The following is a 55,164-nucleotide window of genomic DNA, read 5'->3' on the forward strand; positions in this document are numbered from 1 at the left end:
AGCAGTCGAGTCGTCGCGGGATGCCGGGCGGCCAATCCTCCTCAGCCACGAAAGCGGCACTCGCATGAAAGCCATACCCGGCATCCCTGGGTGTCCCGATCTTACGAATGACCGCGATCAACCCACGAAGAAAGGTATGGAGAGCATGACCTCGTACGAACTCAGAGAGCACAAGGTCAAGCACATCTCGACGGTTCCTGCGACGGAAGGCGACGTGCTGGAGCTGCCCGTCCGGGAGTACGACGGCACCCCCGGCAACGGCGACGCGCAGGACCGCGAGCCGGTGCTGATGCTGCACGGCAGGAGCGTGCCGGTGCTGCCGGGCTCCGACCTCGCACCCGTACCCGGGGGCGACCCCAACCGGTACAGCTGGGCACAGGAACTGGCGGCGGCCGGTTACGACGTCTTCCTGCTGGACCTCCAGGGCTCCGGCCGGTCGCCCCGTCCGGGGCAGATGGACAATCCGTACAACGCCAACCCGGCGCAACAGCAAGCGGTCCTCGTCGACCACACCATCCCGGCGCCCGGCCAGCCCACGTACCGGTCGGAGCTGGGCAGTTCGGAGAGTGACGAGGCGGAGTTGGCGACGGTGGTGAAGTTCATCAAGTCCCAGGTCGGCGCGGACAAGCGCATCCGCTTCGTCGGCTGGTCCGCGGCCGCGTTCGTCATGGGCCCCTACACCCTCAAGCATCCCGAGGAGGTCGAGAGCCTGTTCCTGCTCGCTCCGATGTTCCCGCCGCGAGGGCGATGGTCCGGCAACCCCGACGACCCCTTCGGACGCCCTCAGGAAGCCGCGACACTGCCCGTCGGCAAGCCGCCCCACCTGCTCGGATTCCCGATGCACGTGGCCAGCAAGAGGGGTTTCACGCAGTCGCTGAACAGTACCCCCACGTTGTGGGAGGAGGGGATCGCCGAGCGCGTGTGGGCCGCCTGCATGGAGGACGACCCCCTCGGAAGCAAGTGGGGCCCCACGGTGAACGGCGAACCCGAGGGCGTCCTGCGGTACCGGAACACCTACTGGTGGGGCTGGAACAACCAGACCGCGCCGTACAAGAAGGGTGGCGAGTACGTGCTCGGCGGCAGAGTCCCCGTGCTCATCCTCTACGGGGAACTGGACAGGACAGCCGTCACGCAGACGCCGATGCCCGACGTCCTGCACTTCTCCGTTCCGGACCTCTACACGGCCGTCAAGGGCCCTCGGAAGCTCATGTTCTGCTTCGAGGGCTCCGGCCACTCCCTGGTGTGGGAGACCGTCGCCAAGGACATCCACCGCTTCTCGAAGCAGTGGTTCAAGAACGGCAAGGTGGAGGGCCGCAGCAGCGGCAGCTACTTCAGGGAGTTCGACGGCAATCTGATCCACTTGCCGTAGAGGTCAGGTGAGGAAGTCCCGGCCGATCCGCTCGGCCACCCGCTCCAGGATCGGCCCCGGGTCGGCGAGGCAGCGTGCCACGTCCGGTTCGACGTCCGTCAGGGGGTACGCCCGACGGATGCCGGCCCGGCCCAGGGCCTTGGGCGGCAGGGCCAGACGGCCGCAGACGGCCACGACCTCCTTGCCGGCCGCGCGGGCGGCCGCGGCGACCCCGGCCGGGGCCTTGCCGTGCAGGGTCTGCTCGTCGAGGGAGCCCTCGCCGGTGATCACCAGCGTGGCCTTCTCCAGCGCCGGCGCGAAGCCCAGGACGTCGAGCATGACCTCGATACCGGGGCGGAAGCGGGCGCCGAGGATCAGGGCGCCGTAGCCGATGCCGCCGGCGGCGCCCGCGCCCGGGGCGAGGGCGTGCCCGGCGGCCCGCGGTCCGACCGTCTTCTCCAGGACGGCCGCGAAGTGCGTCAGGGCCGCGTCCAGCGTCGCCACGTCCTCGGGGCTCGCGCCCTTCTGCGGGCCGTACACGGCCGGAGCGCCCTTCGGACCCGTCAGCGGGTTGTCGACGTCGCTCGCCAGCACGAGGTCGACCGCCGTGAGCCTCTCGTCGAGGCCCGACAGGTCAGCCGTCACCAGGTCGCGCAGGCCTCCGCCGCCGGGACCGACGGGCTCCCCCGCCGCGTCCAGGAAGCGTGCGCCGAGCGCGGCGAGCATGCCCGCGCCGCCGTCCGTCGTGGCGCTGCCGCCGACGCCGAACACGATCGTGCGGGCGCCCGCGTCGAGCGCGGCGCGCAGCAGTTCGCCGGAGCCGTACGTGGAGGCCGTGAGCGGTGCGAAGACCCCGGCGGGCAGTCGCTGCAACCCGCTCGCCTCGGCCATCTCCACGACGGCCGTGTCACCGCGCAGCGCGTAGGCGGCGGTGACGGGCTCGCCGAGCGGGCCGGCGACCCGTACCTCGCGCCGTTCGAAACCGGCCGCGACCGCCGCGGCCACCGTGCCGTCGCCGCCGTCGGCGACCGGCAGCGCCTCGACCTCCAGATCGGGCAGGACCCGGCGCAGGCCCGCCGTGACCCGCTCGGCGACCTGGACGGCCGTCAGCGTGCCCTTGAACTTGTCCGCGGCGATCAGCACCCGCGGGCCGGTCGCTTCCGTGTCGCCGGACGTCTGCGTGTCGCCGGACGTGTTCGTGTCCCCGGGCATGTCGATCCCGTCCACCGCGGCGTTCGCCACCTAGCGTTCCCCTCGCTCATCGGGCCTTGCGCACGTCAAGGCAGTCGCGCCGCTGCGACCCTAACCGGCCCGGCCCCGGTACGTCATGCCCCGTCCCGCACAGCGAACACCGCCCCGAGCGGGTTCCGCCGGGCCCCGCCGGGCGGCCGTGCGCGAAATCGGGCGGAATCGGGTAGACCTTCGGACATGACGCCCACGACCACGACCCCCCTCGCGCCCCCGGTCGGCGCCGAGCTCGCCGACCGTGTGCTCGGGGGCTGGCTGGGCCGGATCGCGGGGAACATGCTCGGGAAGCCCGTGGAGCAGGGGGAGGTGTGGACGCGGGAGCGGATCGACGGCTATCTGCGGCGGGCCGGGGCCCTGCCGCTCACCGACTACTTCCCGGAACCGCCCACCGAGAGCGACGGGCTCGCGCTGCGGCCGGAGTGGCGCGACTGCGTACGCGGCCGGATCCACGGCAGCTGCCGCGACGACGACGTGGACTACTCGATCCTCGGGCTGCACCTGCTGGAGACGCACGGCTTCACGTTCAGCACCGAGCAGGTCGGTGACCTGTGGCTGCTGCGGCTGCCGTACCTCCAGACGTTCACGGCGGAGCGGGCGGCGTACCGCAACCTCGCGAGCGGGCTGAAACCGCCGCTGACGGCCACCTACGACAACCCGTACCAGGAGTGGATCGGCGCCCTCATCCGTGCCGACGTCTTCGGCTGGACCTCCCCGGGCCTGCCCCGGCGCGCGGCCTCGCTGGCCCGGCGCGACGCGGTGCTGTCGCACACCGGCAACGGGGTGTACGGGGCGATGTGGGCGGCGGCCCTGATCGCGGCGGCGTTCACGGCGCCGGGGGCGCGGGCGGCCCTGGAGGAGGCGCTGGCGGTGGTCCCGGCGAGCAGTCGTCTGGCCCGGACCGTGCGGCGGGTCGTGTCGCTGTACGAGGCCGGACTCGCCTGGGAGGAGACGCTCACGACCGTGGGCGAGGAGACCGCCGGGCTCGGCTGGATCCACGTCGTGCCGAACGTCGCCGTGCTCACGGCCGGGCTGCTGTACGGCGACGGCGACTTCACCCGCACCCTCGCGCTGACCGTCCGCGGCGGCCTGGACACCGACTCGAACGGGGCCACCGCCGGTTCCGTGGCGGGGGTGCTGTGCGGGGCGGAGGCGATCCCGGACCGGTGGAAGGACCCGTTGGAGGACACCGTGCGTAGCGCCGTGTTCGGCTTCGACGGGGTGCGCGTCAGTGAACTCGCGGAGCGCACGGTGCGGTTGGCGGAGTCCTTCGCCTCCTGAGCGCCGGCCCTTCCGCTCCTCGAGCGCCGATTTCCCGCCTTCGGGGGCCGTCTACGCTGCGAGGGTGACCACTTCGGACTTCGCCGCGTACATCGCGAGCCTGCCCCGTGTCCTCGCCGGTGCCGCCGCGCTCTTCCGGGACGCCGAGGGCCGCGTGCTCCTCGTCGAGCCCAACTACCGTGAGGGATGGGCGCTTCCGGGCGGGACGATCGAGTCGGACGACGGCGAGACTCCTAGGCAGGGGGCGCGGCGCGAGACCCTGGAGGAGATCGGGCTGGACATCGAGCCGGGACGGCTGCTCGCCGTGGACTGGGTGCCCGGGGTGGGGCGGCCGCCGCTGGTGGCGTACGTGTACGACGGCGGGGTGCTCGACGAGGAGGCTCTGAAGCGGATCCGCTTGCAGGAGGAGGAGTTGCTGTCGTGGCGGCTCGTCCCGCGCGCCGAACTCCCCGCACATCTCCTGGGACAGCTCGGCCGCCGGGTGCTCGCCGCCCTCGACGCGCTGGCGGAGGGCACGGGACCGGTCGAGCTGGAGAACGGGGAGCGGGTGGCCTGAGCCGTCGAAGATCGGCCACCGCGGTGCCGTTCGGTTGCCGTCCGCCGTTGACAGGAGTCAGCTGACGTCGCGTCAACTCCCCCTGTACGGAACGTGAAGTGCGTGAACCCTCCACTTAATGGAAGTTTAAAGCGCTGGCTGAAAACGCTGCCCGTTCGTCACTCCAGCATCTAGGCTGACGCCAACCCCGTCCGAGCGATCGCGCCTCGTTGCCTCGCTCGACAACCGGGGCAGCACTCGGGACACCCGTGACCGGCGGCCCGGGAGCGGGCCGTGGCGCCGGGAGATCCGGAGCCCCTGGGGGAACGGTCACCGGGAGCCGCCCGGAGCAGTCGGTCTCCCCCCCACCTGCGGGCCGTTTCGCCCGTCATCACCGAACAGGCAGCAGAGGTCATGGAACCACTGGGCTCGGACGATCCCGAGGAGCTAGGTCCCTACCGTCTCGTGGCACGGCTCGGCGCAGGAGGGATGGGACGGGTCTATCTGGCGCGCTCCCCGCAGGGGCGGACCGTCGCGGTCAAGGCCATCCGTCCCGAGCTGATGGGGGACAAGAACTTCCGTATCCGCTTCCGCCGCGAGGTGGAGGCCGCCGGGGCGGTCGGCGGCAGATACACGGCGCCCGTGGTCGACGCCGACCCCGAGGCGCCCATCCCCTGGCTGGCCACCGACTACATCGCCGGCCCCACCCTGGCCGAGGCGGTGGCCGCGCACGGCCCGCTGCCGGTGGAGTCGGTGCTCGTGCTGGGCGCCGGCATCGCCGAGGCGCTGATCTCGGTACAGGCGGCCGGGCTGGTGCACCGCGACCTGAAGCCCTCCAACGTGCTGCTCGCCGCCGACGGCCCGCGCGTCATCGACTTCGGCATCGTCCGGGCGAGCGACGGCTACGACCTCACCCGCTCCGGCGCGCTCTTCGGCTCCTTCGAGTACATGTGTCCCGAGCAGGCCACGGGCGAGCCGCTGGGCCCCGAGGGGGACGTCTTCTCGCTGGGCTCGGTGCTCACGTTCGCCGCGTCCGGGCACGCTCCGTTCAGCGGCAGCGCGGCGGCCACGCTCCTGTACCAGGTGGTGCACAGCGCACCCGATCTGACGGGTGTGCCCGAGCCTCTCGACAAGATCATCAGCCTCTGTCTCACCAAGGACCCCCGGCTGCGGATCACCCCGGACAAGCTGGCCGCCGCCTGCGCGCCCGGCGGGGTGGAGCAGCTTGCGGCCGACGGCTGGCTGCCTCCGTCGGTGACCTCCTCGGTCGCCCTGCGCGCGGCGGCCGTACAGACCCTCGACAACGGACCTGACGGTCCGGTCGTCCTCCGCTCCACCGAGTCCGACCGCGAGCGGGACGCGTACGGCTTCCAGCAGGAACGTCTCACCTACACGCCCCGGCCGGACCGGGCCACGTACGGCGCGCGGCGGGGGCGCGCCGCGTACGGCTTCGAGCAGGAGGGGGCGCCCCTCGGCACGGACGGCCCGTCGACTCTCGGCATCGCCCCGTCGACCCCTGACTCCGGTGGCCCGTACGACGGCTCCGGCTACCCGGGCCGGGGAGCCGAGGTGCCGCCGGCCGACAGCAGCGGGGGCGGCGGGTACGGCGGGGGCGACGGCGCGGACCGGACCGGCGTCGAGTCGCCGTCCACAGCCGTGCCCCCCGCAGGCGCGGAGCCCTATTCCGCCCCCGAGGAGCCGGAGCCGTACCGCACCTCCGGGCACCGTCGTGCCGTGCCGCGGCCCGGTCCGTCGCGGCGCACGGTCCTGACCGTGTCGGCGGGTTCCGCCGCGGCCGCGGTCGGCGCCGGTCTGGTGCTCAGCCGCCGGAAGGAGCCGACCGCGCGGTCCACGGAGCCCGCGGGCCCGGCCCCCAAGCCGCTGTGGACCTACCGCGGCGGCCCGCTGCTCCAAGCGCCCGCAGTCTTCAAGGACGGCGCGGCCCTGGTGAAGACCCGCCCGGGTGACCTGGTCTGTCTCGACCTCAAGGACGGCACCCGGCCCAGGTGGGTCTACGAGGGCATCAGCCAGTCGCCCACCCCGGCCGTGCTGGCCTTCGACGCGGTGATCGCGCTCGGCGAGGGGTCGACGGTGATCGGGGTCGACCCGGTCGACGGAACGGAACGTTTCACCGTCGACTTCGGGCCGGACTTCCGCTTCACCACCCTGCTCGGCGCCGTCGACGACCGGGCCGTCTCCGTCATCGGCGTCCGGCTGCGGCGCGAGTCCGACGAGCAGGGCGTCGCGACGTCCACGGACACCGTCTTCGGCGTCGACCTCGCGGCCCGCCGCGCCGAGGTGATCCCCATCAGCCCGGAGGACGTCGGCGTCAAGCTGGCGCCGGTCATCCTGCCCGGCTATTTCGTCTACGCGGACGGACTGCGCAACGTCACGGTCCGGGACACCGACAGCTCCGGCGTCCTGTGGCGCCACCCGGTCGGCTACGACCTGCGGCCGGGGCTCGCCGTCATCAACCGCACGGTGTTCGCCATCGGCCGGGAGCTGAAGGCCCTGGACCTCGCCACCGGCGGACTCCGCTGGCGGGTGAGGCCCGAGCGCGGCATGTTCGCGTCCCTCGGCGGCTACGGCAACACCGTCTACGTCACCGGCACGGACCCCGCCGGTGTGTACGCGTTCAACGCCGGTACCGGGGCCCGCCGCTGGTTCTGCCCCACCCCGCGCCTCAACATCGACCAGCCGGTCACGGCGGGCCCCGACGCGGTCTACGTCCCCGCCTACAAGAACAAGAACGGCTTCTACGCGATCGGGGCCGCCAAGGGCCGGCTCCTGTGGAACTTCACCGACGGCCTGGAGACCGGCGTCAACGACTGGCAGCTCGCCTGTGACCACAGCGGCGTCCTGGTCGCCCAGCACTACGACCGCACGTACGGCCTGCCCGCGCCCTGAGCCCGCCACGCCGATATCCGCTCGCCCCGGCGGGACGGCCGACCTACCCTCGCCCCATGAACAAGCCCCTCGTCGCCCTGCTCAGTGGCGCAGGCATCTCCACCGACTCCGGCATCCCCGACTACCGAGGCCCGAACGGGCTGTGGCGGCGGGATCCGGAGGCCGAGAAGCTGGTGACGTACGAGTACTACATGGGTGATCCGGAGATCCGCCGGCGCGCGTGGCAGATGCGGCGGCAGAACCGGACGCTGCGGGCCGAGCCGAACGTGGCGCACCGGGCGGTGGCCGAGCTGGAGCGGTCCGGGGTGCCGGTGCGGGTGATCACGCAGAACGTGGACGGGCTGCACCAGCTGGCCGGGATGCCGGCCCGCAAGGTTCTCGAACTGCACGGGTCCGCGCGGTCCGTGGTGTGCGTCGGGTGCCACGCTCGGACGCCGATGGAGGACGCGCTCGCCCGGGTCGAGGCCGGTGAGGAGGACCCGCCGTGCCTGGAGTGCGGGGGCGTGCTGAAGTCCGCCACCGTGATGTTCGGCGAGCGCCTCGACCCGGTGGTCCTCGGTGAGGCCGTCGCGATCACCAAGGCCTGCCAGATCTTCATCGCCGTCGGGAGCAGCCTCCAGGTGCAGCCCGCCGCCGGGCTCGCCGGCGTCGCCGCCGATCACGGGGCCCGCCTGATCATCGTCAACGCCGAGCCGACCCCGTACGACGAGCGGGCGGACGAGGTCGTACGGGAGCCGATCGGGACGGCGCTGCCGGAGGTGCTGCGGGGGATCCGCGAGGCGAGCGTCTGACGGGCCGGTGTCGCGGAACCCCTCGGAAGACCCGTGGGCCGGGTGTTGGTCAGAACAGTGCCGTGCCCCGTTCGAAGTCCAGCAGGCGCTGTTTGCGTGCCGTGCCGCCGCCGTATCCGGTGAGGCTGCCGTCGGAGCCGACGACGCGGTGGCAGGGGACGATGATGCCGACAGGGTTCCTGCCGTTGGCCAGACCGACCGCGCGGGACGCCTTGGGGTTGCCCAGGGCGCCCGCGAGTTCGCCGTACGAGCGGGTCTCGCCGTAGGGGATCCGGACGAGCTGTTCCCAGACCTGCCGTTGGAACGGGGTCCCCGCCAGCCGGAGTTCGAGGGTGAACACCTTCAACTCGCCCGCGAAGTAGGCCTCCAGCTGTTCCCGGGGCCCGGCGAAGGCCGAGTCGTCACGTGCGCCGAAGGTCTCCTGCGGCGGGCGGTGGCGCTGCTCGGTCATGTAGAGGCCGCACAGCACACCGTCGTCGGCGACGAGGGTGAGGGGGCCGTAGGGGCTGTCGACGACGGTGTGCCGCTTCTGCTGCTTCTGCTGCTTCATGGGTGGTCCTCGGAAGGTCATACGGGAAGGAAGTTGATGGGGTGGCTGTCGGTCGCCCAGAGGTACTGGACCGCGTACGCCCGCCAGGGCCGCCAGGCCTCGGCCCGCGCCGCGAGGGCCGCCGGGGTGGAGGGCAGGCCCAACTCCCGTGCCGCGCGCCGGATTCCGAGGTCACCGGCGAGGAAGGCGTCCGGGTCGCCGAGGGCACGCATGGCGATGACGTCGACGGTCCAGGGGCCGAACCCGGGCAGGGCGAGCAGCCGGCCCCGGGTTTCGGCCCAGTCGCTGTCGACGCCCAGGTGCAGTGTTCCGTCGGCGAGTTGCCGTACCAGGGTGGTGAAGGTGGTCCGGCGGGTGCGGGGCATCGCGAGGGTCTCGGGATCGACGGCCGCCAGTTGCTCGGGGGACGGGAAGAGATGGGTGAGGCCCCCTTCCGGATCGTCGACCGGTTCGCCGTGCGCGACGACCAGCCGGGCCGCGTGGGTCCGGGCGGCGGCCGTGGAGACCTGCTGGCCGAGGACCGCGCGTACGGCGAACTCGGCCTCGTCGACGGTCCGCGGCACCCGGCGTCCGGGCGCCTTGTCGACCAGGGGCGCGAGCAGGGGGTCGGTGCGCAGCTGCTCGTCGACGGCGACCGGATCCGCGTCCAGGTCGAGCATGCGGCGGCAGCGGCTGATGGCGACGGGCAGGTCGCGCAGATCGCCGAGGGTGAGCCGGCAGGCGATGTGGTCGGGCTCCGGTGCGAGGGCGACGATGCCGTGGCCGTACGGCAGCCGGAGGGTGCGCCGGTACGCGCCGTCGCGCCACTCCTCCACGCCGGGTACGGCGGTCGCGGCGAGGTGGCCGAAGAGGTTGTCGGGGTTGAGCGGGGCCCGGAACGGCAGCCGGAGGCTCAACGCCCCGGAGGTGCCGGGCGAGTCGGAGCGCTGCCGGGCCGACCGTGCGGCCCGCTCGCGCAGTTCGCTGGGCGACAGCGCGAAGACCTCCCGCACGGTGTCGTTGAACGTCCGGATCGACCCGAACCCGGCGGCGAACGCGATCTCGGCCATCGGCAGCGCGGTCGTCTCGATCAGCAGCCGCGCCGTCTGCGCCCGCTGGGCCCGGGCGAGCGCCAACGGGCCCGCGCCCAACTCGGCCAGCAGCTGCCGCTCGACCTGCCGGGCGCTGTAGCCGAGCCGCCGTGCCAGTCCCGGCACGCCCTCCCGGTCCACGACCCCGTCCCCCACGAGCCGCATCGCCCGCGCCACGAGGTCCGCCCGCTGGTCCCACTCCGGTGATCCCGGGCTCGTGTCCGGGCGGCACCGCTTGCAGGCCCGGAAACCGGCCTGCTGGCACGCCGCCGCGCTCGGGTAGAACGTCATGTTCTCCGCCTTGGGCGGCACCACCGGGCAGCTGGGCCGGCAGTAGATCCGTGTGGTCACCACGGCCGTGAAGAACCAGCCGTCGAACCGCGCGTCCTTCGACCGCACGGCCCGCACACACCGTTCCGTGTCCGCGTACATCCCGTTCCGCATGCCTCAAGCATCGGGGAGCGGCGAACGGAGGGCTGGCGGAAATCCGACATCAGCGTGGGTTGACCTGCGACCACCGGAAGCCCACCGCCGCCCTGAAGGGGCGCGGGGAACTGCGCGACCAGCCCCCACGGACCAGCAGCCGCCAGTCCACGGACAGCCCCTCCCCCTCAGGCGCCCTCAACCCCGCGCAGCGCGCCCCCACGCCCCCTCCCGCAGCAACCGCAGCCCGTTCAGACCCACCAGCACGGTCGACCCCTCGTGCCCGGCCACCCCGAGGGGCAGTGGCAGATGCCCCACCAGGTCCCACACCACCAGCACGGCGATGCACACCCCGGCGATCACCAGGTTCTGCACCACCAGCCGCCGGGCCGCCCGCGACAACCGCACCACCGCCGGGATCGCACGCAGCTCGTCGCGCACCACGACCGCGTCCGCGGTCTCCAACGCGAGATCGGAGCCCGCCCGGCCCATGGCCACCCCGGCGTGCGCGGCGGCGAGCGCGGGCGCGTCGTTGACCCCGTCCCCGACGAACAGGACCTTCGCGCCCCCGTTCTGCAGCTCCCGTACGGCCTCCACCTTGGCGTCCGGCAACAGCTCGGCCCGCACGTCGTCGATCCCGGTGTCCGCCGCCACGCGGGCGGCGGCCCGCGCGTTGTCCCCGGTCAGCAGGACCGGCGACGCACCGGTCACGGCGGTGAGGGCGGCCACCGCGGCGGGCGCGTCATGACGCAGCCGGTCGGCCAGGGTGAGCGTCCCGACGGCGACGCCGTCCCGCTCGACGAGCACGGTCGTCCCTTCGGCGACCGGCCTGTCGACGGCGGCCCCGTCGACGGGAGCCCTGTCACCGACGTCGCTGTGCTCCCCCGCCCGCCCCACGGTCACCACGTGCCCCTCGACCGTCGCCCGCACGCCTCGGCCCGGCGTGGCCACGAAGTCCTCGGCGGCGGCCATCCGCAACCCCCGCGCCCCGGCGGCGGCCACCACCGCGCGGGCCAGCGGATGTTCGCTCGGGTACTCGGCGGCCGCGGCCAGCGCCAGCAGCCCGTCCTCGTCGAGCCCGGCGCCCGGCAGCGGTCGTACGGCGACGACCTCGGGCGTGCCCTCCGTGAGCGTGCCGGTCTTGTCGAGCGCGGCGGCGTCGATCTCGCCCAGCCGTTCCATCGCGACGGCGGACTTCACGAGGACGCCGTGGCGGCCGGCGTTGGCGATGGCGGAGAGCAGCGGCGGCATGGTGGCGAGGACCACCGCGCAGGGCGAGGCGACGATCATGAACGTCATGGCGCGGAGCAGCGCGGCCGTGAGGTCCTCGCCGAAGGCCAGAGGGATGCCGAAGACCGCGAGGGTGGCGACGACGACCCCGACGGCGTACCGCTGTTCGATCTTCTCGATGAAGAGCTGGGTCGGCGCCTTGGTGCGCGAGGCCTCCTCGACGAGGCTCACGATGCGGGCGATCACGGAGTCGGCAGGGTCCCGTGCGACGCGGACGCGCAGCGCTCCCGTGCCGTTGAGGGTGCCCGCGAAGACCTCGTCGCCGGGTGCCTTGGGGACGGGCAGCGGTTCGCCGGTGATGGTGGCCTGGTCGGCCTCGCTCTCGCCCTCCAGGACCCGCCCGTCGGCGCCGATGCGCTCGCCGGGGCGGACCAGCACCACGTCACCGACGGCGAGTCGGTCCGTCGGCACGGTCTCCTCCGCCGTGCCGTCCGGCGACAGGCGGGTGGCGGTGGTGGGCGCGAGGTCGAGCAGACCCCGTACGGAGTCCGCGGTGCGGGCGGTGGCCAGGGCCTCCAGGGCGCCGGAGGTGGCGAAGATGACGATCAGCAGGGCGCCGTCGAGGACCTGGCCGATCGCGGCCGCGCCCAGCGCCGCGACGATCATCAGCAGGTCGACGTCGAGGCTCTTCTCGCGCAGTGCCCGCAGCCCTTCGAGGGCGGGCTCCCAGCCGCCGGCCGCGTAGGCGACCACGTACAGCGGGCCGCACAGCCAGGCGGAGGCCCCGGCCAGGTCCAGGGGGAACGCGAGCAGGAAGGCGAGGGTCGACGTGAGCGCCCAGCGGGCCTCGGGGAGCGCGAGGACGCGGGTGCGGCGGCGGGGGGCCGTCGCGGCGGACGGTGGGCGGACCGGGGTGGGGGTGAGGGTGGCAGACACGCGGCACACCATACAGGAACACATGAAGACTCATTCATGCCTTCATGTGCGATGAGTAAGATATCCGCCATGGGTCATGGAGCCGTCACCTCAGCGCAGGACGCCGCCCCTCGTGTGCGTCTGGACGCGGCCAATGTCGCCAAGGTGGCCACCACCCTCCAGGCCCTCTCCACTCCGTCCCGGCTGCTGATCCTGGCCCGGCTGCGCGAAGGGCCGCTCCCGGCGACCGAGTTGGCCGCCGAGGTCGGGATGGAACAGTCCGCCTGCTCCCACCAGCTGCGCCTGCTGCGCAACCTCGGCCTGGTCGTGGGCGAGCGCCAGGGCCGTTCGGTGGTGTACGCGCTGCACGACCACCATGTCGCCGAGCTGCTGGACCAGGCCGTCTATCACGTCGAGCACCTGCGACTGGGACTCAGCGACGCGCCGGACGGGGACTGAGGCGGCGGGTACGGGAGCGCCCCGGCCGATTGGCCGGGGCGTGCCTGATGCGGGAGTCGGGGCAGGTTTCCCGAGCTGGGGTCACGCCGCCGGAATCGCCGGGAGCGTCGTGGCGGGCAGGCCGTCGAGCAGCCCTCCGAGCAGGCCGGTGACCAGGCCGAGCACCGGCTGCAGGAGACCGGTGACGACTCCGAGGACCGGGCCGAGCAGACCGGTCACGGCACCCAGGACCGCACCCAGGTCGAGCGAGGTCAGCGCCTTGAGCAGCGCGTCGACGGCGGCCTGCAGCGCGGCCAGCAGATCCGTGACCGGGTCGGCCGCCGCGGCGGCGCGGTCGGAGCCGGCCGGGGCCGCCGCCTCGATCTTCTGCAACCGCTGCTGAACGGTGGCGTGGGCGGTGCGCAGGGCCGCGACGTGCCGGGCCGCCTCGGCGGTGTCCAGCTGGTCGGCGTCCAGCTTGGCGATGGTGGTCATCTCGCCCAGCAGCGGGGCGAGCACATCGTTCTGGTCCATGCGGTCGAGCAGGTCCAGCTGGTCGAGCAGGTCGTCCACGTCGGTGCCGACGGCGTCGGTCTCCGTGGCCGTGCCCGTCGCCGCCTCCGCGGCCGCGTCCGTGTCGGCGTCGAGGTCGGCCAGCAGCGCGTCCAGGTCGCTGTCGAGCTTGTCGAGGAGCGCCTCCATGTCGGCGATCTCCTTGTCGACGATGGCGTCCGCCTCCGCCTCCTCCTTGTCCACGAGCGCGTCGATCTCCTTCTCCAACGCGTCGAAGAAGGCGTCCAGATCGGGTTCGGGAACCGCGGCGGCGCGGCTCGCGGCACGGTCCGAGGCGGTTCGGCCCGCGTCGACGGCCGCGGTGGCGGTACCGACCGGCCCGAAGACCAGCGCCCCGCAGACCAGAGGTGACAGGAGAAGAGCACGGGAGACGAGGGCGCGCATGCATGTTCCTTTCGAAGCAGCTGTCCTTGCGCTCACCGTGAGAGGCGCCACGACGCGCCGCAACCGAGCACAACCCCCCGGCCGAACCCGCCGACCGACCACGTCGACAACCCTGACCAGCGTGTTTCTCCCGACAGACCGCTCCGTACGACGCCGTTCGGCTCGCTTTCGCCGTTCGTCCGTCAGAGTGCGCGAGGGCGACACGCCGGGCCGCGTCCCGCCCTGGAGCCGGTGTCAGCCCACCTGTTCGGCGAACGCCCGGTACGCCTCGTCGTCGAAGAGGACGAACCTGACCTCCTCGACCGCGGTCTCGGTGGAGCGGACCGTCTCCACCGCGATACGGGCGGCGTCCGCCATGGGCCAGCCGTAGACACCGGCGGACACGGCCGGGAAGGCGACGGTCCGGGCGCCCAACTCGTCGGCGACACGGAGGGACTCGCGGTAGCAGGAGGCGAGGAGGGCGGAACGGTCGAGGCTCTGGCTGTGGACGGGTCCGACCGTGTGGATGACCCAGCGCGCGTCGAGGTCGCCCGCCGTGGTGGCGACGGCCTGACCGGTGGGGAGGCCCTTGCCGTACTGGGAGGCGCGGAGCTTGCGGCAGTCGGCCAGGATGGCGGGGCCGCCGCGCCGGTGGATGGCGCCGTCCACTCCTCCCCCGCCGAGGAGGGAGGAGTTCGCGGCGTTGACGATGGCGTCGACGGACTGCTCGGTGATGTCGCCCCGGACGAGGGTGATGGTGGTCATGCCCGCCTCTATACCAGCCGACGGGACGGGCGGGCCTCCGATTTCGACCGGCGCCGCCACGGGCGGGGACCGGCCGCGGGGGCGGGCGGAACCGGCCACTGGGACGGGCCCGCCCACCTGCGCGCCGGGGGCGAAAGTCGGGATCAGGACCCGGCGCGCAGGCGGGTGTGGTCGGGCGGGTCCATCATGAAGAACTGGCCCGGCGCTCGGGGAGGCGACTGCGGGCGGAAGCCGGGGAAGCCGTCTCGGGTCGCGTCGGCGCTGAAGCGGGGGTCGGCGAGGACCGCGCGGGCGTCCTCGTACCGGGTGATCAGCCAGGGGCTGTTGTCACCCCAGATCGTCACCCGCCGGATCGGCTCCTCGGTACGCCACTTGGCGTACTCCGGCGACGGGTCGAGCAGCGGACGGAGGGTCGGGAGGGGAGGGTGGGCCGTCATGCGTGCGGCTCCTGTTCTGTCAGGCCGGCGAGGCCCAGCAGCAGGGACTTGATCTCGGTGGCGGCGTACGCCTCCCGGGCCGGCTCGCGCGCGGAGCACAGCAGGACGGGACCGTCGTCGGGGTCGGTGGGGAGACGGCCGTGGCTGCCGCGGACGCCTGCGGGGTTCAACGGCACCGTGCTGATGCGGTAGCGGAAGCCCAGCTTCTTGCGGGCGACCTGGCCGATGGCGCGCAGCTTCACCGCGGGGACGGTCTCGTCGTAGAGCAGCTCGGCGGGGTCGTAGCCGGGCTTGCGGTGGATCTCGACCTGGCGGGCGAAGTCGGGGGCGCGCTCGTCGTCGAGCCAGTAGTAGTACGTGAACCAGGCGTCCGGGGCGGCGACCACGACGAGTTCGCCGGAGCGTTCGTGGTCCAGGCCGTGCGCGGCCTTGCCCTCGGCGTCCAACACCTCGTCCACACCGTCGAGTTCGGCCAGTAGCTTGGCGACCTCCGCGGTGTCGGCCGGGTCCCGTACGTACACGTGGGCCACCTGGTGGTCGGCGACCGCGAAGGCGCGTGAGGTCCAGGGGTCGAGGTACTCCATGCCGTCCTGCGTATGCACCTGGAGCAGTCCGGCGCGGCGCAGGGCACGGTTGATGTCCACGGGGCGGGAGACGGGCGTGATGCCGTACTCGCTGAGGGCGACCACCGTGGCGCCCTCGCGCTGGAAGTGGTCGAGCAACGGGCGCAGTGCGTCGTCGAGTTGGCGGGCGGCGCGGATCGTGGCGGGTGAGTCCGGGCCGGATCGCTGCGGCTCGTAGTCGAGTTGGGGGAGGTAGACGAGGGTGAGGTCCGGGTCGTGCTCGTCGAAGACCTGGCGGGCGGCGCCCAGGATCCACTGGGTGGAGGGCATGCCCGCGTTGGGGCCCCAGTAGGTGAACAGGGGGAACGGGCCCAGGCGGTCGGTGAGTTCGTCATGCAGGGACGGCGGCCAGGTGTAGCAGTCGGGTTCCTTGCGGCCGTCGGAGTAGTAGACCGGGCGCGGGGTGACGGTGAGGTCGACGTCCGCGCCCATCGCGTACCACCAGCAGATGTTGGCGACCTTGTAGTCGGGGTCGGTCCTGCGGGCGGTCTCCCAGATCTTCTCGCCGCCGACGAGCGCGTTGTGCTGGCGCCACAGCAGCACCTCGCCGAGGTCGCGGAAGTACCAGCCGTTGGCGACGGCGCCGTGCCCGGCGGGTGGTTCGCCGGTGAGGAACGTGGACTGGACCGTGCAGGTCACGGCGGGCAGGACGGGGTCGAGCCGGGCCCGGAAGCCGCGCTCGCCGAGGGCGGCCACGGCGGGCATGTGGGCCAGCAGCTTCGGGGTGAGACCGACGATGTCGAGCACGACGAGCCGGTGGGGTCGGGTACTCATCGCCGGTGCTCCTTGTTGCCGGGCCGAAGGCTCATCGCTGGTTCTCCTCGAAGGTGGGCCGGGAGCCGGTCGGGGGCTTCCGGTGGGGCGGTCGCGGGCTCGTCATCGGTCGTCCTTGAGGCCGAGGTCGGTCAACCGGTCGCGGGCCCAGGCGAGTTCGGCGGCGATGCCGCCGGGCAGGTCGGTGGGCGGTTCGGGGAGGACGGACCAGGTGTAGGTCTCGACCTCGATGTGGTCGCAGTCCGCCGAGGGCCCGCCGAGGAGTCCGGCCAGGACCCGGACCAGGTGGTCGGCGGTGGTACGCAGCGGCGGTTCGGGGGCGGCGTGCAGGGGTGCGTGGAAGTGGACGCGCCAGGGACCGGTGTCCGTCGGCAGCCCCCCGTCGAGCGCGTCCGGCAGATCATCGGCACCCCGCACCTCCGTAGTCACGAACTCGGCCGCCGTACGCCCCTCCGGAGCCACGAACCCGGCCGCCGTAGGCCCCTCAGGCGTGCGCGGCTCCCCGCCCGTCCCCGCGAACGCCGCCGTGCGCGTCTGGTGCAGGAAGCGTGGTTCCGCGAGGCGGCGAAGGGCCGTGCGGGCGGTGGGGGCGGCCGGGTCGGCGGCCTCGATCGCGCAGGACGCCTGGAGTTTGACCACCGGCAGCCCGGCCTCGCCCAGGCGGCGCAGGGCCGCGCCGGGTTCCTCGAACTGCACGGCGAGGTGGCAGGCGTCGAGGCAGACGCCGAGCCGTTCGGGGTCGAGGCCGCGCAGTTCCCGTACGGCCTGGGCGGTGGTCTCCACGACGCAGCCGGGCTCCGGTTCGAAGCCGACGCGGACGCGGCGCCCGGTGTCCGACTCGATCGTGGCGAGCCCGGCGGCGAGCCGGTCCAGGGCGCGGCGGGCGGTGTCGGCGCGCTCCGGCGACCAGGGTGTGCGCCAGGCCAGCGGCAGGGTGGAGACGCTGCCGCGTTCCGCGTCGTCGGGCAGGAGCGCGGCGAGGACACGGGCGCAGTCCAGGGTGTGCGTCAGGCGGGCCTCGTCCGCCCAGTCGGGAAGGTAGACGTCCTTCTTGACCACGTCGCGGTGGAACCCGGCGTAGGGGAAGGCGTTGAGGGTGACGGTCTCCAGGCCCCGGGCGTCGAGTTCACCCTTGAGTCGCGCCAACTCGCCCGGCTCAGCGGTCAGTCGGGCGACCACGTCACGGGCGAGCCAGAGCCCGATGCCCAGCCGGTCGACGCCCAGCCGCTCCCGCACCGGTTCGGCGTGGTCGGCGAGTTGCGCGAGGACGCCGTCGAAATCCTCCGCCTGGTGGACATTGCTGCAGTAGCCGAGGTGGACGGCGGTGCCGTCCGGGTGACGGAAACGCATGGGTGGCCCCTCACTCCCCGCCGCGCCGGACGGAGTTGCCCTGGAAGCTGGACTCCTCGTCCGGCTTGGGTTCGTCGAGGTCCAGCCGTCCGCTCTGGCCGTAGAAGGCGACCGGGTTGCGCCACAGCACGCTGTCCACGGTGTCGTCGTCGAACCCGGCGGTGAGCATGGCGTCCGCGGTCTTCCGGGTCTTGAGCGGGTCCGAACGGCCCCAGTCGGCGGCCGAGTTGACGAGGACGCGCTCGGTGCCGTGTTCCTGGAGGATGGTCACCATGCGGTCCTCGCTCATCTTGGTCCTCGGGTAGATCGAGAAGCCTGCCCAGCAGCCGCTGTCGAGGACCATGCCGACGGTCAGCTCGTTGAGATGGTCGAGGACGACGAGTTCGGGGGCGATGCCCGACTCCCGTACGACGTCCAGGGTCCGCCGGGTCCCGGTGGCCTTGTCGCGGTGCGGGGTGTGCACGAGGGCGGGCAGTTCGTGCTCGATCGCGAGCTGGAGCTGGAGCGCGAGGGCCTCGTCCTCCTCGGGCGTCATGGAGTCGTAGCCGATCTCGCCGACCGCGACCACGCGGTCCTTGGCCAGGTAGCGGGGCAGTTCGTCCAGGACGGGCCGGCAGCGCGGGTCGTTGGCCTCCTTGGGGTTGAGGGCGATCGTGCAGAAGTGCTGGATGCCGAACTGGGCGGCCCGGTAGGGCTCCCAGCCGAGCAGTGCGTCGAAGTAGTCGTAGAAGCTCTCGGGCGAGGTACGGGGCTGGCCCAGCCAGAACGCCGGCTCGACGACGGCGCGCACGCCGGCCGCGTGCATCGCCTCGTAGTCGTCGGTGGTGCGGGAGGTCATGTGGATGTGGGGGTCGAAGATGCGCACGGGCAGGCCTTTTCCTCGGGTGGTCCGGTGAGCCGCGCCGACTGTGGCGGGGCGGTGACGATGCGTGGAGGTGGCGGTGGAGGTGGGAGTGGCAGTGGCAGTGGCAGTGGCTGGCAATACGGCCACGGTGACCTGCGGAGGCCGTGGACGCGGGTGCCCCGGCTAGGGTGAGGCCGTGGTCCGGCGGAGTTCCGCCAGGGCGCGTTCGGCGGCCTCTCGGCGCTCGGGTGCGGCGGCCCGTGTCTCGGCGGTGAGTCCGTCGGTGAGCCGGTCGGCGGCGGGGAAGGGGCGGACGACGGGCCAGATGTCCGTCGGTACGTCACGCCCCGCGGCGACCCGTTCGTGGGCGAAGTCGGCCAGCATCCGGGCGAGTTCGGCGTCGGCGCGGGCGGGGAGTCCGTCGATCCGGTCCAGTGGGATCTCGTGGAACACGCACTTCAGCACGGCCTGCCGGTATTCGGCGTCCGGCAGCCGGGCCGCGCCGTACGGGCCGAGAGCGGCCTCGATGATGCCGCTGTCGTTGCCCCGCAGGGCTTCGCGGACGAGGGGCAGGGCGAGGTCGCCGAGGGGCTCGCGGACCGCGTCGCCGCTGTCCGGGGCGGCGAGCAGCGGCAGGGTCCGCAGGACCGCCCGTTGTTCGGCCGGGTCGCCGTGGCGGTGCAGGCCGGCCAGTTCGTCGGCGAGCGGCTGTCCGCCCAGCGGCAGCGCGGTGAGCAGGACCGCGCGGGCGGCCTCGTCGACGGTCCAGCGCGCGTCCAGCCGGGCACGCCCGCAGCGTCTTCGGGCGGCGGGGAACAGGGTGCGGACGGCGGCGGGGCGCTCGGCGACCCGGGCGATCGCCTCGTCGAGCCAGGCGCGGGCTGCCGGGTCCAGGGGGTGGCGGGCGAGGAGGGTGCGGGGGTCGGAGAGTTCGGCCGTCTCGGCGGGCGGCATTCCGGTGGAGACCATGACGGAACAACCTCCTGTGGGGGTGGAGGACGTAAGGAGGGGGCGGGGGGTGAGGTCGTCGGGCAGGGGTGGGTCAGGTCGTCGCCGCGCGCAGGAAGTCGAGCGAGCGGCGGGCCACTTCGGGGGCGTCGAGAGAACCGCCCTGGATCTCCACGGAGACCAGTCCGCGGTGGTCGAGGTCCTGGAGGGCGGCGAGCACGGGCGGGAAGTCGATCTCGCCGGTGCCGAGTTCGAGATGCCGGTGGACACCCCGCCGCATGTCCTCGACCTGCACGTTCAGCAGACGCGGGGCGGCGAGGCGGACGCACTCCAGCACGGTCCGCTCCTCCACGCAGTGCGCGTGCCCCACGTCGAGGGTGATCCCGAACAGCTCGTGCCCACCGATCAGTTCGGCGAGTTCGAGGCACCGCTCCACGGTGTCGACGAACATGTACGGCTCGGGTTCGAAGGCCAGCGACACGCCGTACTCCTCCGCCGTCTCCAGGACGGTCTCGACACCCGCCGCGAGCCGTTTCCAGGCGTCCCCCTCCGGCAGCCCGTCGTCCGGCGCGGGGCCGCTGCACAGGTGGACGGTGGGCGAGCCGAGGTCGGCGGCAATGCGTACGGCCCGTCGCAGCAGGTCGATCCTGCGCTCGGCCCCGTCCGCCATGAGGGTCGGATGATGCTTGCCCCAGGGGTCGAGGAGGTAGGGCGCGCCGGTCTCCACGGTGACGTCCAGTCCGTGCCGGGCCAGGTCCCGGGCGATCGCGGCCACCCGCCGGGGCAGGTCGTCCGCGTACGGGTCGAGGTGGCCGTGGTCGAGGGTGAGGGCGACGCCGTCGTAGCCGAGGTCGGCGAGGACCGCGAGGACGTCGCCCAGCCGGTGGTTGGTGAAGCCGTTGGTGCCGTAGCCGAATCTGAGGGGGGTGGGGGGCGGGGTCATTCCGGCTCTCCTCCTGCGCAGGTCCGTGCCGTTCAGGTGGGGGATATGCGCCGGGCGAGCCGCCGCGCGAGGGGGTGTACGACACCGAGGGCCGCCGCCGCTGCCGTGGCTCCGCTGCGTGCGGTCAACGCCGCCTGCAGCGGCATCAGTCCGAGGATCCCGGCCCCGACGGCCCGCCGTACGTTCTCGCCCGACGGTTCCCTTACGGCACGGGCCTGAGCCGTCCCGTAGCTGCCGAGGTAGGCGAGGGTGCCCGCGGCCACCACGGCGGCCCGGGCGGCGGCGGCGGTGCCTGCGCGCCCCTGAAGTCGCCCGGCGCGCCAGGCGACGGCCGTGCGGGCGGCCGGGAGTGCCGTGGCGAGGGCGGTCGTCGTGGAGGCGGCGAGGGTCGCGGCCGGCAGCCGGGCGGGGGCGCCCGAGATCTCGTGGCGGCTGAGGGCGGTCAGGGTGTAGGTGTGGGCGCCGACCAACGCGGCGGGGACGGCGCCGCGCAGCAGGGCGGCACCGGTCCCGGTCGTGCGGTCCCGCCCGCGCCCGGCGGCCAACGCGCCCGCGAGGACGTCGAGGGCCCGCGCGGAGGCCATGGCGGCGGGGCCCGCCGGGGTGGACTTGAGCTTCAGGTCGTACGCCCAGACGGCGGCGGCCAGCGGAAGCGCTCCCATGAGGCTCCGGCGGCCCCCCGAGGCGGCGGCGAGCGCGAGGCCCCCGGCGGTCAGGGTGCCCGCGACGGCGAGGGCGGTGCGGCGCGGGACCCGGCCGGACGGGACGGGGCGCTCGGGGCGCTCGACCGCGTCGACCGTGGCGTCGGCGTAGTCGTTGAGGGCCATGCCGGCCCAGTAGAGGCAGACGGACGAACCCATCACGCCGACCGTCCGCGCGCCCAGCGGGTGCCCTGCGGCGGCAGCGCCCGCGAGCACGTCGCCCGGGACGCTCAACGCGGCCGGGGCGCGCACCAGTTGTGCGAGGTCGGCGAGGCCCACGCGAGGCCGCGAGCCGGAACCCGCCCCCGCTCTCCGATCTTTCATGGCGGCAACTTACCCACGCGACTTGGGCATTCACATGGAGAAAGCGTGAAGACCTTTGTCGATTCGTGATGTTGTCCGTGATGCCGCTCGGCGCGCCGGTGAACTCAGGGTTCCTGCCGCAGCCTCCGCCACACCGCCTTGGCCGCGTTGTGGCCCGACATGCCGTGCACCCCGGGTCCCGGCGGGGTCGCCGACGAGCAGATGAACACGGCCGGGTGCGGGGTGGCGTACGGGCGGAGCGAGAGCCTCGGGCGGAGCAGCAGTTGGAGTCCGGAGGCGGCACCGCAGGCGATGTCGCCGCCCACGTAGTTCGCGTTGTGCGCGGCGAGTTCGGGCGGGCCCGCGGTGGCGCGGGCGAGGACGCGGTCGCGGAACCCGGGTGCGAAGCGCTCCAGTTGGCGCTCGACGGCGTCCGTCAGGTCTCCCGTCCAGCCGTTCGGGACGTGGCCGTAGGCCCAGAAGACGTGTTTGCCCTCGGGGGCCCGGCCGGGGTCCACCAGGCTGGGCTGCACGGTGATCAGGAAGGGCGGGTCGGGCGCGCGGTTCTGCCGGGAGGCCGCGTCGAGGGCCGCGCCGATCTCGGCCCTGCTCGCGCCGACCTGGACGGTGCCGGCGCGGCGCGCCTCCTCGGCGGTCCAGGGCACGGGGCCGTCCAGCGCGTAGTCGAGCTTGAAGACGCTCGCGCCGTAGCGGTAGGCGTCGTAGTGGCCGCCGAAGCCCGCGATCCGGGCCAGCGCGGTGGGCGAGGTGTCGAAGACGTAGGCGCGGGCGGGCGGCAGGTCGTCGAGGCGCTTGACCTCGTAGTCGGTGTGGACGGTGCCGCCGAGGTCCACCAGATAGGCGGCGAGCGCGTCCGAGATGGCCTGCGAGCCGCCCCGGGCGACAGGCCAGCCGGCGGCGTGCGCGGCCAGGGCGAAGACCAGGCCGACGGCGCCGGTGGCGAGGCCCCCGAGCGGGGCGATGACATGGGCGACGAGTCCGGCGAACAGCGCCTTGGCCCGCTCGTCCTTGAAGCGGCGCATCAGCCAGGTCGAGGGCGGCAGACCGACGAGGCCGAAGCGGGCGAGGGTGACCGGGTCACGGGGCAGCGCGGACAGCGGCAGGGACATGAAGTCCCGGGCGAGCGTGTCCCACTTGGGCAGGAAGGGCTCGACCAGTCGGCGGTACGCGCCCGCGTCACGCGGTCCGAACGAGGCGGCCGTCTCCCCCACCGAGCGCGACAGCACGGCCGCCGAGCCGTCGAGGAAGGGGTGCGCCATCGGGAGGTCGGCGTGCAGCCACTCCAGGCCGTGGCGGTGGAGCGGCATCGCCCTGAACGCGGGCGAGTTGACGCCGAGCGGGTGGGCGGCCGAGCAGGGGTCGTGGTGGAAACCGGGCAGGGTCAGCTCCGCGGTGCGGGCGCCTCCTCCCACGGTGTCCTTCGCCTCGAACACGGCCACGGAGAACCCGCGCCGGGCCAGCTCCACGGCGGCCGTCAGGCCGTTCGGCCCCGCCCCCACCACCACCGCGTCGAGCATCGACGGCACGTCCGGACCCCTTCGTCGTCGGCCGATGACCACCGGGCCCTGCCACCGCAATCCCGCCGACGGCAAAACCCGCGCCAAAACCTGCGTTCAGGATATGCCGCACCACCGACGACACCGGTCCCGGGTGGGCCGCGCCGAGTCGCCCCGGGGGCCGCGCCGGTGTCGCTCGCCCTCAGCCGCGGCGACGACGCCGCGCGTCCCCGGCCTGACGGCGAGGACCTCTCCCCCAGCCCGTGCGGCTCGCGGGCTGGGCCCCGCGGCGGTCGCCCCCTCGCTCAGGCGCCGCCCGTCAGCAGCCCCAGCACCCGGCGGGCGGTGGCCGCGTCCCGGGCCGTGGTGAAGGGCAGGGTGTTGCCGCCCGTGATGCGGAAGGGCTCGCCGGTCAGGGTGAGGTGGGCGCCGCCCGCCTCCTCGACCAGGAGGAGGCCCGCCGCGTGGTCCCAGGCCGCTTCCCAGCTGAAGGCGACCGCGTCCAAGTGGCCCTGGGCGAGGGCGAGATACTCCAGCCCAGCGGAGCCGCAGGCACGCGGGGACACGCCGTCGCTCCAGAGGCCGAGCAGGGCCCGCTTCTGCTCCTCCGTGGTGTAGTCCGGGTGGGAGGTGGCTATGTCGAGGTCACGGCCGGGGTCGGGCGACCCGGCACGCAGCGGCTCGCCGTCGAGCGTGGCCCCTTGCCCGCGGATCGCCACGGCGAGCTTGTCCAGGGCGGGCGCGTACGTCCAGGAGGCGAGCAGGACTCCGCCCCGGGCGAGGGCGACGAGGGTGCAGAACCCGGGCTCGCCGCGCACGAACTGCCGGGTGCCGTCCACCGGATCGACGATCCAGACCGGCGCCTCCCCCTGGAGCGCCTCGTACGACGCCGGATCGGCGTGCACCGCCTCCTCGCCGACCACGACCGAGCCGGGCAGCAGCGCGCCGAGCGCCTCCGTCAGATACAGCTCGGCCTTGCGGTCGGCGTCGGTCACCAGGTCGTGCGGGCCGCTCTTCTGGTCGACCTCGTGCGCGGCGAGCTGCCGGAAGCGCGGCATGATCTCCGTGGCGGCGGCCTTGCGGATCGCTTCCTCGACGTCCGAGGCGTGTCGGGCGAGAAACTCGTCGATGGTTTCGTTGTCTTCGATCATGCCCCCATGACAGCACGCGGCACTGACAATCCCCACCCGTTCGGCGTATTCGGTATGGAATCGCCGTGAATACCCGGGGCGGACCGCCGTCGGTCGGAAGCCGAGGGCTCGCCCCCGCTCAGCGCCCGACCGCGTACCCCTGCATGCCACGCGGGTTCGCCGCCGCCGACAGCACCCCGGTCCGCGGGTCGCGTGCGACCGCGCACAGCCGGCCCTCGGACCACGCCTCGCCGACGACCACGTGATGGCCGCGTCGGCGCAGTTCCTCCACGACCGGTGGGGGTGTCCGGGACTCGACGGTGACGCTGCCGGGGCGCATGCCGCGCGGGTAGAAGGAGCCGGGGAAGCTGTCGGTGTGCCAGTTCGGGGCGTCGATCGCGCCCTGGAGGTCGAGCCCGCCGCGCACCCGCGGCCGGAGGGCGACGGCGAGGAAGAAGTGCAGCTGCCACTGGTCCTGCTGGTCGCCGCCGGGCGTGCCGAAGGCCATGGCGGGCACCCCGTCGCGCAGCGCCAGCGACGGGGTGAGCGTGGTGCGCGGGCGGCGGCCCGGGGTGAGGGTGTTGGGCAGGCCCTCGTCCAGCCAGGCCATCTGCAGCCGGGTGCCGAGCGGGAAGCCCAACTCGGGCACCACCGGGTTGGACTGCAGCCAGCCGCCGCTGGGCGTGGCCGCGACCATGTTGCCCCAGCGGTCGACGACGTCGAGGTGGCAGGTGTCGCCCCGGGTGCCGCCGTCCGCCGCGACCTCCGGCTCCCCCGGCATCGGCGACCGGGGGCTCTTCGCCACGGTGGGCTCGCCCCCTCCCCCGAGGCCCTTGGCGACCGTGGGCTCGCCGACCCCCAGCGCGCTGAAGCCCGGTTCGTCGGTGGCCACCACATGCGCGTGCGCGCTCAGTCGCGGGGTACGGCCGCCCGGAGCGCCCGGCAGCAGTGCGTACGACGCCGTGTCGCCGACGAGCGCCCGCCGCGCGGCGTTGTACTCGTCGGACAGCAGCTCGGCGAGCGGTACCGGCGCCGCGTCCCCGTACCAGGCCTCCCGGTCCGCCATGGCGAGCTTGCAGCCCTCGACGAGGAGGTGCACGTACTCGGCGGACCCGTACGCGGGCAGTTCGGGCGGCAGCAGGGCGAGTTGCTGGAGGAGGACGGGGCCCTGGCTCCAGGGGCCGGCCTTGCACAGGGTCCAGCCGTTCCAGTCGTACGTCGCCGGTGCCTCGTAGGTCGCGGACCAGGCGGCGAGGTCGGCCAGGGTGAGCGTGCCGGTGTGCCGTTCGCCGCTGGTGTCCAGGGTGGGCCGGCCCGCCTGCCGGACGAGGGCCTCGGCGACGAAGCCGGAGCGCCACACCGCGCGCGCCGCCTCGATCCGGGCCTCCCGGCCCCCCGCCCCCTCGACCTCGGCGAGCAGCCGCCGCCAGGTCGCGGCCAGGGCCGGGTTGCGCAGCAGCTCGCCGGGCCGGGGCGCCCGCCCGTCCGGCAGGTACACCTCCGCCGAGGACAGCCACTCCTTCTCGAAGAGGTCCCGCACGGACTCGACGGTAGCCCCCACGTTCTCCACGGGCGCGTGTCCGTCCTCCGCGTAGCCGATGGCGTACTTGAGGACGTCGGCCAGGTCCTTGGTGCCGTGGTCGCGCAGGAGGAGCATCCACGCGTCGAACGCGCCCGGCACGGCGGCGGCCAGGGGGCCCGTGCCGGGGACGAGTTCCAGGCCCAGCCCCCGGTAGTGCGCGGCGGACGCACCGGCGGGCGCCACGCCCTGTCCGCAGAGCACCCGGACCTCACCGCCGGCCGGGGCAAGGATGATCGGCACCTCGCCCGCCGGGCCGTTGAGGTGCGGTTCGACGACATGCAGGACGAAGCCCGCCGCCACGGCCGCGTCGAACGCGTTGCCGCCGTCCTCCAAGACCGCCATCGCCGACTGCGAGGCGAGCCAGTGCGTGGAGGACACCATGCCGAAGGTGCCCTGGAGCGTGGGTCGGGTGGTGAACATACGGCTCTCACCTCGCTGTTTCCGCGCATCGGCCTGACCGATCGGCGTTCAGGATCGGTCCTGGGGAGAATCTGTGGAGTTTGGGTCAGAGCTCTCCTCCGCCCGCTCCCCCAGCAGGCTATCGATCGCCCTGCGCCCCTTCTTCCCTGCCTCCGGCATGAAGTGGGTGTAGTGGTCGAGGGTGATGGTCGGCGACGAATGCCCCAGCCACTTGGCGAGGGTCACGACCGACTCGCCTGCCTCCAGCACGAGGGACGCATATGTGTGCCTCAGCACGTGGAACCCGTACTTCGGCGCCGCTTGCCACTGCCAGGGTTTGGTCCCCTTGGCGCGCGGCGGGATGACGCCGGCCCTGGCCAGCGCAGGCTTCCAGATCTCCGTGTTCCACGTATTGGCCGGGACCGCGTTCCCGTACTTCGTCGTCAGCACGAGGTCGAACTTCTTCCTCTCCCTTGTCGGTCCCAGGTGATGCTTGACGGTGGACGCCATGCAGTGGCGCTTCTTCGGCGGTGAGGAGGGACCGTGGAACGGCGGGACACGATCATGGACATCGATTACGGCCACTTCTACGTCACCGAGCGAGTGGAGGGCGGTTTCGAGCGGCTGGCTGGGGAGCCCGACTTCGCCAGCGGTCGGCCGGTGCTGCTCACCCCCGGGCAGGTGACGGTGGTCAGCTGCGTACAGTCCCACAACGCGCCGGTGACGCTGATCGGCACTGAGTCGGAAGAGGACCTGCCGGAGCTCGGCGAGGGGTGGGCGCTGCTGGACACGGTGGAGTACCGGCCGCTGTACGGCGGGCGGATGGAGCTGTGGGGGTGCACCACCGGGCAGTCCAAGCCGTCCGTCCAACTGGATCTGCCGACCTCACGCACCCACCTGGTGCGGGTGTATGCCAAGGGCCGGGAGGACGCCGATCAGCGGTTCATGGAAAGCCTGGGCAGACACGAGGTCCTCCACGAAGGGCTGGAGGAGTACGCGATCGTCTTCACACCTACAGGCTGGCAGGAGCCGCCGCAGCCGGATGAGGAGCTGCTGCGGGATCCGTTCCTGCTAGACCCGCGTACCGGCCGACGCAAGATGGGCTCCCCATACGAGAAGGCAGCCCGGGAGTACGCCAGGCGACAGTCGTCGGCCGAGGCCCAGACAGGCGAGCTCAGTGCGGACGCCGACTCCTGACTCGGGGACGCCCAGTAGAGGGTGGTGGCGGCTCCCACGGTGGGGCTGAGGAAGAGCCTGGCCACGATCTGCTTATCCATGGGCAAGCCTTGTAGACCTTGGAGGTCAGGCTGCCAGCGCCGGAGCTGCGACTCACGCCACTTCACAAGGACGCGCACGACATCGCCGATCAGGGCCCCTGTCAACCATCAGCTGGGATCGAACTGTCAAGCATCACCCGGGATCGGACAAGCTGTTCCGCTGACATCCAACGCTGACATCAACGACCACGAACAGCCGCGACAGTCAGCACCCGGCAATGGCCCCCACACACGAGCTGGACCGCAGCCGCGCAGGGGCACGATCGAACTCCTAAAGCGGGTGTCGCAGGTTCGCATCCCGCCGGGGGACCAAGGGAGGCCCTGGACGATCATGGTCCGGGGTCTTCGACACTTCACATACTGTCGGGGACAAGGTAGGCCCCCGGAGTCACACCGGAACCGGGCGCGGCCAGGAAAGCCTTCGTATCCACTGACCGTCAGTAGCGGTGACCAGGCCAGTGCGGATCCGTCCAGCGGTCCTCACCGGTGAGTCCGAGCAACCGTATCCGGTGCTGCAGATCCTCCGAAGCGCCCGCCTCCCGGAGCCGCATCGCAGCGTGGCCGAGGAGCCAGGCGACCAGTTCGGCGCGCAGCTCCTCCTCGTCGTGCTCGTACCAGTCGACGTACCACGGAAGATTCTCTCCCAGGAGCTCGTACTCCCACTCTGCGGCCGCCTCGGCAAGGCGTTGGTCGCTGAGGTACCCAGTCTGCTCTTGCCAGTCGGCAAGCCAAGGGCCGAGCGTTCCGGACGCCTCTGCACACATTACGAAGACCTGGTGCGCCGGGACGGCAGCATCCGGATCGGTGAGGCTCTCTGCCCACCAGGCATGCAGGAACTCGCGTACGGAATCAGCCTGTTCGGCGGGCCATTGTTGCCAACGGGCGCGGGCGAAGGAGTCTCCGGCCTCTTCCAGTCCGAACAGGGGATTCGCGCGACCGGCGACCAGGACAGTGGCGAACTGCGGCAGGATGCGCCGCAGCACGGCCGCGTGATCGGTCCAGCCAGTGGCCTGCCAGGCCCGGCGCAGAAGGTCCGGCTCCAGTTCCACGTCCGGCGTCTTCAGAAGGGAGAGCTCCTCCGGGCTGCCCCAGTGGCATTCGCAGTTGTGCTCGTCCGGACGTGCGGTCATGCCGCGGAAGGTGGCGGAGAGGTTCTCCAGGGCGGTGCTGAGGCGGCGGCGTGCGGGACGGTCGGCGAGATGCAAGATGTGCCTGGCCTTCGAGGACTCCGTCCAGCCTCCGCCGGCCGAAGATTCTTATCTTACCGGTGCGGCGGGGCCTTGCACTGGCCGTTTTGGGACTGGGGCGGCCCCCTGGGGAGCCGACGGCGACGCGAAGAGCGCTGGGCCCGAACCGACATCGACGAGTGACATCAGCAGCCCCAGATAACAGCATGCCTGGGCGGCTAGCACGGCTGGAGTCACCGCACGACTCCGAGGGTAGGGCCGAGCGCTGACCGAACTCCCTGGCAGTGGGCCATGCTCCCGTGGACTATCTGTGGACGGCTCCCAGCCAACTGAGCATTCCCAGGGCCCCGACCAGCGGCGTTGTCTCAGACACAAGCGGCCTCCGGAACCGTTGCTCTTTTTCGCCCCCGTGGCAACCCGAACGACGCGACCGGCCTCACCTGTTGACGCATTTACGCAGCTCAAGGACGCTTCGCGAAGCGTCCGATGGCCAGACTCGCGACGAAATTCCGACCCTGGCACGGACTTGGAGGCACGCCTCGCTTCTTGCCCAAGAACGGCATCTGACCTAGCCAAATGTGGCCGACAGCACACAGAAGCGCCAACGGTCTGGCGGGTCATTGCTGTTTCCGTCTGAACGCCCTCTGCTCCGTTCCCGCTCCACTCGTGTCACCGTATGCGCGCACCTGGTGTTCGAAGGGCGCTGGTCGTACTGCAGCCGTGGAGGCATCCGGCTGCGCGAACGGTGGCTTGACGCGGCCCCGACGCCGGGCTCAGATAAGGGCCGCGGACGGCACTGGTCCGCCGTGGGGGCCACACCGGTGCACGCGTCACCCCGCCAACGCCGACACCGGCCGGAACGACACGGCCGCGTCAACCTGTGGCGGACCCCCGCCAGACCCGCCGCCGCCTTCCCCGACCCGTGGCTGTGCCGACCGCCAGCAGCCCTCCCGGCCCGCGCGGTGTCGGCGTACACGTGAACGTACCCAGTCGGGTACAGACGCATCCGTACCCGATTGGGCACGTCGACGAGTACGCCGACACGCGGCATCCGGCGGATGGCGATCGGTCGTGCCGAGCGGTCCCGTCCGGTGGCTCGTAGATTGAGGGATGGGCGGCTGGTGAGCCGCGCCGGACTGGCAGGAAACGCTGTGGCGCAACCGGAGATCGACTACGCGGCGCTGTTCGTCGCGACCCCGAGCCCGTACCTGGTACTGGGTCCGGACCTGCTGATCATCGACGTCAACCAGGCGTACCTGCGGGCGACCGGCCGCACCCGCAACGACCTGCTCGGGCAGTATCTCTTCGACGCCTTCCCCGACAACCCTCGGACCCGGATGCCGACGGGGTGCTTGGGGGCCGGCGGCGCGGGCGGTGCCGGATCGGGCAGCTCCAGGAGCGCGGAGCATCGGGCGGAGCCTCTGCGTGTTGGAAGGCCGATGGTCGAGCGGGCCCGTGTGCCTTCCATGGGCGCCGTGCCTATGCCGAGCGGGTCAGGGCGGCTCGGACCCTTCGACAGGCCCTCGTGATGGAGTGGCCTCGTGTCCCGTCGGGGTGCTCGCGAAGGAGTCTCAATGACGAAGTCAAGCCGCCTGCGTGACTGGTGGGGTGGAGGTGAACACCCGCCCGTCACGCAGCAGGGCCCACAGCACACTCGCCCCTCCTCGCGCCGTTCGGCATGCCGCCGGCCCGAGGAACACCCCGCTGTCATCTCCGTAATCAGCGACCGCACAAGGCGCGCACATCTCAATCAGCAGTCAGGGCGCCCCGGAGAACCGGGCGGCCACTCCTTCGAAGCCACTGATGGCAGAGAACCGTCAGCCACACCCGGCCCTCCCTGGCCGCCTAACAACTTACGGAGAACCGTGGGATCGGAGCGCCGGGTGAGTTGTCGTAGCTTGGTGCGACTGTTGTGCTCGACGAGGATCGGCACGTAGTTGGGGATACGAGCGTTGCTGAGTGGCTGGTAGCAGTCCTGCACCACATCTCGCACGATGGCAGCCGTCAGCAGGTGGGCGTAGGAGGCCGTCAGTCGGTCCGTCAGCTCCTGAATAGGGTCAGGTACCGCAGCTTCGGTCGTGTTCGCGCCCATGGGGCGCTCCTCACTGTCACAGATGGCCGACTGCGGCATCCGATCAGGATCCGGGTGCTCGGTGGCGGCCTGTCCACTTCCCATCGTTGCACGGATCGTGTCCGTGGAACGGCTCACCAGAGGTGTTGTTGAGCTCGACATGTCGGTTCGGTCGATCTGTGGGCTGGGCGGCCGAGGGGTTTGCGGTAGCAGCAGTCCCGGTTGCCTCGTTCGCAGCGTCAGCAGGTCGGGCAACGGGGTGTCGGCGCCGACTCCGGCGCGGGATTTACGCGACTGATCTGCGCTGTCCGGGGCACCCGGCAGGTAGCGGCGCAGCCACCGGGATCATGTGTGGTTCGTCGTCCACCGACAGGGGTAGACAGATGCTCGCATTCGTGGCCGCCGCACTCTTCGTCATCGCCTTCATCATCCGTGTCACCGAGACGTCGACCGAGGTGATCTTCAGTCCGACGAGTCTCATGCTTGCCGGGCTTGCTTTCCTCGCTGTGCACTCGGCCGGCGTGGGGTCTGGCTGGTCCTCCCGGGGAAGCGGCCGTCGGCGCTGAGCAGGCGCTGCGCTCCATCCTGGTGCCGGCGGATCCGAATGGGGAGCGGCCGGGTATGGCCAGTCATCGGGGCTGAGTTGCGCCCGGATCAGGTGATCACCGCCTGCAGTCGGTGGCTGTCCCTGTGCCGCGGAGGAGCGATGGGGCCGCGTCCTTGCCCCTGATCGCCTCGCGACTGGAGCACGCGGTCCTCGCTGGGCTGCGGCGTGTCCTCGTCCGGCAAGCGCACGTCGTTGACGGCGATGTTCACCTCGACGACTTCCAGGCCCGTCATCCGTTCCACCGCGGCGATCACGTTCTCGCGGACCTCCGCGGCGACGGCGGTGATGCTCACCCCGTATTCGACGACGACCTGGAGGTCGATGGCGGTCTGTTTCTCACCGACCTCGACCTTGACGCCGCGTCCCGCGCTCGCGTGGCCTCCCGGGACCCGGTCGCGCACGGCGCTCATGCTGCGAGTGAATCCGCCGCCCAGTGCGTCGATTTCGGGGACCTCCCGTGCGGCGATCCCTGCGATCTTCTCCACCACCCCCGTCCGCGATGGCCGTCCGGCCGCGGGTCCCCGGCGGTTCCTGAGGACCGGGCCGTGCGGTCTGAAGCATCGTGCCCACGCCGATGCTCGGCCCATCGGGATCGGGATTCTGCAGGGTTGAGCCGTTCGACTCCGTCATGCGAAGCCACCTCCTCGGGCAGTCGACGGACTGCCATGCCTGAGCGGCTGTTCGCCGCCGCTTTCGCGCTGCCTGTCCAAGTACCGTGCAGGGCACCGGACATGCGCGCGCATTGGCGATTCAACACCGTCCACATTCTGAGACTGGATGGCTTCGGACCACCTGTCGCACCGTGCGAGGACTATGCTGCCGAACAGGCGTCCCAGACCCCGGCGGCTTGTCGTTTCACGACACAGATGACTGCGGGGAGCGGGCCTCTCGTCCGTCACCCGGCGCATCCCTGGAGGGAACCGGGTGGGTCCCCTGTCCTGTTGCACAGGCCCTCGGACCGGCCGTCGTTCCGCCTCCGCCGAACGTACGCCCCTGTCGGCAGCGCGCCGAGGGAGGCCGGGAAAGCCGGCGTCCCCATCTCGCTGCCGGATGGTCTTGTGAACCGAGGCGTCATGCCCCTACCGCAGCTCAACATCTACCGTCATGACCGGGGGAACCGGGCACTGATCACCCTGGCCGGTGACATCGACTTGGAATCGGCACCACTGGTGCGCGCGGCACTGGCACGGTGCTTGAGCGACGGCATCCGCATCGTCGATGTCGACCTCACCCCCGTGACCTTCTGCGACTGCAGCGGCCTCAAAGCCTTCCTCGACGCCGCGCAGCGCACCACGGAGGCCGGCGGAATCCTGCGACTGCACAATCCGCCACCGACCATGGGGCGGACCCTCGACCTCACCGGCTGCGGGTTCCTGCTTCTCGGCCTTCCGCTCGGGCGTCTGTCACCGTCTCTCGGGGACGTCCCGGCCTCGACAGCCCATGCCCTGCCGCAGCGGAGTGTTCCGCTGGTGGCTGTCCTCTCGGGCGATGCGCGGTGACGGCCCAGCCCAGGCAGGGGCAGCCGCACAAGCCCCATGCAGACGAGCCGTTCACCATGGACGCGGTCCGGTTGCGCCACGTGAACCGCTGGCTGGCACAGGGCCTGGGCGGGGAGCTGGCGGATCTGTACGTCGACTCCCGCGAGACGTCCGCCCCTGAGGCACACCGCAGCCGCAGCCGCAGCCGCCAGGACTTCCTGAACCGTCTCACCGGCGACATCCGGCGGCCGGGGTTCGCCATGGTGATCGAGGAGACGGACCACCTGATGGGATGCGCCTTCGGATTCCCTGTGGGCAGTGACGGCTTCTGGTGGCTCGGGTTCGACGGGGCACTGCCGCAGAGCATTGAACAGCTCACCGCGTCCGGCGGCGTCTTCGCGATCACCAGCATCCTGGTCCGCCCGCACCCGCAGGACCAGGACGTGGCCCGCCGGTTGCAGGAGCGGCTGCTGAGCGACCACCAGGCATCCCTCGGCGCCACCCTGGTGGATCAGGACGATCACCCGACCCTGGCGTCGCTCCGCTCCTGGGGATGGCTGGACGTCGGAGAAATGTGGCGGCCGGCGGGCCCGACCATGTTCCGTGCGCTGGTGTTCCCCCTCGGGGAACGAACCACGGCGCGGCTGGAGGGACTTGCCCACGACGCCTGGACCCGGTGGCCCGGATGAGGTCCGACAGCCGGTCGGCCCGCATCCAGGTACTGGTCGCCGAACAGGCGGCCCGACGCGGCGCCCGGGTCGGCGTGGTCGATGTGTGCACCGCGGCGGTGGCCGCACTGCCGGTCGGCGGAGCCGGAGTATCAGCGATGTCCCGGACCGCCGCGAGCCACCCGCTGTGCAGCACCGACGCCATCAGCGAACAACTGGAGGAGCTCCAGCTCACCCTGGGTGAAGGGCCCTGTGTGGACGCCTTCATGCACGGCTCGGCCGTCCTGACGCCCGATCTACTGACCGGCGCACTGCAGGACCGCTGGCCCCTGTTCGCCGACGCGGCACTGGAAGCCGGAGCACGCGCCGTCTTCGCACTCCCCCTACAGATGGGGGCGATCAGCCCGGGAGTCCTCGACCTGTACGCCGACATCCCCACCGTGCTGGACAGGGAGCAGTTGGCCGATGCGCTGGCGTTCGCCGATCTCGCGACGCTGCTCCTGCTCGATGCGCGGATCGACGAGACGGGCGGACCGGTCGACCGAGCACTGGCAGATCGAGGCTTCGAGGAACTGGGCGGATACCGGGCCGAGATCGACCAGGCCACCGGCATCCTCACCGTCCAGCTCGGCGTCGGTATCGACGAAGCCTTCGTCCGGCTGCGCGCCTACGCCTATACGCAGGGACGTCGGCTCGCCGACGTGGCCGCCGACGTCGTGGCCCACCGGCTCCGCTTCTCCCCGGACACGGAACCGGGACGGACCGACGAGGAAACCTGACGCACTGGTGCCATCCGACGAACGTGCTGTGCTTCCCGCCCCGTTCTGGCGGGACTAGTCTCAACTCAACAGAGGTGCCCACGATGAATCAGCAGCTCCTTGCCAAGACCTTCGTCGAGCTGGCGGACAACCTGGTCGCCGACTTCGACCTGATCGACTTCCTACGCCTGCTCACCGACCGCTGCGTCGGCATGCTCGATGCGAGCGCGGCCGGGGTGCTGCTCGCCGACCGTGACGGCAAACTCCGCGTCATGGCCGCCTCCGACGAACGGGTACGCCTCCTTGAGCTCTTCCAGCTCCAGAACGACGAGGGCCCCTGCCTCGAATGCTTCCGCACCGGCACACCGGTGGCAGTCCCCGACCTGACCCGGGAGGTCGACCGCTGGCCGCGCTTCGTCACGGCGGCCCACCGCAGCGGGTTCGGGGCCGTCCAGGCCCTGCCCATGCGTCTGCGGGACGAGGTCGTCGGCGCCCTGAACCTCTTCCACGCCACCCCCGGCCCCTTCGACCCGGCCGGCACACTCATCGCCCAGGCCCTGGCCGACGTCGCCACCATCAGCCTCCTGCAACAACGCACCGTCCACCGCAGCACCGTCCTCAACGAACAGCTGCAGACCGCGCTCAACAGCCGCGTACTGATCGAACAGGCCAAGGGCAAACTCGCCGAACGCCAGGGCATCGACATGGAGCAGGCGTTCACCACCCTGCGCAGTTACGCCCGGGCCCACAACCGACGCCTGTCCGATCTGGCCCGCGCCTTCATCGACGACTCCGAACCCCTTCCCGGCCTGGTGGCCTGACACCGCCGCCGAGGCGGTGACCGCACGCAGCTGCCCAGCACGAAGAACCACGCTCGGATCACGGGCCGTGCTTTGGGAGGTGCGGTGCTGCTGGTGCGCGGCTGCCGGCTGACGCACGCTGTGGTGCGGCGTCGTCTGCGGGGCTGGTCCCGGGCTCCGGGCCCTCGCCCTCGGCTGTCTCGCCGGACCGCTCCGCCGTCCCCGCCGCTGTCGCTGTCCAAGCGGCGCAGTACAGCAGCAGCCTGGCCATGAGGTTGATCCACAGCACAACGGCGACCGGCACGGCGAAGGCACCGTACATGCTCTTCCCGGCGACGCCCTGCAGGTAGCCGGTCAGCAACCACTTGAGCAGTTCGAAGCCCACCGCACCGATCAGCCCGGCGACCAGGACCGCACGCCGGTCGGGATGTACCCGCGGCAGCCGGGTGAGCACGTAGGCCAGCAGCAGGAAGTCGACAATCAGGGCGATGGCCAGGCCGGCGAAGAACAGCAGGGCCCGTCCCGCCCCACCCTCGATACCGGCCTTGTCGGCGGCCCAGCCGACGGCACTGATGGCGAACACCGAACTGCCGATCGCGACCAGCCCGACCGCGCCGAGGCCGACCAGCACCCCGAAGTCCTTGAGCTTGAGCACGAACGGATTGCCCGGGTCCTGCTCCTTCTCCCACACCACGCGCAGGCACCCGCGCAGGGCGCCGACCCAGTTGATGCCGATCACGAGCAGCAGCGCGCCCGCGATCAGCCCGACGGATCCGGCATGCGCGACGAGACTGTCCAGGTCCAGCAGGTCGGAGAGTCCCGGTGCCTGGTCGGCGATCTTGTCCTGGAGTTTCCCGAGCTGGTCGTCGCTCAGCAGCTTGGCGCTGATCGCGGCGCCCACGGTGATCAGCGGAAAGAGCGCGACGAAACTGGTGAAGGTGATGGCCGCGGCAAGCCGGGCCCAGTGGACGGCATCCAGCCGCTCGTACGCCCGCCAAGCGTGCGTACGCATCAGCTTTCCGATCACAGGCAGCCTTCTCAGCCAGTCCATGAAAAACACCCGCTCTCCGGGTCCCACCAGCACCGCGCCCGGCAGGTCAACCGAGGTCTGTGTCGGAGCCGACCGATCATGACCGCAGCGGCGTCTGGGCGTCCGGTGCGGGCAAGGTCGTCTGCGGGATCGTCAGCGGGGAGCGGCCCGGTGTGGAACCAGTGCTGCTTGTGACGGGGGCGTTCGACCGGTCCGGCAGGGTCTTCGTCATCCCTCTCCGCCCACCCCGTCTGCGCGCGGGCGGTGTCGCGTTCGTTGATCAGGACGCCGCGTTCCTGTTCGGCTGTGGCTGTCTCGCGCCGAGACGGTTTGAGCCCGCGACGTGCGGTGCGGCCGCGACGAGCGGTGCGGCGTGTACCGGTCAGGAGCAGGCTCAGCCCGAGCAGAGCCGCCGCCCCGACGACGATGCCGTACAGGAAGAGGGTGCCGGTGGAGCCGGTGACGTCGACTCCGAAGACGGAGAATCCGCCGGTGAACTCATGGGCGCTGCCGCTGTTGGAAAGAACGCCGACGACGCCGATGACCACCGCGGCGACGAGAATGACGAGTCCGAGGATGATCACGACGTGCTCCTGGGATCTGCTTCCTGTCCTCACGGTAGAACCGCTCTGTCCGGCACACCACCGCCATGGGTTGCCTCTACCTTGAAATTGAGGTACGCGCGAGACCGGAGGACGCTGGCACTACTGGTAGACGACCGCTGGGAAGCGCAGCGCCATGGCCTTCTTCCTGGTTCTGCTCAGCGGCGCCATCGCGCTGGTCGTCATCGGCGCTGTCGTCGACGGCATGCTGTACCGCCGCTCCACATGCCCACATGCGGTCGGTGACGGGGGCAAAACGGTTCGCCGCTGTTGTGTGACCGGTGCGTGGTGACGGCCCGGCCCAAAGGCGAGCCTGCGGGAGGAGCCGGTAGATCGGTTTGGGTCACCGTTTCACAGGCGGCGCCAGCGAGCGGAGGCGAAGGAGAAGACGCCGAGGAGAACCAGCCCGATCGCGACGGCGACCAGGAGCCATGGCCCCACCGGTGTCTGCGTGAAGCTGCGGAGCGTGGCGTCCACGCCTTTGGCCTCGTGCGGGTCGAAGTGGACGGCTGCCACCAGGATGAAGATCCCGGCCGCGGCGAACACCACGCCACGTGCCACGCCTCCGCCCACGCCCACGCCCAGAGCGGTGACGACCTGCTTCGTACGGTGGCTCATGGTGCCGGTGTCCAGCTGCCTGAGGAAGCGCCGCATGGCCGCCCGGACGGCGAGTACCGCGCCGATGCCGATCAGGAGGCAGCCCGCGGCACCCACCAGCACCTGGCCGTAGCCCGTCCGCCGTCAGCGGCACCGACGGCTGTGGCTGCTCTTCGCCGGCAACAGCCGCTACGACCCGCCCGGCTTCGCGCCCTCCCACCGCCGCAGCCTCAACGACGGACTCCTCGACGTCCGCACCGTCGACGGCAGCCACCCCTTCGCCCGCACCCGGCTCGTCGCCGCCTTCCTCACCGGAACCCTCGCCCGCTCCCGTGTCTACCAGGCCACCACGGTCACCCGGCTGCGGATCGACGGAATGAGCGAGGAAGAGGACTACACCCGTGACGGCGAAGTGAGCCCGGCGGCTGACACGCTCCACCTCGACAAAGCGGCACATGCGCTCACCGTCTACCTGCCGCCACCGCGGTGACGCCGTCGGCGGGGTGGCGCTCTTCGAGCGTTCTGCCTGCTCAACGGCTTTGAGGTCGGGGAAGGGACAGGCCGGTGTTTGAGTTCCACGAGGTGGGCTACACAACGGAGGCGTCCGACGGCCGTCCTGGACGAAGGCACCGGAGAGTTGAGCTCACAGCTCCCGGTGCCGCCCGCTGGGCACGCATGCCGTCACCGCCGGTCCTCCTGACGGAGGCGCCGCAACCCCCGGCGCAGCTCTCGCTGTATCGGTTCCGGGAGCGCCTCGTCCTTCGTCGTGGCGACCAGGGCCGCAGTCACGTCACGGAGCTTGATGTTGCAGTGCTGCGACACGTCCACCAGCAGGTCCCAGGCCCTCTCGCTGGAACAGGGCGCCAGGGCCATCAGCATGCCGCGCGCCTGGTCGATCACCGCACGGCTCGCCAGCGCACGGCCCAACTGCTCGTTCCTGGCGCGTAGTTCGACGATCTCGGCCAGTAGAGCCGTTTCCTCCGCCGAAGCCACGGCCGTCAACAGCCGCTGTTCTTCGCGGGGGTGGTCAGTAGGCGCATGGTGCGTACCTCACAGGGCAGTCGTCCTGTCCGTCGGTGGTCAGCGGCGCGCCAGTTGCCGTTCGCCGGCCGCACCGGCCTTGTAGGCCAGTCCGTAGTGCTTGAAGATCGCCTCCTCCTGCTCGGCGGGCAGCACGTCGTCGGTGCCGATCGAAGGAGCCTGCTTCACCAGCGTTCTGACATAGCCGACCTTGAGATAGCCCGGCCCGGCGATCGCATCCTCCAGGGGGACGAAGACCAGCCGGTGCCGGGTGGGCAGCCCGATCCGTACCGTGGCCATGGCCGGCTCATCGGTGGTGGTGTCCACATACACCGCCTCCAGGACACCGATCTTGTGCGACTCGGTATCGACGACATCGCGGTCGCGCCATTCCCGGACGTCGGCTGCGTGAATCATGACCTTCCCCTTCCTGACGTCTCATCCGCCGGTGAGGAGTCGCACCCACGGTCTTCCGCGCAGAGCCGCCGCAGTGCGTGCCGCAGCGCCCGCTGCATCAGCCGCGAGAGCGGCTCACCCTCCCAGGCGGCGACCACGGCCGCAGCCACCTCCGGAAGTTTGGTGTTGCACTGCCGCGAGATGTCCACCAGCAGGTTCCTGGCCGGCCCACGGCGGCAGGGGGCCAGGACCATCACCATGCCGCACGCCTGGTCGATGACCATGCGGCCGGCCAGTGCCCGCCGCAGCTGATCGATCTCGGCGCGCAGCGCCACGACATCCTGACCCGGCTGGTCCTCTACCGAGTTCTCGGCCGTCAGGTCCCACCAATCCCCCGGAAGCATGGTTGTGCGATGCATGGCACGTGCCTCTCCACGATTTCGGCGCGTCCGGCGCGGCTGAAGCCGCCCCGGAACCTCTGGATGTCGGGCAACTTCACCGGTCACCCTCGCCGTTCATGGTCCCGCCGGTCCTCGCGCCTCCAGCGCGCCCGGTGCTGACGGCTGTAGCGACGGTCCCAGCGGTCCTGACGATCCCGACGGTTCTCGTAGTCCCGGTAGTCCCCGAGATCGGAACCGTCGCCACGGATCCAGCCTCCCCCGCGATCGCGGCCGTGGCGGGTGGCGCCGAAGACCAACACGGCCGCGGCCACCCACCAGATGGGGTTGATGAAGCCGAGGCCGAACAAGACCACGATGAGGAGGAGAAGCAATACGAACACGGCGGGCCTCCCCGGAGCGGAACAAAGCATCACTGCCGGGGGCTGGGGCCTGTTCGAACAGCGTAGCCCTCCCCAGAGGCTGCGCATAGCGCCCCATGTAACGGTCTGCCACCCGGAGCAGATGGCCACGTGACATCTGTCCAGGGAGTGCGGAGAGGGCTAGTGTGCACGGTACGGCCCGAGCCCCCGGCAGCGTCGATCACCTCTCGCGCTCCTTCGGGGGCGCACCTGGCGCATCGGTGCCGGACCCCGTCCCGATTACCTAGGGGCCGCTCCCGCACTCGCCGTCGCTGCGCGATCCTGCGCCGCCTCGATGCGCCCCATGCGGGCATCCTCCCTCTGCTGCCCGCCGCGTCGCACGCATCCCACCGCAGGCGGTACGCATGTACGTACTGATCGTTCCGGCTTCTGCCCCCTTCGTCCTGCTCGCCACCGTGATGGGCCTGTCCTGGTGGGAGGACCACGTCCTGCCGGCGCCGCCGGCCGAGCCGGTCGACGGTTCCGCCGAGGCTCCGTTTGTCCCAGCGGCCCCTGCCCAGCTCCCAGAACTCCCCCGCGTCGACACCATGTTGACAAGGGAAGTTGCCGGGCGTTGACTGACAGCACGGCGTAGGGCTATGCCACTCCGGATTGTTCGGGGGCAGCATTCCACCTCTCCCGCTTCGCCCGGACCCCGCGGAACTCAGGAACTTCCCGCGATCTGGAGGCCCGGCAATGATTCTGTGGATTCTTCTCCTTCTGCTGATCCTGGTGGTGTTCGGGTTCGGCTTCACCATGCAGACCCTCTGGTGGGTCGCCGCTGTACTGCTGGTCGTTTGGATCGTCGGCTTCGCCATGCGCGGGCGCGGCGGTGGCAGGCGTAGCGGTGGCCGCCGGTACGGCCGCAGCCGCGGGTAATCCGCACCAGGCACTCTCCCAAGGTGCTCTCCCGCCCGCGGTAACGGGCGGCCTGTACGGCCATCACGCGCGAGAGCCCATCGAGCGAACGAGCAGAGGACAATCATGAGCGTCGGACAGACGATCAAGCACAAGACCCAGGCGTTCAAGGGTCGGATCACCGAACGCATCGGCCGGACCATCCGCAACAGGCGACTACAACGCCAAGGCAGGACCGACCAGATCTCCGGAAACCTGAAGCAGTCGGGCGACAAGGCCAAGGACGCCTTCAGGCGCTGACCACAAGCGCCGCGGAGGGTGCCCACGTCGCGTGGACGCCATCCGGCAGGCCAACGCGGAATCAGCCCACCGGAATTGACGGGAACGGCAATGAAGCCGAACAACCTGCGAGCCGAGAGCCAGAGAAGGCCGTCATGCTCACCACCGTGATCCCATCTCTTTCGCGCAGGCGTGCGCGTTCGTGGACGAGATCCACCGCCACCACGCCCGCCCGCCCGCAAGGTCATTCGTCACCTACGACAAGGAGCTGACGGAAGCCGTCACAGCACTTGGACTGCCGCATCTCGCACCCGCATGACGGAGCCGGAGCAACTCGCCCGCCCAACGGACCTGTCAAGCCCGCGGAGGGCCTGCCCGACACGCGGCGCGACCGGCCGCAGTAGCCAGCCGAAGAATGACGACAGACCGTCGGGGCGCACCGTGACGCAACGGACAGGATCCGTCTGTTCGGCGGCACTCTGACATCCGGCACGGTGCGTCTCGGAGGAGCTACTCCTCGTTCTGCTGGTCGGGCTCAGGCGGCTGGTCGTAGGCGCTCAGGAGCCCTTCGATGCGCTGGTTGTTGATGGACGTGGACAAGGCCGAGTGCCGCAGGTCGTACGGGCGCTTCGCGAGTGGGGTGCTGGCGAGGGCGGGTGACAGGGCGAGGGCACGGGTCTCGTGCCAGACCCGGTTGTAGGTGGTGTACGTGATGATCCGGCCCTGCTCGGTGAAGAACAGCCGGCCATCGTCAGCCGTGCCGAACGTGGCGGCATGCTCGCGCCACATCGTCACCAGGTGCGGCGGCAACGGCACCACCCGCGTCTCTCCCGGCGGTCGGTTCTTCAGATCGACCAGTGGCCAGGACGCCTGCACCAGCTCCGCGCCGAACTCGCCCGCCATATCCGCGACCGCCCTGTCCCGGTCCGAGTTTCCATCGCTGTGCGGCTGCGCCGAGGATCGGTCCGCCGGCTGTTCGGGGTCCGATGCGGCACAGCTTTCATGTCCGTTTGGGTCCATGCCCGCCTCCTTTTGATCGACGGGGCGCGGCTGTCCGAAACGTCCACTCGAGCATCCACCGACAAGGGGGTACTCAGATCATGCCGGGTTGACCGGCAGAGATTACAAGAACATGGCTTCCGATCACGGAAGTCGCGGTGATCGCCAGCCACAACGTCACCGAGTCTCGCGTGGCGCTGACGGTGATCGTCAGTTGGAGACCACATCGGCACACAGCGCCGGTGAGCCTTGAGGAGCCAGGCCCGTGGCGGTCTACCGCAGGAGGTCCGCGTCTGCCCCAGGCAGCCGCGCTCCTTCTTTAGTGAGCACCCGTTCGGCCAGCGCCCGGAACTCGGCGCGCGCCTCGTCCTGGTCGCCGCCGCGTAGCAGGGTGCCGGCCAGGGAGTCCAGGCTCCAGGTAACGAGTGCACCGTGCCGAGCGAGGTACAGCCCGACGTCGCGGATGCGGTAGCGGTCGGCGATGTCCAGCCAGGCATAGGCGATCAGCTGCCACAGCCAGCGTACGGAACGGTCCTGTTTGTCGACCCTGGCCACCGTTTTGACGTCGATCAGCGTGGCTCCGGTCGGGCCGGATATCAGCAGGTCGCCGTCGGCCCAGTGATTGACGAAGACGGGGCTGGCGATGCCCAGTGGCTGGCCCTCGGGTGGATCGCCTGCCAGTCGGCGCAGCTCGGCCAGGGCGCCGTGGACCTCTGTCTGCCGTGCCAGCAGTGCCAGTTCGTCCACGACCGATTCGTTCGCGGCCGCGCGTATCGTCTCCACGGTCGGGACGCCTGGGCGGAAGACCTGGTGCATCGACTCATGGATGGTGCCGGAGCGGTAGACGTCCTCGAACATGTCCAGCAGCCAGCAGACACGGGCGAGTCCGGCCTCGGCGCCGCGGGTGCCGAGGCGCCCCGGAGGCGCATGCTGGGCGAAGTAGGCACGGGTACGGGTGAACAGGTCTGCCAGCACGGGCTCCGCCGGCCAGTACCGGTCAGCCTGGGAGTTCGGCCCCCGCATGATGCTGTTGACGATGCTGTCGAGCTCCCTGCGAGGGGCTTTCACGATGCTGTTGACGAAGTCGGCGCGCTCCGTGTCGGAGCTGTGCCGTGATGGCACGGACCGGGCCAGGGGGCAGAGGTCCAGCCACCCCATCATGGTCGGGCGCAGGTCGAGTGCTCTGGCACGTTCCCGCTCGCCGAGATCGGCGTGGGTCGGATAGAGCGCGGCCTGCTCGTTGACCCATTCACGGCTTACCAGCCTGGCGGCCACCAGGCCGTGCAGCGCGTAGTACGGCGGTGCGGGCTGCACCAACGCGGCCAGACGGGCGCCGAACGCGCCGCCGATCGAAGCCCAGTGCCGTCCGTCGACCTGCCCGCTCGGAAACACGGGCCTACGGCCGCGGGTGGCGCCGGCCAATCGGCCGACAGCCTCCGCCGAACCGGTGAACCGGCGGGCACACCACTTGCTCAGTTCCCCGTCACGCAGCTGAGACGTCAACGACATTGGCCCACCCCCGCATAGACCCATTCCACCGGCTCAGAGCTATCACATGATCAGCGGCCTCGAAGCGTTCACCGGAAAGATCAACCGGGCGAGCGAACATGCCTATCGCTCCCCTGGGCAACTCAAAGCGTCCTGGGCTGCCGAAGGAACTGCACGAGCAAGGCGAGGAAGGGAGGCAGCGAGCGTCGTCGCTGCAAGCGCGGGAACCAGTGACCGGATCAACAACCAGGCGTCCGTGGATGGCTGTGGAGCGTCGGCGGGTCCGCACAAATGCCGAGGCGCCGTCAGAGCCTCGTTGAGAGGCTGGGCACCATGGCACGACGACAGGAGCCCAGCTACGCCTGGCCCGATCACCTGGTTCGCCCGCCGCGGTCAGGGGTACACGCCGGCTCTCCCTGCGGTACGGGATGCCGCTGCATCCGGTTCGTTTTCCTTCCCCCTGCCCTTGACCCACCACATGGAGATGGCAGGAATCCAGGATCCACGCGAGCGTGCCGATATCGCTGAAGTGATGGAGGAAGTCTCCGGGTTCACGACCATCCTTGTCAGTTCACACATCATGCGACAGGAATTTGAGGCGGCACTTGACCGAGTCTTCTCGACGACGTCACCGCATCTTGCAGACATCGACTTGCTGGGGCACGGCGTAGGCCACGCGATGGGCAAGCGCGGGGGGCTGTATCTCCGTTCGCACTCAGCCGATGTCACCGAAAACGTCCGCGCTAACTTGCCACGCGGCGCAACGGATTTCGACGCGATGCTCTCGAATGCACGTCGCCAGCTCGAGCGTGCCGTTCTGCAGGGGCCAACGGACGCCGAAGCGCCAGATCTGGCGGCCAGGGGCTGGGACCCGACCGTGGCAAGGACCATTGCTGAGCAGCGCGCGGAGGCGGAGCGCCAGCAGGTGATCCGACTGGACAACACAAAGGCAACAGAGCGCTACCCGGGCGCGGCGTGCCCGCGTGCCACGCGAGCCGTCAGCAGACACGAGCCTGGGGGGTATCAGCAGCGCCAAGCCGCGGGCCGAGCGCACTCGTACCGAACCCGCGTCTGCCGCGACGACGCCGGGCACCCCGCCCTGAGCCGCTCAGCCGTCTGAAGGCGCACCCGCTCCCCGCTTCTGCTGCTCTTTGGGCGTCAGCCCGCCCCCATGCGCGTACCGTATGACGACGCCGTACCGCAGCGGTCAAGAACCGTCACGGCCTGACAGGCTCCACGAGTTCAACCTGAGTAGGGCCGTTCCCAGACCGCCCACCTGCCAGCAGCGTGGACTCAGCTCGGCGGCCCCTCCTCGGCACATCACAGACGCAGGTGCTCAGCATTCCGCTGGGTCCTCCCCAGCCACTCCGCCTGGGGAGCGGCTGGGGAGTTTCTTGTCATTCGGGGAGGCTCTGGGGAGTTCGAGCGGCATAAGCCGACACCCCTCCGAAAGACACTGAACGACGCGTCTCCGCAGGTCAGGGACTCAACGGGTGCCAAATGCCCAGGTCAGCGCCCCACCCACGGGGCGTCCATGCCGAAGGTCCCCTGGAGCGTCGGTCGAGTGGTGAACACGGGCGGACTCCTCAACTCGCGACGGGTGTTCCGTGATCGTACGCAGCGCGTGGCGCACGGTGTCTCAGCCGAGGGTGCCCTCCAGGTCTTCTCCCGGCCTCCGCCCCACCGTCAGCACATGTCCGCTCGCCCCCAGCAGCGTCGGCTCCGACTCGATACGACGGGTCGCCGCCAGGACGGCCTCCCGGCGCTCCGGGTCGTCCAGCCACTCCTCGATCCCGCCCATCAGCCAGGCGACGCCCTCGACGCCGTACTGCCCCTCGGGTACGAGCCCGGCCTCGGCGAACTCGCCCGGCACGTCGGCGGGATCGGCGAAGTAGGCGGTGGTGAAGTGCGGGTCCGCCGACGAGTACCGGTGCCTGCCGTGGGCCGACACGGCATCGGTGCGCTCGCGGCGCTCAGGGATGAAGTAGTTCCCCTGCATGAGCGTGTCGTTGAGCCCCGCGAAACGGTTGATCGTGGCCGCGACCACCACCCCGCCCGGCCGCACCGCCCGCCGGGCCTCGGCCAACGCCCGCACCCGGTCCGGGAGTTCGGGAAGGTGGTAGAGCGGCCCGAGGAACAGGACGACGTCGTAGCCGGCGTCCTCGACGGGCAGCGCGCGGGCGTCCCCGAGCCGGGCGGTGACCCCGGGCAGCCGCCCGGACCGCTCCACGTGCATGGGCACGGGGTCGACGACCTCGACCTCGTACCCGTCCTCGGCCAGCCACTCGGCGTGGATCCCCGTGCCGCCACCGACGTCGAGCACACGCGCGGGAGCCGCCGGCAGCAGCCGCCGCAGGAGGTCCTGGGTGCGCCAGAACTCCAGCCGGCCGGCGCCCTGCCTGAGGCGGGTGAGCTCCCCGCCGCGCTCGTAGTAGGCGAGTATCTCCTCGGGCAGCGACGGGAGTTGGGACTCGGTGTCGTACGGTGACCGGCTCATGGCTCCAGGGTGCTGATCACCACGACGGACCCGCAACCGGTTAAGAACCCGGGCGCGTCAGAAGTCCGGGGCGAGCTGCGTCCATGCGGTCGTGCCGAGGCGGCCCGTGTTGCCGAGGTCGAGGCCGCCGTCGGGGGTGAGGACTTCGGCGGGGCGGCCGGGGAGCGGGGCGATGCGCAGCGCGGGGGCGTTGACGGCGGGCACGGCCACCTCGGTGACCGTGTTGCGCCAGACCAGCGTGGTCCCGGCGGACTGGCCGGGCTTCAGGGTGACTTGGTGCGGTCCGAAGTCGGGCACGCCGGTGGTGATGTCCCGCGCCCCCTGGAGGACGCGTACGTCGTCGTAGGTCTCGCCGTCCTCGTCGAGCAACTGGATCGAGGGGTAGCCCTTGACGGTGTACGGCTTCCCGCCGCAGTTGGTGAGCGTCACGCTCATCGCCCGCAGGCCCATCGCCGCCTCCACGAGGCCGGGCAGCATGCGTACGCCGGAGGTCGGGCAGGCGGCCGCCCCGTCGGGTGACGCGGCCCCGGTGGGCCCAGCGCCGGGTGACGTCTCCGTGGCCGCGGGCGGCTCCGAGACCCGCAGCCCCTCGGGCACGTGCGGGGGTGTCGACGAGGCCGACGTCGGGGGTGCCGCGCGGTCGGGATCGAGTTCGCGGTCCACTTCGTCCCCGAGCCCGCAGCCACCGACGGCCAGGATCAGCGCCGTCACCAGGAGCGCGCGGGAGGCCGAACGGCCGCGTATCAGGATCATGGACCGATCCTGACACGGACGCGGCTCGGAAGCCGTGACTCCGCACCGAGGCCGTGCACTCCGCGCGCGTGAGACCCAGTCACCGCGTATGCACGGAGCGAGTTCGCACTTTCGTCCCACAGGCAGTCGTGTGACACTGGCGTATCCCACCGCCCGGCGGTACCGCCGCCTCGACCCCGAGAAGTGCGCTGTGCGTGATCTCCCTCTGCCGCTCGCCCTCACCGCGCGACTGATGCCGGTCGCCGTACTCGCCGTCGCGGGCTGGGCGTTGTCGTCCGGTCCGCTGTCCGCGAGCCCGGCCGGCGAGGACTCCGCGCAGGAAACGGCGTCGGGGCCCGTCTCGACCGACGAGTCCGCGCCGTCCACGGCGACGGTGACCAAGACGTACGAGAAGGCCCCCTCTCCCTGCTCCGGCATCACGGAGAAAACGGTCAAATCGCTTGTTCCCGGGGCGAAGACGGCTGGCAAGGAGATCGCGTCGACCAACGAGTCCGTGCGCCGCACCTGCTCGTGGAACGCGCTCAAGGGCTTCGACTACCGCTGGCTCGACGTCTCGTACGAGATTCAGCAGTCGGACGACAAGGCCGAGAGCACCTACAAGACGCGCACCACGGAGAAGAGCGGCGGCGGCGCCGTGCCCGGTCTCGGTGACGAGGCCTACTCCGTGGTGAACCTCACCACGGAGGACAAGCAGCAGACCCGTGAGGGTGTGGTGTACGTCCGGATGTCCAACGCCCTGGTGGTCGTCACCTACAACGGCAGCGACTTCGAGTCGCAGAAGGCGCCCGACACGGACGAGATCAACAAGGGCGCCATCAAGGCCGCGAAGGAGGCGGCGGCCGTACTGGAGGACTCCGCGTAGGGACGTCTTTCAGCAGGGCCGCCGCCGCTCCGATCACTGACGGGGCAGATCACGGCCGGGTGAGATCACGGCCGGGTGAGATCACGGCCGGGGCAGACGGTCACCCGCTCCTTCGGTCCGGATCCTCTCCCGCTCGCCGGCCATCAGCACCACGTACAGCAGCATCGCCGCGCCCAGGCCCACCGCCCAGCCGTAGTCGGCGAGCGGCTTGAGGAACGGGATCAGGCCGTCGTGCGGGAACGGTCCCGAGGACACGCCGTCCTCGGAGACGGTCGAGTACGAACCGCCGACCGCGAGGACACCGCCGACCACGAAGGCCGCTATCGCCCGCCAGTTCCAGCCGGAGGAGTACCAGTAGCGCCCGCCCGGCGTGTACAGGTCCGCCAGGTGCAGGACGGTACGGCGGACGATCCAGTAGTCGGCGATGAGGATGCCGGCGACGGTGCCGAGCAGACCGCCGACCACGCCGAGCCAGGTGAAGATGTAGAACTCGGGCGTGGAGATCAGCTTCCACGGGAAGATCAGGATGCCGACGACACCCGTGATGAGCGCGCCCGTACGGAAGTTGATGAGCTTCGGGGCGAGGTTCGCCAGGTCGTACGCCGGTGAGACCACGTTCGCCGCGATGTTCACGGAGATGGTGGCGACCAGCACGGTGATCAGGGCGAAGAGGAGCCCGAAGACGTTGTCTGCCTTGGCGGCCAGCGTGACCGGGTCCCAGATGGCCTCGCCGTAGACGACCTCGGAGCCGGAGGTGACCAGCACGGCGAGGATCGCGAAGAGCGTCATCGTGGTCGGCAGACCGAGGGACTGCCCCCAGGTCTGCGCCTTCTGACTGGCGCCGAACCGGGTGAAGTCAGGGATGTTCAGGGACAAAGTGGCCCAGAAGCCGATCATTCCCATCAGCGACGGGAAGAACACCGGCCAGAAGTCGGGGCCCCAGCCGAGCTTGGAGGGCTGGTCGAGCAGGGCGCCGAAGCCGTCGGCCTTGACGGCGATCCAGATCAGCAGCACGAGTGCGCCGACGATCACGAACGGCGCGGCCCAGTTCTCGAAGTGCCGCAGGAAGTCCATGCCGCGGTAGATGATCGCTATCTGCAACGCCCAGAAGAGGATGAAGCAGAGCCACAGCGGCCAGGGGTTGCCCGCGATCTTCCCCGCGTTCTCCCACTCACCGCCGGTGAGCTTGGAGCCGAGCGCGAATATCCCGGAGCCGCCGATCCAGGTCTGGATGCCGAACCAGCCGCAGGCCACGGCCGCCCGGATCATCGCCGGGATGTTGGCGCCCCGCAAACCGAAGGAGGCGCGGGCCAGCACCGGGAAGGGGATGCCGTACTTGGGTCCGGCGTGCCCGGTGGCCAGCATCGGCAGCAGCACGATGACATTGGCCAGGGCGATGGTGAAGACGGCCTGCTTCCAGTCCATGCCGAGGGCGACCAGGCCGGAGGCCAGGGTCCAGCTGGGGATGCAGTGGGCCATGGAGATCCACAGCGCCGCGAAGTTGTACGTCGTCCACTTGCGCTCGGAGACGGGTACGGGGCGCAGGTCCTCGTTGGCGAAGGGGCTGTCGGCGGGGAAGGCCCCGGGCGCCAGCTCTATCCGCCCGGACGGGTCGGCGGACTGGGCTGTCGGCGTCGACCCCGTGGGTGCTATGTCGGTCATGGGCAGGCCAATCAGGGGAGGCGGGACGGGAAGAAAGGCCGTGCGGAGGCCTTGGGCCCCTCCCCTCCGGGACGGCGGAGGGGAGGGAGACAAGGTGTGGGGGGTCTGGAGCGGACGGGGACCTTGCGGGACCGGAGCCTTGTGGGACCGGAGCCTTGTGGGACCGGAGCCTTGTGGGACCGGATGGTTGCGGCACCGGGGTCTGAGCGGCCGATTCCGTTCGTCGAGTGGCCGGATTCTTGCAGTCGGCAGGGCGTTCCGGGAAGCGGGTCAGCCGTTGACCGCCGGGATGACCGTCGAGCCGTACACGTCGATCACCCTCTCCTGGGCGTCGTGCATGTCGTAGACGGCGAACTGGTCCACGCCGAGCGCCCGCAGCGCGTTCAGCTTCTCGATGTGCATGGCGGGGGTGCCGATGACACAGAAGCGGTCCACGATCTCGTCGGGCACGAACTGGGTGTCGGGGTTGTCGGCGCGCCCGTGGTGGGAGTAGTCGTACCCCTCGCGCGCCTTGATGTAGTCCGTCAGCTCCTCCGGTACGGCCGCGGAGTGCTCCCCGTACTTGGACACCAGGTCGGCGACGTGGTTGCCGACCATCCCGCCGAACCAGCGGCACTGCTCCCGGGCGTGCGCCAGCGCCTCGGGCGAGTCGTCCTCGGTGACGTACGCGGGGGCGGCCACGCAGATCTTCACCTCGGACGGATCGCGCCCGGCGGCCACGGCCGCGTCCTTGACCGCCTTGACCATGTACTCGGTGAGGTAGAGGTCGGAGAGCTGGAGGATGAAGCCGTCGGCCTCCTCACCGGTCATCTTCAGGGCCTTGGGGCCGTACGCGGCCATCCAGACCGGGAGTTCGGCGCCGGGCTTGATCCACGGGAAGCTGATGACCGTGCCGCCGAGGTCGGCCTCTCCCCCGCTGCCCAGGGAGCGGATGACCTTCATCGCCTCGCTGATCCGGGCCAGCGTGTTGGGCTTGCGGCCCGCGACCCGCATCGCCGAGTCGCCGCGGCCGATGCCGCAGACCGTGCGGTTGCCGAACATGTCGTTGAGCGTGGCGAAGGTCGAGGCGGTGACCTCCCAGGTGCGGGTGCCCGGGTTGGTGACCATGGGGCCGACCGTCAGTTTCGTCGTGCTGGACAGGATCTGGCTGTAGATGACGAACGGCTCCTGCCAAAGGACGGCGGAGTCGAAGGTCCAGCCGTACGTGAAGCCGTTGTCCTCGGCGCGCTTCATCAGCTCGATGACGCGCGAGGCCGGTGGGTCGGTCTGCAGGACGAGTCCGAAGTCCATGTGCTCCGCTCCTAGTTGAGGTACTGACAGGTGGAGCGGGGGGTGTAGACACCGTGCCCCGCGTGCCCGGTGTACTCCCGCTCGGTGATGACGGGTACGCCGCGCGAGAGGACCGTCTCGACCCGGCCGGTGGTGCGCTTGCCCTCGTACGCCGAGTAGTCGACGTTCATGTGGTGCGTCTCGACGGACATGACCTGCTCGGCGTGCGGGTCGTAGATCACGATGTCGGCGTCCGCGCCCGGCGCGATCGTGCCCTTCTTCGGGTACATGCCGAACATCCGGGCCGGGGTCGCGCAGGCGATCTCGATCCAGCGGCGGCGCGAGATGTGCCCGTCGACGACCGCCTGGTGGAGGAGGTCCATCCGGTTCTCGACGCCCGGGAGACCGTTGGGGATCTTGGAGAAGTCACCGCGCCCCAGCTCCTTCTGGCCGACGAAGCAGAAGGGGCAGTGGTCGGTGGAGACCACCTGGAGGTCGTTGGTGCGCAGCCCCTGCCACAGCTTGGCCTGGTGTTCGCGCGGCCTCAGGGGGGTGCTGCACACGTACTTGGAGCCCTCGAAGTCCGGCTCGGCGAGGTTGTCCGTGGACAGGAACAGATACTGCGGGCACGTCTCGCCGAAGACCGGGAGCCCCTCGTCACGCGCGCGTGCCAGCTCGGCCACTGCCTCCATGGCCGAGACGTGCACGACGTACAGGGGGGCGCCGGCGACCTGGGCGAGCTTGATGGCGCGGTGGGTGGCCTCGGCTTCGAGCAGGGCCTTGCGGACCTCGCCGTGGTAGCGGGGGTCGGTCTCGCCGCGGGCCAGGGCCTGTTCGACGAGGACGTCGATCGCGATGCCGTTCTCCGCGTGCATCATGATCAGGCCGCCGTTCTCGGCGGAGCGCTGCATGGCGCGCAGGATCTGACCGTCGTCGCTGTAGAAGACGCCGGGGTAGGCCATGAACTGCTTGAAGGAGGTGACGCCCTCCTGCACCAGCAGGTCCATCTCCTTGAGCGTGTCCTGGTTCACGTCGGAGACGATCATGTGGAAGCCGTAGTCGATCGCGCAGTTGCCCTCCGCCTTGGCGTGCCAGGCGTCGAGGCCCTCGCGCAGGGTGTGGCCGACGCTCTGCACGGCGAAGTCGACGATCGTGGTCGTGCCGCCCCAGGCGGCGGCGCGGGTCCCGGTCTCGAAGGTGTCGGAGGCGGAGGTGCCGCCGAAGGGGAGTTCCATGTGGGTGTGGGCGTCGACACCGCCCGGGATGACGTACTTGCCGGTGGCGTCGAGGGTGCGGTCCGCTGTCCAGGCGTCGGCGGTGGGGGTGCCACTTGCCGCGAGGGCGGCGACTCGGCCGTCCTCGATCAGGACGTCGGCGTGCAGTTCGTCTGATGCGGTGATCACGAGACCGCCGCGGATCAGAGTACGGCCGCTCATTCGGTCACGCTCCGTTCGGTTGTCGGGACAGTGCCGGTCGTTCGTGGCTGGTCGCGCAGTTCCCCGCGCCCCTAAAAGATCCAGGGGCGCGGGTCAAGCGTTGCTACGGCGCCGTCAGCGGGCCGTACGCGTCCGGGCGGCGGTCGCGGAAGAACTGCCAGCGGTCGCGGACCTCGCGGAGCTTGGCCAGGTCCAGGTCGCGGACGACGAGTTCGGTCTCCTTGTCGCTGGCCACCTCGCCGACGAACTGGGCCTCGGGGTCCACGAAGTAGGAGGTGCCGTAGAAGTCGTTGTCGCCGAGTTCCTCGACGCCGACCCGGTTGATGGCACCGATGAAGTACTCGTTGGCGACGGCCGACGCCGGCTGCTCCAGCTGCCAGAGGTAGCGGGACAGGCCGCGCGAGGTGGCCGAGGGGTTGAAGACGATCTCGGCGCCGCCGAGGCCCAGGGCGCGCCAGCCCTCCGGGAAGTGCCGGTCGTAGCAGATGTAGACGCCGATCTTGCCGACGGCGGTGTCGAAGACGGGCCAGCCCGCGTTGCCGGGGCGGAAGTAGAACTTCTCCCAGAATCCGGGGACTTGGGGGATGTGGTGCTTGCGGTACTTGCCGAGGTACTTGCCGTCCGAGTCGATCACGGCGGCGGTGTTGTAGAGGACGCCCGGCTGCTCCTCCTCGTACATCGGCAGTACGAGGACCAGGCCGAGTTCCTTGGCGAGCGCCTGGAAGCGCTTGACGATGGGGCCGTCGGGGATCGCTTCCGCGTACTCGTAGAACGCCTTGTCCTGGACCTGGCAGAAGTAGGGCCCGTAGAACAGCTCCTGGAAGCACAGCACTTGAGCGCCCTGGGCGGCCGCGTCGCGGGCCGCCTGCTCGTGGACCTGGATCATCGACTCCTTGTCGCCGGTCCAGGCCGTCTGGAAGATGGCTGCGCGGATGACTCTGCTCATCGGGACCTCCGGTCACTCGGTGTGCAGCGAGCGTAGGAAGCCCGGAGATCGGGTTTGAGTTGCACGGTGTCACGTCTGCGGGCGTTCTCCGTTCCACCGTGTCACCCCTTCGTGGGCGCATGTTTCACCGCCGTTTTCGCAGGTCCCGGCATGTTTCAGCCCTGTTGCGCGTCGTGGGCGAGGAGGGCGATGTGGACGGAGGCGGCCTGTTCGAAGTCGTCGAGGTCCACCCCGAGGCGGGCCTCTATGGCCTCCAGCCGCCGGTACAGCGCGGGCCTGCTGACGTGGTGCAGCTGGGCGGTGTGCGACTTGTTGCGGCCGGTCGCCAGATAGGTCCGCAGGACGGGCAGCAGATCCTGCTCGGCGTGCCCGTCGCCGCACAGCAGACCGTCCAACTCCCGTTCGGCGAAGGCCTGGACGTGCGGATCGTCGCGCAACAGCCGAATCAGACCACGCAGATGGACGTCGCGGAGGCGTACGACGACGGGAAGGTCGAGCCCGGTCGCGGCCGACTGGGCGACGGCGTCCGCCACATGCCGTGCCTCCCGCAGTCCGCCCGGCACGTCCTCCCACGTGGTCCGCGCCTCGGCGGCGGCCACGACCGTCCGGCCCACCCCGGACTCGGACCGCAGCCGGGTCGCGAAGTGCGCGGTGAGCGCGGCCGCGTCCTGGTCCCGGGCCAGGCTGAGAAGCACGGCGGTGGCCCCCTCCGCCAGTTCGGCTACCAGCCCCGGCAGCCCCAACATCCTCAGGACACGGTCGAGTTGGGTGGCATCACCGTCGCGTACGACGAGCGGCACGAAGGTACGGCGGTTGACGGGCAGCCCTGCCGCCCGCGCTCTCGGCAGGAGTTGACGGGCCGGGACGACGCCGGAGACGAGGTCCGTCAGGAGGCTCTGCGCGGACTGCTCCTCCCAGCTGTGCGCCGCGCCCCCGAGCATGCGGTGCAGGACGAGCGCCTCGGCGGCCCGGTCCGCGAGCAGCCGCCCGGTGGCGATGTCGCCCCGGTGGCCGCAGAGCACGATCTGGCCCCAGCGTTCGCCGCGTCCGCCCAGTTCGGCCCGGATCCAGCCGTCGACCTGGTTGCCGCCGGCCTGGCGGGAGATCCGTTCCCAGTCCCGCAGCACGTCGTCGACCGCCGACCGCTCCCCGGCCGTGGCGAGGACACGGTGGGCGAGGTTGGTGACGACGAGCGGACAGCCCGCATGGTGGGCGATCTCGTCGAGGAGCCGTTGCAGCGGGGCACCGGCGGTGATGAGCCCGGTCAGGGCCGTGCGGACGGCCTCCGACAGGCTCACGGCCGCGAACTTCCGCCGCACCAGCCGGGACTGGACCTCCTCGGTGAGTTCGGCGAACGGGAACGGGCGGTGCAGCACCACCATGGGCAGTCCGCACCGCTCCGCCGCCCGGCGCATCACCTCGGGCGGCGTCGGGAAGGCCCGACCGAGACCGAGGACCACCGCGGCGGCCTCGGCCCGGTACAGCGAGCGGATGTACTCGGCCTGGGCCTCCTCGTCGCCGGCGAGCAGGACCCCGGTGGTGAGGACCATCTCGCCGCCGCTGAGCATCACGCCCACGTCGGGCGCCTCGGCCACGTGCACCCAGCGCACGGGCCGGTCGAGCTGACCGGCCCCGGCCACCACCTCGGGCTCCCCGGCGAGGACCCGGTCCAGGGCGAGGACCTGGCGTACCGACAGGGCGGGTTCCAAGGCGGTGGTCATGGCGCTGGGTTCCTTACATCTGTCGCATCACATCTGGTGCGTGCGGCGTTACTGGATGCTCCTCAGAGCCCGTTCGAGGGCTTCGGCGCCCTCCTCGGCCTCGGCGACGGTCAGCGACAGCGGGGGCGCGATGCGCAGCGCGCTGGTGTTGTGGCCGCCGCCCTTGCCGATCAGCAGGCCCTCCCGGCGGGCGGCCTCGAGGACCGCCGACGCGGCCTCGGGGTTGGCCTCGTCGGTGCCGGGCTTCACCAGCTCGATGCCGATCATGAGGCCCCGCCCCCGCACCTCCTTCACCGCCGGGATCTGCGCGGTGATCGCCCGCAGCCGCTCGATGAGCAGCCCGCCGACGCGGCGCGCGTTGCCCTGGAGGTCGTGCTCGACCAGGTAGTTCAGGTTGGCGAGGCCGGCGGCCATGGTGATCTGGGTGCCGCCGAAGGTCGAGATCGAGTTGCTGTCCAGGCAGTTCATGACCTCGGACCGGGCGACGACGCCCCCGATGGACATGCCGTTGCCGATGCCCTTGGCGAAGGTGAGGATGTCCGGCGGCCCGTTCTGCCCGTGTGCCTGCCAGCCCCAGAAGTTGTCGCCGGTGCGGCCCCAGCCCGTCTGCACCTCGTCGGCGATCCACAGCACGCCGTGCCGCTGCAGCACCTCACGGAACGCGGCGTACAGCCCGTCGGGCGGTGAGGTGAAGCCGCCGACCCCCTGGATCGGCTCGGCGATCAGCGCGGCCGGCGGACGGCCGTGGCCGAGCAGGTCCTCCAGGTCGGCGACGCAGGCGGTGATGAAGTCGGCGTCGCTGAGGTCCGCGTACGGACCCCGGGTCCGGACACCGCCGTGCACGTACAGCGTCTGCAGCGGGGAGAGGGAGGTCGGGGACCAGCCCTTGTTGCCGGTGATGCCGACCGCGCTGAAGGAGCGGCCGTGGTAGCTGTTGCGCATCGCCAGGATCTGGTTGCTGCGCCGGTACGTCGTGGCCAGCATCAACGCGGTGTCGTTGGCCTCGGTGCCGGAGGTGGTGAAGAAGACGCGGGCGTCCGGGATGCCGGACATCTGCGCGATCCGCTCGGCGAGTTCGACCATCGGCCGGTTGAGGTAGAGCGTCGAGGAGTGGATGAT

General features: G+C 71.1%; 53 protein-coding genes and 1 pseudogene (1 of these 54 only partly in view). 17 read left to right on the plus strand and 37 right to left on the minus strand.

All coding sequences use genetic code 11. The annotated features are described in order from the left end of the window. Window positions 1–145: 145 nt before the first annotated feature. Window positions 146–1,369: an alpha/beta fold hydrolase gene (locus tag PUR53_RS27120; protein ID WP_329909938.1), complete on the plus strand. Its 1,224-nt coding sequence runs from the start codon at window positions 146–148 to the stop codon at window positions 1,367–1,369. Between the two features lie 3 nt (window positions 1,370–1,372). Here PUR53_RS27120 and PUR53_RS27125 read toward each other — a convergent pair whose 3' ends face one another. Further along, on the minus strand, window positions 1,373–2,575 hold the full coding sequence (locus PUR53_RS27125) for a glycerate kinase (protein ID WP_443078060.1): 1,203 nt from the start codon (window positions 2,573–2,575) through the stop codon (window positions 1,373–1,375). A gap of 201 nt (window positions 2,576–2,776) precedes the next feature. On the opposite strand from PUR53_RS27125, the gene PUR53_RS27130 reads away from it, so the two are divergent. From PUR53_RS27130 to PUR53_RS27145, 4 genes are all read left to right on the plus strand, one after another. Then, entirely contained in the window at window positions 2,777–3,874 is a 1,098-nt protein-coding gene (locus PUR53_RS27130; protein WP_329895757.1) for an ADP-ribosylglycohydrolase family protein, read from the plus strand. A gap of 64 nt (window positions 3,875–3,938) precedes the next feature. Then, a complete protein-coding gene (locus PUR53_RS27135; RefSeq protein WP_329895758.1) occupies window positions 3,939–4,430 on the plus strand; it encodes an NUDIX hydrolase in 492 nt (163 codons plus the stop codon). A 393-nt stretch (window positions 4,431–4,823) separates the two neighbouring features. Then, window positions 4,824–7,316 carry a protein kinase domain-containing protein gene (locus PUR53_RS27140; protein WP_329909940.1) on the plus strand — a complete coding sequence of 831 codons (2,493 nt, stop codon included), beginning with the start codon at window positions 4,824–4,826 and terminating at the stop codon, window positions 7,314–7,316. Window positions 7,317–7,372: 56 nt separating this feature from the next. Continuing rightward, window positions 7,373–8,107 (plus strand): SIR2 family NAD-dependent protein deacylase, encoded by a 735-nt coding sequence (locus PUR53_RS27145; protein ID WP_329909942.1) that lies wholly within the window; start codon window positions 7,373–7,375, stop codon window positions 8,105–8,107. A gap of 49 nt (window positions 8,108–8,156) precedes the next feature. Here PUR53_RS27145 and PUR53_RS27150 read toward each other — a convergent pair whose 3' ends face one another. From PUR53_RS27150 to PUR53_RS27160, 3 genes are all read right to left on the minus strand, one after another. Next, complete coding sequence (locus tag PUR53_RS27150; RefSeq protein WP_329895761.1) at window positions 8,157–8,657, minus strand: methylated-DNA--[protein]-cysteine S-methyltransferase; 501 nt, start codon at window positions 8,655–8,657, stop codon at window positions 8,157–8,159. A gap of 17 nt (window positions 8,658–8,674) precedes the next feature. Then, a complete protein-coding gene (locus tag PUR53_RS27155) occupies window positions 8,675–10,171 on the minus strand; it encodes an AlkA N-terminal domain-containing protein (protein WP_329909944.1) in 1,497 nt (498 codons plus the stop codon). A gap of 177 nt (window positions 10,172–10,348) precedes the next feature. Beyond that, window positions 10,349–12,328, minus strand: a complete 1,980-nt coding sequence (locus tag PUR53_RS27160) for a heavy metal translocating P-type ATPase (RefSeq protein WP_329895854.1) — start codon at window positions 12,326–12,328, stop codon at window positions 10,349–10,351. Between the two features lie 57 nt (window positions 12,329–12,385). Between PUR53_RS27160 and PUR53_RS27165 the strand changes: the two genes are divergently transcribed. Further along, window positions 12,386–12,754, plus strand: coding sequence for an ArsR/SmtB family transcription factor (locus PUR53_RS27165; RefSeq protein ID WP_329895762.1), 369 nt, complete (start codon window positions 12,386–12,388; stop codon window positions 12,752–12,754). Between the two features lie 81 nt (window positions 12,755–12,835). On the opposite strand, the gene PUR53_RS27170 is transcribed toward PUR53_RS27165, so the two are convergent. The 13 genes from PUR53_RS27170 to PUR53_RS27230 all read right to left on the minus strand — a co-directional run bounded on the left by PUR53_RS27170 (window position 12,836) and on the right by PUR53_RS27230 (window position 26,495). Continuing rightward, the gene (locus tag PUR53_RS27170; RefSeq protein ID WP_329909946.1) at window positions 12,836–13,690 is read right to left on the minus strand and encodes a hypothetical protein; all 855 of its coding nucleotides are present in this window, start codon (window positions 13,688–13,690) and stop codon (window positions 12,836–12,838) included. A 234-nt stretch (window positions 13,691–13,924) separates the two neighbouring features. After that, on the minus strand, window positions 13,925–14,434 hold the full coding sequence (locus PUR53_RS27175; RefSeq protein WP_329895764.1) for an O-acetyl-ADP-ribose deacetylase: 510 nt from the start codon (window positions 14,432–14,434) through the stop codon (window positions 13,925–13,927). A gap of 143 nt (window positions 14,435–14,577) precedes the next feature. Beyond that, window positions 14,578–14,871 carry a hypothetical protein gene (locus PUR53_RS27180; RefSeq protein ID WP_329909948.1) on the minus strand — a complete coding sequence of 98 codons (294 nt, stop codon included), beginning with the start codon at window positions 14,869–14,871 and terminating at the stop codon, window positions 14,578–14,580. After that, the gene (locus PUR53_RS27185) at window positions 14,868–16,268 is read right to left on the minus strand and encodes an alkaline phosphatase family protein (RefSeq protein WP_329895766.1); all 1,401 of its coding nucleotides are present in this window, start codon (window positions 16,266–16,268) and stop codon (window positions 14,868–14,870) included. Before PUR53_RS27185 ends, PUR53_RS27180 begins: the two co-directional genes overlap by 4 nt. 102 nt (window positions 16,269–16,370) lie before the next feature. After that, window positions 16,371–17,618, minus strand: coding sequence for a metabolite traffic protein EboE (gene eboE, locus PUR53_RS27190; RefSeq protein WP_329909950.1), 1,248 nt, complete (start codon window positions 17,616–17,618; stop codon window positions 16,371–16,373). Window positions 17,619–17,628: 10 nt separating this feature from the next. Continuing rightward, a complete protein-coding gene (locus PUR53_RS27195) occupies window positions 17,629–18,483 on the minus strand; it encodes a TatD family hydrolase (protein ID WP_329895768.1) in 855 nt (284 codons plus the stop codon). A gap of 162 nt (window positions 18,484–18,645) precedes the next feature. Beyond that, on the minus strand, window positions 18,646–19,431 hold the full coding sequence (locus PUR53_RS27200) for an EboA domain-containing protein (protein WP_329895769.1): 786 nt from the start codon (window positions 19,429–19,431) through the stop codon (window positions 18,646–18,648). Window positions 19,432–19,504: 73 nt separating this feature from the next. Continuing rightward, window positions 19,505–20,353, minus strand: a complete 849-nt coding sequence (locus tag PUR53_RS27205; RefSeq protein ID WP_329895770.1) for a sugar phosphate isomerase/epimerase family protein — start codon at window positions 20,351–20,353, stop codon at window positions 19,505–19,507. A 32-nt stretch (window positions 20,354–20,385) separates the two neighbouring features. Next, window positions 20,386–21,378 (minus strand): SCO3242 family prenyltransferase, encoded by a 993-nt coding sequence (locus PUR53_RS27210; protein WP_329895771.1) that lies wholly within the window; start codon window positions 21,376–21,378, stop codon window positions 20,386–20,388. A gap of 104 nt (window positions 21,379–21,482) precedes the next feature. Continuing rightward, entirely contained in the window at window positions 21,483–22,895 is a 1,413-nt protein-coding gene (locus tag PUR53_RS27215; protein WP_329910022.1) for a phytoene desaturase family protein, read from the minus strand. Window positions 22,896–23,179: 284 nt separating this feature from the next. Next, on the minus strand, window positions 23,180–24,025 hold the full coding sequence (locus tag PUR53_RS27220) for an inositol monophosphatase family protein (protein WP_329895772.1): 846 nt from the start codon (window positions 24,023–24,025) through the stop codon (window positions 23,180–23,182). Between the two features lie 118 nt (window positions 24,026–24,143). Beyond that, entirely contained in the window at window positions 24,144–26,006 is a 1,863-nt protein-coding gene (locus tag PUR53_RS27225; protein WP_329909952.1) for a gamma-glutamyltransferase family protein, read from the minus strand. Between the two features lie 48 nt (window positions 26,007–26,054). Next, window positions 26,055–26,495, minus strand: coding sequence for a tyrosine-type recombinase/integrase (locus tag PUR53_RS27230; RefSeq protein ID WP_329909955.1), 441 nt, complete (start codon window positions 26,493–26,495; stop codon window positions 26,055–26,057). Window positions 26,496–26,528: 33 nt separating this feature from the next. Between PUR53_RS27230 and PUR53_RS27235 the strand changes: the two genes are divergently transcribed. Continuing rightward, complete coding sequence (locus PUR53_RS27235) at window positions 26,529–27,182, plus strand: hypothetical protein (RefSeq protein WP_329895775.1); 654 nt, start codon at window positions 26,529–26,531, stop codon at window positions 27,180–27,182. Between the two features lie 517 nt (window positions 27,183–27,699). On the opposite strand, the gene PUR53_RS27240 is transcribed toward PUR53_RS27235, so the two are convergent. Further along, window positions 27,700–28,467 (minus strand): hypothetical protein, encoded by a 768-nt coding sequence (locus PUR53_RS27240; RefSeq protein WP_329909957.1) that lies wholly within the window; start codon window positions 28,465–28,467, stop codon window positions 27,700–27,702. Between the two features lie 1,133 nt (window positions 28,468–29,600). Here PUR53_RS27240 and PUR53_RS48290 point away from each other — a divergent pair. Next, entirely contained in the window at window positions 29,601–29,978 is a 378-nt protein-coding gene (locus tag PUR53_RS48290; protein WP_443078054.1) for a PAS domain-containing protein, read from the plus strand. Window positions 29,979–30,199: 221 nt separating this feature from the next. Here PUR53_RS48290 and PUR53_RS27250 read toward each other — a convergent pair whose 3' ends face one another. Continuing rightward, complete coding sequence (locus tag PUR53_RS27250; protein ID WP_329909959.1) at window positions 30,200–30,541, minus strand: three-helix bundle dimerization domain-containing protein; 342 nt, start codon at window positions 30,539–30,541, stop codon at window positions 30,200–30,202. Window positions 30,542–30,915: 374 nt separating this feature from the next. Between PUR53_RS27250 and PUR53_RS27255 the strand changes: the two genes are divergently transcribed. Continuing rightward, window positions 30,916–31,086: a hypothetical protein gene (locus PUR53_RS27255; protein WP_391015250.1), complete on the plus strand. Its 171-nt coding sequence runs from the start codon at window positions 30,916–30,918 to the stop codon at window positions 31,084–31,086. Between the two features lie 181 nt (window positions 31,087–31,267). On the opposite strand, the pseudogene PUR53_RS27260 reads toward PUR53_RS27255, so the two are convergent. After that, a pseudogene (locus tag PUR53_RS27260) lies at window positions 31,268–31,688 on the minus strand (Asp23/Gls24 family envelope stress response protein); the annotation flags it as partial. A gap of 512 nt (window positions 31,689–32,200) precedes the next feature. Between PUR53_RS27260 and PUR53_RS27265 the strand changes: the two are divergent. The 4 genes from PUR53_RS27265 to PUR53_RS27280 all read left to right on the plus strand — a co-directional run bounded on the left by PUR53_RS27265 (window position 32,201) and on the right by PUR53_RS27280 (window position 34,852). Continuing rightward, window positions 32,201–32,626, plus strand: coding sequence for an STAS domain-containing protein (locus PUR53_RS27265; RefSeq protein WP_329909960.1), 426 nt, complete (start codon window positions 32,201–32,203; stop codon window positions 32,624–32,626). Further along, window positions 32,623–33,294 carry a hypothetical protein gene (locus PUR53_RS27270; RefSeq protein ID WP_329909962.1) on the plus strand — a complete coding sequence of 224 codons (672 nt, stop codon included), beginning with the start codon at window positions 32,623–32,625 and terminating at the stop codon, window positions 33,292–33,294. The genes PUR53_RS27265 and PUR53_RS27270 overlap by 4 nt, the downstream gene beginning before the upstream one ends. Then, window positions 33,291–34,052, plus strand: a complete 762-nt coding sequence (locus PUR53_RS27275; RefSeq protein WP_329895784.1) for an ANTAR domain-containing protein — start codon at window positions 33,291–33,293, stop codon at window positions 34,050–34,052. Before PUR53_RS27270 ends, PUR53_RS27275 begins: the two co-directional genes overlap by 4 nt. 83 nt (window positions 34,053–34,135) lie before the next feature. After that, window positions 34,136–34,852 (plus strand): GAF and ANTAR domain-containing protein, encoded by a 717-nt coding sequence (locus PUR53_RS27280; RefSeq protein WP_329895785.1) that lies wholly within the window; start codon window positions 34,136–34,138, stop codon window positions 34,850–34,852. Between the two features lie 58 nt (window positions 34,853–34,910). Here the strand turns inward: PUR53_RS27280 and PUR53_RS27285 are convergent, their stop codons facing one another. From PUR53_RS27285 to PUR53_RS27315, 7 genes are all read right to left on the minus strand, one after another. After that, window positions 34,911–35,882 (minus strand): YihY/virulence factor BrkB family protein, encoded by a 972-nt coding sequence (locus PUR53_RS27285; RefSeq protein ID WP_329895786.1) that lies wholly within the window; start codon window positions 35,880–35,882, stop codon window positions 34,911–34,913. Further along, a complete protein-coding gene (locus PUR53_RS27290) occupies window positions 35,870–36,445 on the minus strand; it encodes a hypothetical protein (RefSeq protein ID WP_329895787.1) in 576 nt (191 codons plus the stop codon). Before PUR53_RS27290 ends, PUR53_RS27285 begins: the two co-directional genes overlap by 13 nt. A gap of 369 nt (window positions 36,446–36,814) precedes the next feature. Then, on the minus strand, window positions 36,815–37,177 hold the full coding sequence (locus PUR53_RS27295; RefSeq protein ID WP_329909964.1) for a DUF1206 domain-containing protein: 363 nt from the start codon (window positions 37,175–37,177) through the stop codon (window positions 36,815–36,817). Between the two features lie 564 nt (window positions 37,178–37,741). Further along, a complete protein-coding gene (locus PUR53_RS27300; RefSeq protein WP_329895857.1) occupies window positions 37,742–38,053 on the minus strand; it encodes an ANTAR domain-containing protein in 312 nt (103 codons plus the stop codon). A gap of 87 nt (window positions 38,054–38,140) precedes the next feature. Then, a complete protein-coding gene (locus PUR53_RS27305; protein ID WP_329895788.1) occupies window positions 38,141–38,497 on the minus strand; it encodes a PRC-barrel domain-containing protein in 357 nt (118 codons plus the stop codon). Continuing rightward, complete coding sequence (locus PUR53_RS27310; RefSeq protein ID WP_329909966.1) at window positions 38,494–38,895, minus strand: ANTAR domain-containing protein; 402 nt, start codon at window positions 38,893–38,895, stop codon at window positions 38,494–38,496. Before PUR53_RS27310 ends, PUR53_RS27305 begins: the two co-directional genes overlap by 4 nt. Before the next feature lie 83 nt (window positions 38,896–38,978). Further along, on the minus strand, window positions 38,979–39,257 hold the full coding sequence (locus PUR53_RS27315; RefSeq protein WP_329895790.1) for a hypothetical protein: 279 nt from the start codon (window positions 39,255–39,257) through the stop codon (window positions 38,979–38,981). 714 nt (window positions 39,258–39,971) lie between these two features. Between PUR53_RS27315 and PUR53_RS27320 the strand changes: the two genes are divergently transcribed. Together PUR53_RS27320 and PUR53_RS27325 are read left to right on the plus strand one after the other, a co-directional pair. Beyond that, entirely contained in the window at window positions 39,972–40,154 is a 183-nt protein-coding gene (locus tag PUR53_RS27320; protein ID WP_319178158.1) for a hydrophobic protein, read from the plus strand. Window positions 40,155–40,259: 105 nt separating this feature from the next. Then, window positions 40,260–40,433 carry a CsbD family protein gene (locus PUR53_RS27325; RefSeq protein ID WP_329895792.1) on the plus strand — a complete coding sequence of 58 codons (174 nt, stop codon included), beginning with the start codon at window positions 40,260–40,262 and terminating at the stop codon, window positions 40,431–40,433. A 489-nt stretch (window positions 40,434–40,922) separates the two neighbouring features. Here the strand turns inward: PUR53_RS27325 and PUR53_RS27330 are convergent, their stop codons facing one another. Together PUR53_RS27330 and PUR53_RS27335 are read right to left on the minus strand one after the other, a co-directional pair. Next, window positions 40,923–41,432: a hypothetical protein gene (locus PUR53_RS27330; protein WP_329909968.1), complete on the minus strand. Its 510-nt coding sequence runs from the start codon at window positions 41,430–41,432 to the stop codon at window positions 40,923–40,925. A 252-nt stretch (window positions 41,433–41,684) separates the two neighbouring features. Next, on the minus strand, window positions 41,685–42,920 hold the full coding sequence (locus PUR53_RS27335; RefSeq protein ID WP_329909970.1) for a hypothetical protein: 1,236 nt from the start codon (window positions 42,918–42,920) through the stop codon (window positions 41,685–41,687). 463 nt (window positions 42,921–43,383) lie between these two features. On the opposite strand from PUR53_RS27335, the gene PUR53_RS27340 reads away from it, so the two are divergent. Then, the gene (locus PUR53_RS27340) at window positions 43,384–44,019 is read left to right on the plus strand and encodes a hypothetical protein (protein ID WP_329909972.1); all 636 of its coding nucleotides are present in this window, start codon (window positions 43,384–43,386) and stop codon (window positions 44,017–44,019) included. Between the two features lie 519 nt (window positions 44,020–44,538). Here the strand turns inward: PUR53_RS27340 and PUR53_RS27345 are convergent. Next, window positions 44,539–45,396: a class I SAM-dependent methyltransferase gene (locus tag PUR53_RS27345; protein ID WP_329909974.1), complete on the minus strand. Its 858-nt coding sequence runs from the start codon at window positions 45,394–45,396 to the stop codon at window positions 44,539–44,541. 57 nt (window positions 45,397–45,453) lie between these two features. Beyond that, entirely contained in the window at window positions 45,454–46,149 is a 696-nt protein-coding gene (locus PUR53_RS27350; protein WP_329909975.1) for a DUF4232 domain-containing protein, read from the minus strand. Between the two features lie 190 nt (window positions 46,150–46,339). Here PUR53_RS27350 and PUR53_RS27355 point away from each other — a divergent pair, with 190 nt between their 5' ends. After that, window positions 46,340–47,011 carry a hypothetical protein gene (locus PUR53_RS27355; RefSeq protein ID WP_329909976.1) on the plus strand — a complete coding sequence of 224 codons (672 nt, stop codon included), beginning with the start codon at window positions 46,340–46,342 and terminating at the stop codon, window positions 47,009–47,011. Window positions 47,012–47,092: 81 nt separating this feature from the next. Here PUR53_RS27355 and PUR53_RS27360 read toward each other — a convergent pair whose 3' ends face one another. From PUR53_RS27360 to PUR53_RS27385, 6 genes are all read right to left on the minus strand, one after another. After that, the gene (locus PUR53_RS27360) at window positions 47,093–48,673 is read right to left on the minus strand and encodes an NCS1 family nucleobase:cation symporter-1 (protein ID WP_329895797.1); all 1,581 of its coding nucleotides are present in this window, start codon (window positions 48,671–48,673) and stop codon (window positions 47,093–47,095) included. Between the two features lie 270 nt (window positions 48,674–48,943). Next, complete coding sequence (locus PUR53_RS27365) at window positions 48,944–49,963, minus strand: TIGR03842 family LLM class F420-dependent oxidoreductase (protein WP_329895798.1); 1,020 nt, start codon at window positions 49,961–49,963, stop codon at window positions 48,944–48,946. A gap of 11 nt (window positions 49,964–49,974) precedes the next feature. Then, the gene (gene hydA, locus PUR53_RS27370; RefSeq protein ID WP_329895799.1) at window positions 49,975–51,378 is read right to left on the minus strand and encodes a dihydropyrimidinase; all 1,404 of its coding nucleotides are present in this window, start codon (window positions 51,376–51,378) and stop codon (window positions 49,975–49,977) included. A gap of 103 nt (window positions 51,379–51,481) precedes the next feature. Further along, window positions 51,482–52,324, minus strand: coding sequence for a nitrilase-related carbon-nitrogen hydrolase (locus PUR53_RS27375; RefSeq protein WP_329895800.1), 843 nt, complete (start codon window positions 52,322–52,324; stop codon window positions 51,482–51,484). 155 nt (window positions 52,325–52,479) lie between these two features. Continuing rightward, the gene (locus tag PUR53_RS27380; protein ID WP_329895801.1) at window positions 52,480–54,045 is read right to left on the minus strand and encodes a PucR family transcriptional regulator; all 1,566 of its coding nucleotides are present in this window, start codon (window positions 54,043–54,045) and stop codon (window positions 52,480–52,482) included. A 48-nt stretch (window positions 54,046–54,093) separates the two neighbouring features. Then, window positions 54,094–55,164: the 3' portion of an aspartate aminotransferase family protein gene (locus PUR53_RS27385; protein WP_239758425.1), read on the minus strand. Its footprint extends 216 nt past the window's final position; 1,071 of the gene's 1,287 nt are visible here — the last part of the coding sequence; the start codon falls outside the window, past its right edge; its stop codon occupies window positions 54,094–54,096.

The sequence above is a fragment of the Streptomyces sp. SP18BB07 genome, from assembly GCF_036322545.1.
Classification (GTDB): domain Bacteria; phylum Actinomycetota; class Actinomycetes; order Streptomycetales; family Streptomycetaceae; genus Streptomyces; species Streptomyces deccanensis.

What these genes read in the sequence shown, in the direction of transcription:
- PUR53_RS27140 (WP_329909940.1), top strand. Translation starts at nt 4,824, where the DNA reads ATGGAACCACTGGGCTCGGACGATCCCGAGGAGCTAGGTCCCTACCGT.
- PUR53_RS27350 (WP_329909975.1), bottom strand. Translation starts at nt 46,149, where the DNA reads ATGATCCTGATACGCGGCCGTTCGGCCTCCCGCGCGCTCCTGGTGACG.
- PUR53_RS27175 (WP_329895764.1), bottom strand. Translation starts at nt 14,434, where the DNA reads ATGACCACCATCACCCTCGTCCGGGGCGACATCACCGAGCAGTCCGTC.
- PUR53_RS27380 (WP_329895801.1), bottom strand. Translation starts at nt 54,045, where the DNA reads ATGACCACCGCCTTGGAACCCGCCCTGTCGGTACGCCAGGTCCTCGCC.
- PUR53_RS27310 (WP_329909966.1), bottom strand. Translation starts at nt 38,895, where the DNA reads ATGCATCGCACAACCATGCTTCCGGGGGATTGGTGGGACCTGACGGCC.
- PUR53_RS27345 (WP_329909974.1), bottom strand. Translation starts at nt 45,396, where the DNA reads ATGAGCCGGTCACCGTACGACACCGAGTCCCAACTCCCGTCGCTGCCC.
- PUR53_RS27305 (WP_329895788.1), bottom strand. Translation starts at nt 38,497, where the DNA reads ATGATTCACGCAGCCGACGTCCGGGAATGGCGCGACCGCGATGTCGTC.
- PUR53_RS27335 (WP_329909970.1), bottom strand. Translation starts at nt 42,920, where the DNA reads ATGTCGTTGACGTCTCAGCTGCGTGACGGGGAACTGAGCAAGTGGTGT.
- PUR53_RS27325 (WP_329895792.1), top strand. Translation starts at nt 40,260, where the DNA reads ATGAGCGTCGGACAGACGATCAAGCACAAGACCCAGGCGTTCAAGGGT.
- PUR53_RS27205 (WP_329895770.1), bottom strand. Translation starts at nt 20,353, where the DNA reads ATGACCCCGCCCCCCACCCCCCTCAGATTCGGCTACGGCACCAACGGC.
- PUR53_RS27285 (WP_329895786.1), bottom strand. Translation starts at nt 35,882, where the DNA reads ATGGACTGGCTGAGAAGGCTGCCTGTGATCGGAAAGCTGATGCGTACG.
- hydA (WP_329895799.1), bottom strand. Translation starts at nt 51,378, where the DNA reads ATGAGCGGCCGTACTCTGATCCGCGGCGGTCTCGTGATCACCGCATCA.
- PUR53_RS27320 (WP_319178158.1), top strand. Translation starts at nt 39,972, where the DNA reads ATGATTCTGTGGATTCTTCTCCTTCTGCTGATCCTGGTGGTGTTCGGG.
- PUR53_RS27155 (WP_329909944.1), bottom strand. Translation starts at nt 10,171, where the DNA reads ATGCGGAACGGGATGTACGCGGACACGGAACGGTGTGTGCGGGCCGTG.
- PUR53_RS27360 (WP_329895797.1), bottom strand. Translation starts at nt 48,673, where the DNA reads ATGACCGACATAGCACCCACGGGGTCGACGCCGACAGCCCAGTCCGCC.
- PUR53_RS27170 (WP_329909946.1), bottom strand. Translation starts at nt 13,690, where the DNA reads ATGCGCGCCCTCGTCTCCCGTGCTCTTCTCCTGTCACCTCTGGTCTGC.
- PUR53_RS27220 (WP_329895772.1), bottom strand. Translation starts at nt 24,025, where the DNA reads ATGATCGAAGACAACGAAACCATCGACGAGTTTCTCGCCCGACACGCC.
- PUR53_RS27230 (WP_329909955.1), bottom strand. Translation starts at nt 26,495, where the DNA reads ATGGCGTCCACCGTCAAGCATCACCTGGGACCGACAAGGGAGAGGAAG.
- PUR53_RS27165 (WP_329895762.1), top strand. Translation starts at nt 12,386, where the DNA reads ATGGGTCATGGAGCCGTCACCTCAGCGCAGGACGCCGCCCCTCGTGTG.
- PUR53_RS27180 (WP_329909948.1), bottom strand. Translation starts at nt 14,871, where the DNA reads ATGACGGCCCACCCTCCCCTCCCGACCCTCCGTCCGCTGCTCGACCCG.
- PUR53_RS27145 (WP_329909942.1), top strand. Translation starts at nt 7,373, where the DNA reads ATGAACAAGCCCCTCGTCGCCCTGCTCAGTGGCGCAGGCATCTCCACC.
- PUR53_RS27340 (WP_329909972.1), top strand. Translation starts at nt 43,384, where the DNA reads ATGGCAGGAATCCAGGATCCACGCGAGCGTGCCGATATCGCTGAAGTG.
- PUR53_RS27250 (WP_329909959.1), bottom strand. Translation starts at nt 30,541, where the DNA reads ATGGGCGCGAACACGACCGAAGCTGCGGTACCTGACCCTATTCAGGAG.
- PUR53_RS27185 (WP_329895766.1), bottom strand. Translation starts at nt 16,268, where the DNA reads ATGAGTACCCGACCCCACCGGCTCGTCGTGCTCGACATCGTCGGTCTC.
- PUR53_RS27375 (WP_329895800.1), bottom strand. Translation starts at nt 52,324, where the DNA reads ATGAGCAGAGTCATCCGCGCAGCCATCTTCCAGACGGCCTGGACCGGC.
- eboE (WP_329909950.1), bottom strand. Translation starts at nt 17,618, where the DNA reads ATGCGTTTCCGTCACCCGGACGGCACCGCCGTCCACCTCGGCTACTGC.
- PUR53_RS27160 (WP_329895854.1), bottom strand. Translation starts at nt 12,328, where the DNA reads ATGGTGTGCCGCGTGTCTGCCACCCTCACCCCCACCCCGGTCCGCCCA.
- PUR53_RS27330 (WP_329909968.1), bottom strand. Translation starts at nt 41,432, where the DNA reads ATGGACCCAAACGGACATGAAAGCTGTGCCGCATCGGACCCCGAACAG.
- PUR53_RS27150 (WP_329895761.1), bottom strand. Translation starts at nt 8,657, where the DNA reads ATGAAGCAGCAGAAGCAGCAGAAGCGGCACACCGTCGTCGACAGCCCC.
- PUR53_RS27215 (WP_329910022.1), bottom strand. Translation starts at nt 22,895, where the DNA reads ATGCTCGACGCGGTGGTGGTGGGGGCGGGGCCGAACGGCCTGACGGCC.
- PUR53_RS27280 (WP_329895785.1), top strand. Translation starts at nt 34,136, where the DNA reads ATGAATCAGCAGCTCCTTGCCAAGACCTTCGTCGAGCTGGCGGACAAC.
- PUR53_RS27130 (WP_329895757.1), top strand. Translation starts at nt 2,777, where the DNA reads ATGACGCCCACGACCACGACCCCCCTCGCGCCCCCGGTCGGCGCCGAG.
- PUR53_RS27200 (WP_329895769.1), bottom strand. Translation starts at nt 19,431, where the DNA reads ATGGTCTCCACCGGAATGCCGCCCGCCGAGACGGCCGAACTCTCCGAC.
- PUR53_RS27265 (WP_329909960.1), top strand. Translation starts at nt 32,201, where the DNA reads ATGCCCCTACCGCAGCTCAACATCTACCGTCATGACCGGGGGAACCGG.
- PUR53_RS27275 (WP_329895784.1), top strand. Translation starts at nt 33,291, where the DNA reads ATGAGGTCCGACAGCCGGTCGGCCCGCATCCAGGTACTGGTCGCCGAA.
- PUR53_RS27225 (WP_329909952.1), bottom strand. Translation starts at nt 26,006, where the DNA reads ATGTTCACCACCCGACCCACGCTCCAGGGCACCTTCGGCATGGTGTCC.
- PUR53_RS27210 (WP_329895771.1), bottom strand. Translation starts at nt 21,378, where the DNA reads ATGAAAGATCGGAGAGCGGGGGCGGGTTCCGGCTCGCGGCCTCGCGTG.
- PUR53_RS27120 (WP_329909938.1), top strand. Translation starts at nt 146, where the DNA reads ATGACCTCGTACGAACTCAGAGAGCACAAGGTCAAGCACATCTCGACG.
- PUR53_RS27365 (WP_329895798.1), bottom strand. Translation starts at nt 49,963, where the DNA reads ATGGACTTCGGACTCGTCCTGCAGACCGACCCACCGGCCTCGCGCGTC.